The sequence below is a fragment of the Promicromonospora sukumoe 327MFSha3.1 genome, assembly GCF_000385135.1.
Classification (GTDB): Bacteria; Actinomycetota; Actinomycetes; order Actinomycetales; family Cellulomonadaceae; genus Promicromonospora; species Promicromonospora sukumoe_B.
In genome coordinates, this window is the sequence record NZ_ARQM01000014.1 from 173,014 (window position 1) to 230,151 (window position 57,138).

The 57,138-nt window shown below is 73.2% G+C and carries 50 protein-coding genes (2 of these 50 cut by a window edge); 32 read left to right on the forward strand and 18 right to left on the reverse strand.

Annotated elements, in window-relative coordinates:
* A protein-coding gene (locus tag H291_RS0123225; RefSeq protein ID WP_020017424.1) for an immune inhibitor A domain-containing protein crosses the window boundary here: on the forward strand, window positions 1-1,884 show its 3' portion. Its footprint begins 435 nt before the window's first position; the window shows 1,884 of its 2,319 coding nt (coding positions 436-2,319); its start codon lies beyond the left edge, outside the window; the stop codon is at window positions 1,882-1,884.
* Window positions 1,885-1,972: 88 nt separating this feature from the next.
* On the forward strand, window positions 1,973-2,965 hold the full coding sequence (locus H291_RS0123230; protein WP_020017425.1) for a Gfo/Idh/MocA family protein: 993 nt from the start codon (window positions 1,973-1,975) through the stop codon (window positions 2,963-2,965).
* Window positions 2,966-3,057: 92 nt separating this feature from the next.
* On the opposite strand, the gene H291_RS0123235 is transcribed toward H291_RS0123230, so the two are convergent.
* Window positions 3,058-3,363, reverse strand: coding sequence for an ArsR/SmtB family transcription factor (locus H291_RS0123235; protein ID WP_020017426.1), 306 nt, complete (start codon window positions 3,361-3,363; stop codon window positions 3,058-3,060).
* A gap of 71 nt (window positions 3,364-3,434) precedes the next feature.
* On the opposite strand from H291_RS0123235, the gene H291_RS0123240 reads away from it, so the two are divergent.
* Window positions 3,435-4,622, forward strand: a complete 1,188-nt coding sequence (locus H291_RS0123240; protein ID WP_020017427.1) for an MFS transporter — start codon at window positions 3,435-3,437, stop codon at window positions 4,620-4,622.
* 155 nt (window positions 4,623-4,777) lie between these two features.
* On the opposite strand, the gene H291_RS0123245 is transcribed toward H291_RS0123240, so the two are convergent.
* The 5 genes from H291_RS0123245 to H291_RS0123265 form a co-directional block, all read right to left on the reverse strand.
* On the reverse strand, window positions 4,778-5,605 hold the full coding sequence (locus tag H291_RS0123245; RefSeq protein WP_020017428.1) for an amino acid ABC transporter ATP-binding protein: 828 nt from the start codon (window positions 5,603-5,605) through the stop codon (window positions 4,778-4,780).
* A complete protein-coding gene (locus tag H291_RS0123250; RefSeq protein ID WP_020017429.1) occupies window positions 5,592-6,251 on the reverse strand; it encodes an amino acid ABC transporter permease in 660 nt (219 codons plus the stop codon). The genes H291_RS0123245 and H291_RS0123250 overlap by 14 nt, the downstream gene beginning before the upstream one ends.
* Window positions 6,252-6,346: 95 nt before the next feature.
* The gene (locus H291_RS0123255; RefSeq protein ID WP_020017430.1) at window positions 6,347-7,141 is read right to left on the reverse strand and encodes an amino acid ABC transporter substrate-binding protein; all 795 of its coding nucleotides are present in this window, start codon (window positions 7,139-7,141) and stop codon (window positions 6,347-6,349) included.
* A gap of 92 nt (window positions 7,142-7,233) precedes the next feature.
* Complete coding sequence (locus tag H291_RS34315; protein ID WP_020017431.1) at window positions 7,234-8,190, reverse strand: helix-turn-helix transcriptional regulator; 957 nt, start codon at window positions 8,188-8,190, stop codon at window positions 7,234-7,236.
* A 10-nt stretch (window positions 8,191-8,200) separates the two neighbouring features.
* Window positions 8,201-9,124 carry a cation diffusion facilitator family transporter gene (locus H291_RS0123265; protein ID WP_026366048.1) on the reverse strand — a complete coding sequence of 308 codons (924 nt, stop codon included), beginning with the start codon at window positions 9,122-9,124 and terminating at the stop codon, window positions 8,201-8,203.
* A 188-nt stretch (window positions 9,125-9,312) separates the two neighbouring features.
* Between H291_RS0123265 and H291_RS31410 the strand changes: the two genes are divergently transcribed.
* Window positions 9,313-10,146, forward strand: coding sequence for a class I SAM-dependent methyltransferase (locus H291_RS31410; protein WP_051109619.1), 834 nt, complete (start codon window positions 9,313-9,315; stop codon window positions 10,144-10,146).
* 74 nt (window positions 10,147-10,220) lie between these two features.
* Here H291_RS31410 and H291_RS0123275 read toward each other — a convergent pair whose 3' ends face one another.
* Window positions 10,221-13,679, reverse strand: a complete 3,459-nt coding sequence (locus H291_RS0123275) for a S41 family peptidase (protein ID WP_026366049.1) — start codon at window positions 13,677-13,679, stop codon at window positions 10,221-10,223.
* A gap of 379 nt (window positions 13,680-14,058) precedes the next feature.
* Here H291_RS0123275 and H291_RS0123280 point away from each other — a divergent pair, with 379 nt between their 5' ends.
* From H291_RS0123280 to H291_RS0123310, 7 genes are all read left to right on the forward strand, one after another.
* Window positions 14,059-14,985: an ABC transporter ATP-binding protein gene (locus H291_RS0123280; RefSeq protein WP_033327775.1), complete on the forward strand. Its 927-nt coding sequence runs from the start codon at window positions 14,059-14,061 to the stop codon at window positions 14,983-14,985.
* A gap of 114 nt (window positions 14,986-15,099) precedes the next feature.
* Window positions 15,100-16,128, forward strand: coding sequence for an aliphatic sulfonate ABC transporter substrate-binding protein (locus tag H291_RS0123285; protein WP_026366050.1), 1,029 nt, complete (start codon window positions 15,100-15,102; stop codon window positions 16,126-16,128).
* Window positions 16,121-17,026, forward strand: a complete 906-nt coding sequence (locus tag H291_RS0123290) for an ABC transporter permease (RefSeq protein WP_020017437.1) — start codon at window positions 16,121-16,123, stop codon at window positions 17,024-17,026. The genes H291_RS0123285 and H291_RS0123290 overlap by 8 nt, the downstream gene beginning before the upstream one ends.
* Window positions 17,023-19,026, forward strand: a complete 2,004-nt coding sequence (gene acs, locus H291_RS0123295) for an acetate--CoA ligase (RefSeq protein ID WP_051109620.1) — start codon at window positions 17,023-17,025, stop codon at window positions 19,024-19,026. Before H291_RS0123290 ends, acs begins: the two co-directional genes overlap by 4 nt.
* Window positions 19,023-20,345, forward strand: a complete 1,323-nt coding sequence (locus H291_RS0123300; RefSeq protein ID WP_020017439.1) for an O-acetylhomoserine aminocarboxypropyltransferase/cysteine synthase family protein — start codon at window positions 19,023-19,025, stop codon at window positions 20,343-20,345. Before acs ends, H291_RS0123300 begins: the two co-directional genes overlap by 4 nt.
* Window positions 20,342-20,833, forward strand: coding sequence for a CoA-binding protein (locus tag H291_RS0123305; protein ID WP_020017440.1), 492 nt, complete (start codon window positions 20,342-20,344; stop codon window positions 20,831-20,833). Before H291_RS0123300 ends, H291_RS0123305 begins: the two co-directional genes overlap by 4 nt.
* A 67-nt stretch (window positions 20,834-20,900) precedes the next feature.
* Entirely contained in the window at window positions 20,901-21,527 is a 627-nt protein-coding gene (locus H291_RS0123310; protein WP_033327777.1) for a uridine kinase, read from the forward strand.
* A 7-nt stretch (window positions 21,528-21,534) separates the two neighbouring features.
* Here the strand turns inward: H291_RS0123310 and H291_RS0123315 are convergent, their stop codons facing one another.
* Window positions 21,535-22,482: a sulfotransferase family protein gene (locus H291_RS0123315; protein ID WP_020017442.1), complete on the reverse strand. Its 948-nt coding sequence runs from the start codon at window positions 22,480-22,482 to the stop codon at window positions 21,535-21,537.
* A gap of 90 nt (window positions 22,483-22,572) precedes the next feature.
* The gene (locus H291_RS0123320) at window positions 22,573-23,322 is read right to left on the reverse strand and encodes a VOC family protein (protein WP_020017443.1); all 750 of its coding nucleotides are present in this window, start codon (window positions 23,320-23,322) and stop codon (window positions 22,573-22,575) included.
* A gap of 218 nt (window positions 23,323-23,540) precedes the next feature.
* On the opposite strand from H291_RS0123320, the gene H291_RS0123325 reads away from it, so the two are divergent.
* Window positions 23,541-24,695 (forward strand): hypothetical protein, encoded by a 1,155-nt coding sequence (locus H291_RS0123325; RefSeq protein ID WP_020017444.1) that lies wholly within the window; start codon window positions 23,541-23,543, stop codon window positions 24,693-24,695.
* Here H291_RS0123325 and H291_RS32930 read toward each other — a convergent pair.
* Both H291_RS32930 and H291_RS0123335 read right to left on the reverse strand, forming a co-directional pair.
* Entirely contained in the window at window positions 24,677-25,828 is a 1,152-nt protein-coding gene (locus H291_RS32930; RefSeq protein ID WP_157237278.1) for an arsenate-mycothiol transferase ArsC, read from the reverse strand. The two genes, H291_RS0123325 and H291_RS32930, sit on opposite strands and share 19 nt — an antisense overlap.
* Window positions 25,829-25,876: 48 nt before the next feature.
* Window positions 25,877-27,241: an NAD(P)/FAD-dependent oxidoreductase gene (locus H291_RS0123335; RefSeq protein WP_232216149.1), complete on the reverse strand. Its 1,365-nt coding sequence runs from the start codon at window positions 27,239-27,241 to the stop codon at window positions 25,877-25,879.
* A 40-nt stretch (window positions 27,242-27,281) separates the two neighbouring features.
* Here H291_RS0123335 and H291_RS31420 point away from each other — a divergent pair, with 40 nt between their 5' ends.
* The 3 genes from H291_RS31420 to H291_RS31425 all read left to right on the forward strand — a co-directional run bounded on the left by H291_RS31420 (window position 27,282) and on the right by H291_RS31425 (window position 30,766).
* Window positions 27,282-28,703 (forward strand): amino acid permease, encoded by a 1,422-nt coding sequence (locus tag H291_RS31420; protein WP_020017447.1) that lies wholly within the window; start codon window positions 27,282-27,284, stop codon window positions 28,701-28,703.
* A 75-nt stretch (window positions 28,704-28,778) separates the two neighbouring features.
* The gene (locus tag H291_RS0123345) at window positions 28,779-29,963 is read left to right on the forward strand and encodes a metallophosphoesterase family protein (protein ID WP_020017448.1); all 1,185 of its coding nucleotides are present in this window, start codon (window positions 28,779-28,781) and stop codon (window positions 29,961-29,963) included.
* 86 nt (window positions 29,964-30,049) lie between these two features.
* Entirely contained in the window at window positions 30,050-30,766 is a 717-nt protein-coding gene (locus H291_RS31425; RefSeq protein WP_020017449.1) for an MOSC domain-containing protein, read from the forward strand.
* 126 nt (window positions 30,767-30,892) lie between these two features.
* Here H291_RS31425 and H291_RS0123355 read toward each other — a convergent pair whose 3' ends face one another.
* Complete coding sequence (locus H291_RS0123355) at window positions 30,893-31,417, reverse strand: DUF6194 family protein (protein ID WP_020017450.1); 525 nt, start codon at window positions 31,415-31,417, stop codon at window positions 30,893-30,895.
* A 42-nt stretch (window positions 31,418-31,459) separates the two neighbouring features.
* On the opposite strand from H291_RS0123355, the gene H291_RS0123360 reads away from it, so the two are divergent.
* Window positions 31,460-32,290, forward strand: coding sequence for a MerR family transcriptional regulator (locus H291_RS0123360; RefSeq protein ID WP_020017451.1), 831 nt, complete (start codon window positions 31,460-31,462; stop codon window positions 32,288-32,290).
* A 320-nt stretch (window positions 32,291-32,610) separates the two neighbouring features.
* Here the strand turns inward: H291_RS0123360 and H291_RS31430 are convergent, their stop codons facing one another.
* Together H291_RS31430 and H291_RS0123370 are read right to left on the reverse strand one after the other, a co-directional pair.
* The gene (locus H291_RS31430; RefSeq protein WP_033327780.1) at window positions 32,611-33,102 is read right to left on the reverse strand and encodes a PH domain-containing protein; all 492 of its coding nucleotides are present in this window, start codon (window positions 33,100-33,102) and stop codon (window positions 32,611-32,613) included.
* A gap of 33 nt (window positions 33,103-33,135) precedes the next feature.
* A complete protein-coding gene (locus H291_RS0123370) occupies window positions 33,136-33,789 on the reverse strand; it encodes a histidine phosphatase family protein (RefSeq protein WP_020017453.1) in 654 nt (217 codons plus the stop codon).
* Between the two features lie 169 nt (window positions 33,790-33,958).
* On the opposite strand from H291_RS0123370, the gene H291_RS0123375 reads away from it, so the two are divergent.
* The 10 genes from H291_RS0123375 to H291_RS0123420 all read left to right on the forward strand — a co-directional run bounded on the left by H291_RS0123375 (window position 33,959) and on the right by H291_RS0123420 (window position 44,902).
* Window positions 33,959-34,951 (forward strand): AraC family transcriptional regulator, encoded by a 993-nt coding sequence (locus H291_RS0123375; RefSeq protein ID WP_020017454.1) that lies wholly within the window; start codon window positions 33,959-33,961, stop codon window positions 34,949-34,951.
* Window positions 34,952-35,015: 64 nt separating this feature from the next.
* Window positions 35,016-36,857: an FAD-dependent oxidoreductase gene (locus tag H291_RS0123380; protein ID WP_020017455.1), complete on the forward strand. Its 1,842-nt coding sequence runs from the start codon at window positions 35,016-35,018 to the stop codon at window positions 36,855-36,857.
* On the forward strand, window positions 36,850-37,731 hold the full coding sequence (locus tag H291_RS0123385; RefSeq protein ID WP_020017456.1) for an intradiol ring-cleavage dioxygenase: 882 nt from the start codon (window positions 36,850-36,852) through the stop codon (window positions 37,729-37,731). The genes H291_RS0123380 and H291_RS0123385 overlap by 8 nt, the downstream gene beginning before the upstream one ends.
* 137 nt (window positions 37,732-37,868) lie before the next feature.
* Window positions 37,869-39,179, forward strand: coding sequence for an ABC transporter substrate-binding protein (locus tag H291_RS0123390; protein WP_033327854.1), 1,311 nt, complete (start codon window positions 37,869-37,871; stop codon window positions 39,177-39,179).
* Window positions 39,176-39,925, forward strand: coding sequence for an ABC transporter ATP-binding protein (locus H291_RS0123395; protein ID WP_020017458.1), 750 nt, complete (start codon window positions 39,176-39,178; stop codon window positions 39,923-39,925). The genes H291_RS0123390 and H291_RS0123395 overlap by 4 nt, the downstream gene beginning before the upstream one ends.
* Complete coding sequence (locus H291_RS0123400; protein WP_020017459.1) at window positions 39,922-40,647, forward strand: ABC transporter ATP-binding protein; 726 nt, start codon at window positions 39,922-39,924, stop codon at window positions 40,645-40,647. Before H291_RS0123395 ends, H291_RS0123400 begins: the two co-directional genes overlap by 4 nt.
* The gene (locus tag H291_RS0123405; protein ID WP_020017460.1) at window positions 40,647-41,564 is read left to right on the forward strand and encodes a branched-chain amino acid ABC transporter permease; all 918 of its coding nucleotides are present in this window, start codon (window positions 40,647-40,649) and stop codon (window positions 41,562-41,564) included. Before H291_RS0123400 ends, H291_RS0123405 begins: the two co-directional genes overlap by 1 nt.
* Window positions 41,561-42,577 (forward strand): branched-chain amino acid ABC transporter permease, encoded by a 1,017-nt coding sequence (locus H291_RS0123410; RefSeq protein ID WP_020017461.1) that lies wholly within the window; start codon window positions 41,561-41,563, stop codon window positions 42,575-42,577. Before H291_RS0123405 ends, H291_RS0123410 begins: the two co-directional genes overlap by 4 nt.
* A gap of 132 nt (window positions 42,578-42,709) precedes the next feature.
* Window positions 42,710-42,850, forward strand: coding sequence for a hypothetical protein (locus tag H291_RS33920; protein ID WP_020017462.1), 141 nt, complete (start codon window positions 42,710-42,712; stop codon window positions 42,848-42,850).
* A gap of 519 nt (window positions 42,851-43,369) precedes the next feature.
* On the forward strand, window positions 43,370-44,902 hold the full coding sequence (locus H291_RS0123420; protein ID WP_020017463.1) for a class-II fumarase/aspartase family protein: 1,533 nt from the start codon (window positions 43,370-43,372) through the stop codon (window positions 44,900-44,902).
* Between the two features lie 87 nt (window positions 44,903-44,989).
* Here H291_RS0123420 and H291_RS0123425 read toward each other — a convergent pair whose 3' ends face one another.
* Window positions 44,990-45,604 carry a ribonuclease H family protein gene (locus tag H291_RS0123425; protein WP_020017464.1) on the reverse strand — a complete coding sequence of 205 codons (615 nt, stop codon included), beginning with the start codon at window positions 45,602-45,604 and terminating at the stop codon, window positions 44,990-44,992.
* 130 nt (window positions 45,605-45,734) lie between these two features.
* On the opposite strand from H291_RS0123425, the gene H291_RS0123430 reads away from it, so the two are divergent.
* The 4 genes from H291_RS0123430 (at window position 45,735) to H291_RS0123445 (ending at window position 51,657) form a co-directional block, all read left to right on the forward strand.
* Window positions 45,735-46,946 (forward strand): VIT1/CCC1 transporter family protein, encoded by a 1,212-nt coding sequence (locus tag H291_RS0123430; protein WP_020017465.1) that lies wholly within the window; start codon window positions 45,735-45,737, stop codon window positions 46,944-46,946.
* Between the two features lie 225 nt (window positions 46,947-47,171).
* Window positions 47,172-48,683 (forward strand): hypothetical protein, encoded by a 1,512-nt coding sequence (locus H291_RS32935; RefSeq protein WP_051109612.1) that lies wholly within the window; start codon window positions 47,172-47,174, stop codon window positions 48,681-48,683.
* Window positions 48,684-48,764: 81 nt separating this feature from the next.
* Entirely contained in the window at window positions 48,765-50,018 is a 1,254-nt protein-coding gene (locus H291_RS32940) for a hypothetical protein (protein WP_051109613.1), read from the forward strand.
* Between the two features lie 331 nt (window positions 50,019-50,349).
* Entirely contained in the window at window positions 50,350-51,657 is a 1,308-nt protein-coding gene (locus tag H291_RS0123445) for an MFS transporter (protein WP_020017466.1), read from the forward strand.
* Between the two features lie 77 nt (window positions 51,658-51,734).
* Here H291_RS0123445 and H291_RS0123450 read toward each other — a convergent pair whose 3' ends face one another.
* The 3 genes from H291_RS0123450 to H291_RS0123460 form a co-directional block, all read right to left on the reverse strand.
* Window positions 51,735-53,219: a flotillin family protein gene (locus H291_RS0123450; RefSeq protein ID WP_020017467.1), complete on the reverse strand. Its 1,485-nt coding sequence runs from the start codon at window positions 53,217-53,219 to the stop codon at window positions 51,735-51,737.
* 94 nt (window positions 53,220-53,313) lie between these two features.
* Window positions 53,314-53,778, reverse strand: a complete 465-nt coding sequence (locus tag H291_RS0123455; RefSeq protein ID WP_020017468.1) for an NfeD family protein — start codon at window positions 53,776-53,778, stop codon at window positions 53,314-53,316.
* A 116-nt stretch (window positions 53,779-53,894) separates the two neighbouring features.
* Window positions 53,895-55,112, reverse strand: a complete 1,218-nt coding sequence (locus H291_RS0123460; protein WP_020017469.1) for an MFS transporter — start codon at window positions 55,110-55,112, stop codon at window positions 53,895-53,897.
* A 119-nt stretch (window positions 55,113-55,231) separates the two neighbouring features.
* On the opposite strand from H291_RS0123460, the gene H291_RS0123465 reads away from it, so the two are divergent.
* Together H291_RS0123465 and H291_RS0123470 are read left to right on the forward strand one after the other, a co-directional pair.
* Window positions 55,232-55,543, forward strand: a complete 312-nt coding sequence (locus H291_RS0123465; RefSeq protein ID WP_051109614.1) for a GNAT family N-acetyltransferase — start codon at window positions 55,232-55,234, stop codon at window positions 55,541-55,543.
* Between the two features lie 202 nt (window positions 55,544-55,745).
* A protein-coding gene (locus tag H291_RS0123470; RefSeq protein ID WP_232216150.1) for a glycoside hydrolase family 10 protein crosses the window boundary here: on the forward strand, window positions 55,746-57,138 show its 5' portion. 308 nt of this gene lie beyond the right edge of the window; 1,393 of the gene's 1,701 nt are visible here — the first part of the coding sequence; its start codon is at window positions 55,746-55,748; the stop codon falls past the right edge of the window.

Below are 57,138 nucleotides of genomic sequence, written 5' to 3' on the forward strand. Positions count from 1 at the left end.
TTCTCGCGCGAGCACTACCAGGAGATGTTCTTCACCGGCCTGGAGGACCAGGACGGCGAGTCGTTCGCCGGCGTCTACGACGAGATGTCGTCGGGCCGGTTCGACCTCCAGGGCGACGTGTCCGACTGGGTGACCGTGCCGTACAGCACGGCCTCCTACGGCACCACGGAGTCCGGCACGGACATGACGCGGTTCATCCAGGACACCGCGGACGCCTGGTACGACCAGCAGGTCGCCGCGGGCAAGTCCGCCGAGGAGATCGACGCATACCTCCAGTCGTTCGACGTCTGGGACCGCTACGACCTGGACGGCGACGGCATCACCGCCGAGCCCGACGGCTACATCGACCACTTCCAGGCGATCCACGCCGGAGAGGGCGAGGAGGCCGGCGCGCCCGAGGAGGCCATCTGGTCGCACCGCTGGTCGGTCAACCAGGGCGGCCTCGGCACGGACGGCCCGGCCGACTACCCGAAGGTCGGCGGCATCAAGATCGGTGACTCCGACATCTGGATCCGCGACTACACCACGGAGCCGGAGAACGGCGGCCTCGGCGTGTTCGCGCACGAGTTCGGCCACGACCTCGGCCTGCCCGACTACTACGACACCGCGGGCGGCGAGAACGGCACCGGCTACTGGAACCTGATGAGCTCCGGCTCGTGGATGGGCCACGGCGACGGCACCATCGGCACCACGCCCAACCACATGGGCGCCACCGAGAAGCTCTTCCTGGGCTGGCTCGACTACGAGACCGTGGAGCCGGGCGAGACCCAGCGCATCAAGCTCGGCCCGTCGTTCCACGCGACGACCCGCGCGCAGGCCGCGATCGTGAACCTGCCGGACGGCGTCGAGCAGCTCGACCTCGCCGAGGAGTACGGCGTCGAGCCGTTCGACGGCGAGTTCGTCTACTCGGGTACCGGCAACGACCTGAACAACACGATCACGTCGCCGTCGTTCACCGTGCCGGACGGCGCCTCGCTGACCGCCAAGGTGCAGTACGCCATCGAGGCGGACTACGACTACGCGTTCGCCGAGGTCTCGACGGACGGCGGCACCACCTGGACCGCCCTGGCGAACAACCTGTCGACGGACGAGGACCCGAACGGCACCAACCCCGGCGCCGGCATCACCGGTAGCTCGGACGGCGCCTGGGTGGACCTCACCGCCGACCTGGCGGACTACGCCGGCCAGACGGCGTCGGTCCGGTTCCGCTACTCGAGCGACGGCGGCACCAACGAGACCGGCATCGCGATCGACGACGTCGCCGTGGGCGACGCCCTGAGCGCGGACTTCACGGACACGTCCGACTGGACCGTCGACGGCTTCGTGCCGGTCGGCGCCGACGGCACCTACGAGGTCACCTACCAGCACTACTACGTGGCCGAGAACCGCGTGTACGGCGGGTACGACCAGACGCTGAAGACGGGCCCGTACAACTTCGGCTGGAGCTTCACCAACAGCAACAAGGTGGAGCACTACCCGTACCAGGACGGCCTGCTGATCTGGTACGTGAACAGCCTGTACGGCGACAACAACGTCTCCCAGCACCCGGGTGGCGGCCAGGCCCTGCCGATCGACGCCCGGGCCAAGGCGCTGAAGTGGTCGGACGGCACGATCGCCCGCAACCGCATCCAGTCGTTCGACGCCACGTTCGGCCTCCAGAAGACCGACGTGCTGTCGCTGCACCGCGAGGTGTCGGCCACGTCGCTGACCTCGCTCAACCTCTGGAAGCAGAAGCCCGTGTCGAAGTTCGACGACACCAACCCTGAGGCCTACTACGACCAGTCCAACCCGGGCCACTCGGTCAAGGTCGGCGGCACCGGCACCACCATCAAGGTGCTCACGGAGGACGCCAAGAAGGGCCACATGACCATCCAGGTCAACTGACCCCCTCCCGCTCCGCACGTGTCAGACGCTCAGTTCACCCCGGTGAACTGAGCGTCTGACACGTTCTACGGGCACTAGGCTCGAACGCATGACACACCTGCGTTGGGGCATCCTGGCGGCCGGCGGGATCGCCGCGAGCTTCACATCAGACCTGAACGACAACGGCTTCACCGTGCAGGCGGTGGGGTCCCGAAACCTGGAGAAGGCCCGCGAGTTCGCCGACCGGTTCGGCATCCCGACGGCGCACGGCTCCTACGAGAACCTCGCGGCCGACCCCGAGGTCGACATCGTCTACGTGGCGACGCCGCACCCCTTCCACGCCGAGGCCGCGAAGCTCGTGCTGGAGGCCGGCAAGCACGTGCTGGTCGAGAAGCCGTTCACGCTCAACGCCTCCGAGGCGCGCGAGGTCGTGGAGCTCGCCGAGTCGAAGGGGCTCGTGGTCCTGGAGGCCATGTGGACCCGGTTCCTGCCGCACATGGCGCGCGTGCGCGAGATCATCGCGTCGGGCGTGCTCGGCGAGGTGCGCACCCTGATGGTGGACCACACCCAGGACCTGCCGGACGACCCGTCCCACCGCATCAACGACCTGGCCCTCGGCGGCGGCTCCCTGCTCGACCTGGGCATCTACCCGGTCTCGTTCGCCTGGGACCTGTTCGGCGAGCCGCTCACCGTGCAGTCGCACGCGACGTTCAAGGAGACGGGCGCGGACGCCACGGTCGCCACGATCTTCGGGTACGACGGCGCCCGGGTCGCCACGACCGTGTCGGCGTCCGACACCCGGGGGCCCAACCGGGCCTCGATCCTGGGCACCGAGGGCCGCATCGAGATCGACGCGACCTGGTACAACCCGTCGACGGTGCACGTCTACGACGCCTCGGGCACCGAGGTGGAGACGTTCAGCGCCGAGGTGACGGGGCGCGGCATGCACTTCCAGGCCGCCGAGGCCGAGCGCCTGGTCGCGGCCGGCGAGCTCGACAGCCCGCTGCTCCCGCGCGCGGAGACGGTGGCGATCATGGCCACGCTGGACACGATCCGCGAGCAGATCGGCCTGGAGTACCCGGGGGAGCAGCCCTCGGCGTGACCCTGCGGGTCCCCCTCTCCCCTTCGAGGCCTAAGTTTCTTCGCTTTGAGGCGACTCAAAGCGAAGAAACTTAGGCCTCAAAGGAGCGACGCTCACCGCTCGCCCAGGACCGCCTCGACGAGGCCCGGGAACTTCTGGTCGAGCTCGTCGCGGCGGAGCTGGATGGCGTGCGTGCGGCCGTGCACGATCGTGCGCGTGAGCCCGGCCTCCCGCAGGGTGCGGAAGTGGTGCGACATCGTCGACTTCGTGAGGTCGAGGCCCCAGCCGTCGAGGGTCTTGGGCTTGGGCTCGCCGTCGGCCAGCTTGTGCACGATCTGCAGGCGCACCGGGTCGCCGAGGGCCTTGAGCACGTCGACGAGCTCGACGTCGGCCATGTCCGGGCTCGGGTAGTCACCCATGACACACCTCCGGGGCATCGTTGCGGGCAAACAGTTCGACAACCATCGAACTGTCACGTACGCTCGATGGTATGACGTTCATCGAACAATCATACGCGCCGCGCGGCGCCTATCTCCGGATCGGCGTGATCGCGGCTGCGCTGTTCGTGGTCGGCACCAACGCGTTCGTCATCGCGGGCGTGCTGCCGCAGATCGCGACGGGGATCGGCGCGACCGCCGGCGCCGTCAGCTACTCCATCTCCTGGTACGCGATCATCGTTGCGGTGCTCGCGCCCGTGGTGTCCGTGCTGTTCGCCCGCGCGTCCCGCGCCGCCTTGATGGGCGCGGGCATGGGCCTCATCGCCGCGGGCATCGCCCTCTCGGCCATCGCCGGTGACCTCGGGATCTTCACGGCCGGCCGCGTCGTCGCCGCGCTCGGCGGGGCAGCGCTCATGCCCGCCGCGATGGCGGCCGCCCCCACCCTCGTGCCGCCCGAGCAGCGGGGACGCGCGCTCGGCGTCGTCGGCCTCGGGTTCATGCTCGCGACCGCCGTCGGCTCCCCGCTGGGGACGGCGCTCGCGGCCCTCGGGAGCTGGCGCCTCGCGCTCGGCATCCTCGCGGCGCTCGCGGCGGTGCTCGCCGTCGTCGTCGCGCTGCTCATGCGCACCGTGCCGACCGGGTCCGTCCCCGGGCTCGCCGCCCGGTTCGCCGTGCTCCGCGACGTCCGGATCGGCCTGGCCCTGATGACGGCCCTGCTCTTCACCGCCGCGTTCAACATGGTCTACATCTTCAGCTCGGCCGTGACGCGCGGCGTGACCGGCGGCAGCGGGACGGCGCTCGCGACGCTCCTGCTGGTCTTCGGCGTCGCCGGCCTGGTCGGCAACTGGCTGGGCGGCTCCCTCACCGACCGGATCGGGGCGCGGCCCACCGCGACCACCGCCCTCGCCGTGGTCGTCGTCTCCCTCGTCGCGCTGTTCGCCGCCGAGGACTCGTACGTGGGCACCGCCGTGCTGTTCGGCGTCTGGGGCCTGGCCACCGCGGCGGCCCTCGTGCCCATCCAGCACCGCCTGGTCGACGTCGACCCCGCCGTCGCCGGGGTGTCCCTGTCCTGGTACTCGACGGCGATGTACGTCGGGATCGCGATCGCGCCCGTCGTCGGCGCGTCGGTGCTGCCGCTGGGCGCGGCGTGGCTCGACCTGCTGGGCGCCGCGGCGGCCGCGGCGGCGCTCGTCGTCTTCGCCCTGGGCTACGCGATGCCCCGCCGGGCCGCCCTGGCGTAGGCCGCGGGTCGGTCGGCCGTTCTGGCCTAGGGGGCGCCGTCGCATCTCCTTCGAGGCCTAAGTTTCTTCGCTTTGAGTCGCCTCAAAGCGAAGAAACTTAGGCCTCGAAGGGGACGGGGACGGCGGCCACCCGGGGCAGCCGTCCGGCCGCGGTGTCAGTCGAGGGGGTGGAGCACCCGCTGCAGGAACCGGCGGGTGCGCTCCTCGGCCGGGTCGGTGAACATCTGCGCGGGCGCGCCCCGCTCGACCACCACGCCACCGTCGAGGAACAGCACCTCGGACGCGACCTGGCGCGCGAACTGCAGCTCGTGGGTGACCACCACCATGGTCCAGCCCTCCTCGGCGAGCTCCTTCATCACCGTCAGCACCTCGCCCACCAGCTCGGGGTCGAGGGCCGACGTCGGCTCGTCGAACAGCAGCAGGTCGGGCTGCAGAGCGAGCGCGCGCACGATGCCGACGCGCTGCTGCTGGCCGCCGGACAGCTCGTGCGGGTAGGCGTCGCGCTTGTCGGCGAGCCCGACCCGGGCCAGGAGCTCTTCGGCGCGGCCGACCGCCGTGTCCCGCGGGACCCGCTGGACCTGGGTGGGGCCCTCGATCACGTTCTCCAGCACCGTGCGGTGCGGGAACAGGTTGTGGTGCTGGAACACCATCGCCGACCGGTCCCGCAGGGCCGCGCGGTTCGTCTTCGCCGTCCGCGCGGCGGTGCGCCGGCCCGACCGGCCGCCGTCCGGCCCGGCCTGGGCGCCGAAGTCGACCACGGGGCCGCCGTCGAACCGGAGCTCCCCGGCGTCCGGCGTCTCCAGGCCGTTGAGCGAGCGCAGCACCGTCGTCTTGCCGCTGCCGGACGCGCCGATCAGCGCGACGACGTCGCCCCGCGCCACCTCCAGGGCCACCCCGCGCAGCACGTGGTTGGTGCCGAAGGACTTGTGGATGCCGCGGGCGGTCAGGAGGGTGCCCTGCTTGCGGTCCTCAGTGTGCGACATACCGGTCCAGCCTCTTCTCGAGTGCGTTCTGCCCCGCGGCCAGCACCGTGCAGAACATCCAGTAGATGAAGGCCGCCTCTAGGTAGACCGTCATGAACTCGCTCGAGAACGCGGCGATCTCCTGGGCCTTGCGGAACATCTCGGTCACCAGGATGAGCGACGCGAGCGACGTGTCCTTGACCAGCGAGATGAACGTGTTCGACAGCGGCGGTACCGACACCCGGGCAGCCTGGGGCAGGATGATCCGGCTCAGCGAGCGGGCCGGCGACATGCCGATGGTCCACCCGGCCTCCCACTGACCCTTGGGCACCGAGAGGATCGCGGCGCGCACCACCTCGGCCGCGTAGCCGCCCACGTTCAGGGAGAACGCGATGATCGCGCTCGGCCACGGGTCCAGGCGGATGCCGATCTCCGGCATGCCGTAGAAGATCACGAACAGCTGCACCAGGAGCGGCGTGCCGCGGATCACCGAGACGTAGGCCCGCCCGATCCAGGACAGCACCGGGTTGGACGAGAGCCGCAGCAGCGCCACGATCAGTGCCAGCACCAAGCCGATCGCGAACGAGGCCAGCGCGAGCGGGATCGTGCCCGTGAGGCCGCCCAGCAGGAGCGGCCAGAACGAGTCGACGACGAGCTGCCAGTCCATGTTTCTCCCCCCGCTCCGTCAGCGGCGCCCGGCGCGGGACGCCGCGCCGACCGTCGCGCGGGGCAAGCGCCCCGCGCCCTGCCGTACGCCGAGCGTCACTGGGAGACGTCCTCGCCGAAGTACTTGTCGCCCAGGTCGGCGAGGGTGCCGTCGGCCTGCAGCTCGTCGAGGGCGCCGTCGATCGCGGTGGCCAGGGCCTCGCGCTCCGGCGTCACGACGAACGCGGACTGCGACTCCTCGTCGGTCTCGGCCGCGACCTTGATGCCCGAGGCGTCCTCGGTGTTCGCGTAGTCGAGGTAGGTCAGGCTGTCGTTGATCGTGGCGTCCACGCGGCCCTGCTCCAGGAGGGCGACGGCCTGCGCCCAGCCCTCGACGGCCTCGACCTTGGCGCCGCTCTCCTTGGCGAGGTCGTTCCAGTTGCTGGTCAGGGACTGCGCGGTGGTCTTGCCGTCCAGGTCCGCGAAGCTGGTGATGTCGTCGTTGTCCGCGGCGACCACGAGCACACCCGTCGAGACCGTGTACGGCGTGGAGAAGACGTACTTCTCCTCGCGCTCCGGGGTGATGGTCACCTGGTTGGCGATCGTGTCGAAGCGGCCGGCGTCCAGGCCCGTGAAGATCGCGTCCCACTGGGTCTCCTGGAACTCGACCTCCAGGCCCAGGTTCTCGGCCACGGCCTGGGCGACCTCGACGTCGTACCCCACGAGCTCGCCCGTCTCGTCGTGGTAGCTGAACGGGCGGTACGTGCCCTCGGTGGCGACGACCAGCGTGTCCCCGGACAGGCCGAGCTCGTCGCCGGCGCCGCTCGACTCGCCGGAGCTGCCACAGCCGGTCAGGGCCAGCAGGGCGGCCGAGGCCGCGGTAGCCGTGAGGAGGGCGCGGTTGCGAGACATGGTGAGGGCTCCTTCGATGGGATGGCACACATCGGCCCGGCCGATGCGTGCCCCAAAACTAGCCGATAGCAGACCTGAACTCACGCACGAGCCTAGGCCCGCTCGGTCCGCCGCCAGCGGTCGGGTGTGATCCCGTACCGGTCCTTGAACCGGCGCACCAGATAGGTGGCGTCCCGCAGGCCGGTCCGTGCCGCGACGACGGCCAGCGGCAGGTCGCTGTCCCGCAGCATCCGGCGCACCTCCGTCATGCGCCGCTCGGTGATCCACTCCAGCAGCGTGCGGCCCGTGCGCTCGCGGACCGCCGTGGTCAGGTAGCCGGGCGTGTAGCCCAGCGCACCGGCGACGTCGGCCGCGGACACCGGGTCGCGGAACGTCGCCTCGATCTCCTCGAAGACCCGCGTCACCAGCGGATCGGGCGGTGCGGGGGCCGACGGCGCCAGCCGCGCCGCCCCGATCAGGACCCGCGTGAGCAGGGCCGACGCCGCGTCCCGCGCGCCGATCCGGTCGGGCCGCGCCAGCTCCTCGTGCAGCTCCGTGAGCCAGGCCGACCAGCGCGGCCGCTCGTCCGCGGGAACGTTCGCGCCCAGGACCGGCGGGCGGTCGGCGGCGCCCGGCCCGGCGGGCTCCGTCTCGAACAGCGCCAGGAGCGGGTGGTGCGCCCAGGCCAGCGGCGAGACCGAGGCGAGCGAGGGGACGGCGTCCGGCGTGAAGGCCAGCGTCCAGGCCCGCGAGCCCGCGAAGCCCCGGACCGTCCCGGGGTCGATCGCGCGGCCGGGCGGGACGGCGAACAGGTCGCCGTCGTACGCGCCGTCCTCCCCACCGGTGCCGCGCTCGATCAGGACGAGCACGTAGAAGTCGTGGGCGTGCCGGTGCTCGGGCGGCGGGTGCGGGTGCTCGTCCGCGCCGTCGTGCAGGTTGACGTTCACCGGGGGCATCCCGGGCCGCGGCTGGTACCGGTACACCGGGGTGCCGTCCGGCCGCACCGTGCGGACCCTGGACGGGGTGCGCAGCGGGGGCGGGACGCCGTCCCCGGGCCGTGGCGCGGTCACCGGCGGCTCCTCACCGGTCGCCCGGCACCGCGAGCGTGAGCACGGCGTCGACGATCTGTGGCGCGCGCTCCAGCTGCCCCTCCAGCGCCCGCAGCCGGACGGCGACGTGCGACTCCGACTCGTCGCCCGGCAGGTCGATGCTCGCGACCAGCAGGATCTGCCGCGGGCCCACGAACTCGAGCCGCAGGTGACCCACGTGCTCCACGCCCGGCAGCGCCTCGATCCGCTCCCGCACCGCATGGTGGATGCGCTCGTCCGCGACCTCGCCCGTGAGGAACCGCCGGTTGCGGTCGAACAGCACCCACGCCACGACGCACAGCAGCACCCCCACCAGCACCGAGCCGATCGCGTCGTACCGCGCGTCACCCGTGACCTGGTGCAACGCCATGCCGGCGCCCGCGATCACCAGGCCGACCAGCGCCGCCGAGTCCTCCGCCAGCACCGCCCGCAGCGTCGGGTCGGACGTCGCCAGCGCGTGGTCCAGCAGGTCCCGCCCGAGCTTGCGCGCCTCCGCGCGCGTGCGCCGGTAGGCCTGCACGAACGAGAAGCCCTCCAGGCAGAAGGCGACCGCCAGGACCAGGTAGCCGATGCCGTAGTCCGTGGCCTCCTCGGTCTCACCGAAGGCGTGGATGCCGTGGTAGACCGACACCACGCCGCCGGCCAGGAACAGGCCCAGCGCCGCCAGCATCGACCACACGTACGCCTCCCGGCCGTAGCCGAGCGGGCGCTCGCGGTCCGGCGCCCGCGCCGCCTTGCGCTCCGCGACCAGCAGGAACACCTCGTTGCCCGTGTCGGCCCAGGAGTGGGCGGCCTCGGCCACCATCGACGCCGAACCCGTCAGCACCGCCGCCACCGACTTGGCCGCCGCCACCGCGAAGTTGGCCCCGAACGCGATCACCACCGTCAGTGCCGACCCGCTCCGTTCCCCTGCCATGCGTCCCCCTCCGTCGCGACGCCCCCGACGCTACCGACCTTCCGCCGCACCCGCCCGACCGAAGATCGTCCGATCGGCACCGACTTCCGTGCTGCCACCGCGCCGCAGGATGTCCAATGCTGGAGGTGGCGGCCGGCACGGCCGGCCCGCGCCGTCCGGCACGGGTACCCGGACGGAAGGCACTCGGGATGAACGACAGCACGGTACGGATCATCGACCCCCGCACCCCGGAGGAACGCGGGCGCGAGTTCCTGCCCGGCATGGGCCGGCCCTGGCTGCTCCCGCTCTACGACGCGTTCACGCGCCTGTCCCGCGTACGGCCCCTGCACGACCGGGCGGCGGCGCTCGCGGACGTCGCCCCGGGCGAGTCCGTGCTCGACCTCGGCTGCGGCACCGGGAACCTCTCGCTCGCCGTGCTCCGCGCGCAGCCGGCCGCGCGGGTCACGGGCCTGGACCCGGACGCCGCGGCCCTGCGCATCGCGGCCCGCAAGGCGGCCCGACGACGCGTGCCGCTCACGCTCGTGCAGGGCTTCGCCGACCGGCTCCCCGTCGAGGACGGCTCGCTCGACCACGTGGTCTCCGCCCTCGCCCTGCACCACGTGCCCGACGACGCACGGGTGCGGTTCGGCCAGGAGGCATTCCGGGCGCTGCGGCCGGGCGGGCGGGTGACGATCGTCGACTTCGGCAGCGCGGACGGCGGCGGGCACGGGGGCGCGGGCGACGGCGGGCAGGATGGCGGGCACGCGCACGGGGCCGGGGGCGAGCACGAGCACGGCCACGAGCACGGGCACCGGCACGGCCGGGGCCGCCGGCGAGGTCCCGGCAGCACGGGTGCGTACGGCCGGGTGCGGGGGCACGACCGGGGCAGCTCCGGCGTCGCGGCCAACCCGCACACCGCCCGGAACCTGGAGGGCGGCCTGCTGCGCCTCCTCACGGACGCCGGGTTCACCGACGTCCGCGAGGTGGACCGCGTGCAGCACCGCTACGGCCCGCTCACGTTCGTGCAGGCGACGCGCGGCTGAGCGACGCGCCGCCGTGGTACCCGGCGGCGCGTCGCCGTCGTACCCGGCGGCGCGTCGCGCGCGGCGGCGCGCGCCTACGGGCGGCGGCGCACCCGCGGCTCCGGCAGCGCCGGGGGAGCCGCCGCCGGGGTCTCCTCCAGCAGCCGGAACGCCTCGGCCATACCCGCCTCGAGCTGCGGGTCGACGTCGGAGAAGTAGTCCGCCGGGGTGTGCCGTACCTCGATGTCGGGGTCCACGCCGTAGTTCTCGACGTCGAAGCCCTTGCCGTCGAGCCAGAGGCCGTACCGGGGCTGGGTGATCCCCGTGCCGTCCACGAGGTCGAAGCGGCCGTCGATCCCGATCACGCCGCCCCAGGTCCGCACACCGACCACCGGACCGACGCCGAGCGCCTGCGCGGCCGCGTTCACGATGTCGCCGTCGGACCCCGCGTACTCGTTGGTGACGAGCACGACCGGGCCGCGCGGTGCGCGGTCCGGGTAGGAGTTCGGGCGGTCGTAGTGCCGGTTCAGTCCCCAGCCCGCGACGCGCGCGGCGAGACGGGCGATCACGAGCTGTGAGGTGTGTCCGCCGCCGTTGAAGCGCACGTCCACGACGATGCCCTCGCGGTCCGCGGCGAGCCGCAGGTCGCGGTGCAGCTGTGCCCAGCCGGTGCTGACCATGTCCGGGACGTGCACGTAGCCGAGCCGGCCGCCCGACTTCTCGGCGACGTACTCGCGGCGCGACCGCACCCAGGCCTGGTACCGCAGGTCGGACTCGTCGGCGAGCGGCACGACGACGACGCGCCGGTCCCTGCTCGCGGCCGGGCCGGCCGGGCCGTCCGCGCCGTCCGCCGTACCGTCTCCGGCGACGGCGGGCCGCCGCAGGGTCAGCTCGACCGGGATCTCCGCCGCGCCGACCAGGTTCGCCGCCGGGCCGGCCACCGGGTCCACCGGTCGGCCGTCCACCGCGACGACCAGGTCGCCCGGCCGCGCGTCGACGCCCGCGGCGCGCAGGGGGGACCGTGCCCCCGGGTCGGACGACTCGCTCGGCAGCACGCGGTCGATCCGCCAGCCCTCGGCGGTCCGCGTGAGGTCCGCGCCGAGCAGCCCGAGCTTGCGGGACGAGTCGCCCCGCTCGTGGGGCGACCGCACGTAGGCGTGCGACGTGTTGAGCTCGCCGACGGTCTCCCAGAGCACGTCCTCCAGGTCGTCGTGCGTCGCGACCCGGTCGATCAGCGGGCGCCAGCGCGCCACCGCCCCGGCCCAGTCGACGCCGTTCATGTCCGCGCGCCAGTAGTGGTCGCGCATGATCCTGGCGTTCTCGTCGAACATCTGGTGCCACTGGGCGCGCGGGTCCACCTCGTGGCGCACGCGGGACAGGTCGATGTCGAACGCGCTCGGGTCGTCGTCGCCGGGCTTGCTGGTGGCCGGCTGCGTGCTGAGCCCCGAACCGGACCGGATCACCACCCGCTCGCCGTCGCCCGACACCGCGTACCCGGTCACCTTCTCCGCGACGTCCGTGGCCTTGCGCGCCTCGAACGACCAGAACTGGAGCACGTTCGGCACCGGGTCGCCGTCCGTGCCGGCGTGCCGCGTGCCGAGCACGCCGGCGTCGTCGGTCTCGTGCACCCAGAGCACACCACCCTTGGCCGCCAGCAGGTCGCGGTAGCGGCCCGACGTCACCGGGAACGGCACCACGCGCTCCTCGGCGCCGTCGAAGTCGATGTCGGGCGAGGCCGTGGCCCGCGCGTCCTCGTCGGGCTTCTCGTCGCTCGCCGCGTCGTCGTCCGTGCCGGCCTTCTTGTCGTCCGGCGTGCTCAGGCGCCAGCCGTCGGCGCTCGGACCGAACGGTGCCGGCTCGGTCGCGGCCAGGGGGATGAGCCACGGCCGGGTCGCCGCGCTGAACGACAGGGCGAACTCGTGGGAGTCGTAGGACGGGTCGAACGTTCGGTTCGACAGGAACACGACGTACCTGCCGTCGTCGCTGAAGGTCGGCGAGAAGTCGTGGAAACGCCCCGACGTCAGCGGTGCCACCGTCGGCGTCGTGGCGTGCAGGTCGGCGACGAGCACCTGGTGGTGGTCGCCCTCGGTGCCGGTCGGGCTGGACCAGGCGAGGTACCGCCCGTCCGGCGAGAACGTCGGGGACTCCGCCTCGCCGTTCGTCGACCGCCCGATCGGGATGACGGTGCCCGCGGGCACGGCGCCCTCGTCCGGACCGCTGCCGTCCGCCGCACCGTCGCCGTCGTCCGTCGAGTCGACGGGCAGGACGACGACGCTGACCCGGCCGTCGTGCGAGACGGCCGCCACCTTGTCGCCGGCCGGGCTCGCGGCCAGGTGCAGCACCCGGCCGAGCTCGCCGGCCGCGAAGCGCTGCGGCGCGGCGTCCGGGTCCACCCCGTCGGTGCCGGGCAGCGTGTGCACCTCCAGCGCATCCTCCCGGCTCTCGCCGTCCGCGGTGGCGTGCGGCGCGTCCGTGACGACGACGGCGCGGCCGGTGTCGCCGAGCAGCACGGGCTCCCGCACGCGGACGGACGGGTCGGCGACGAGCGCCCGGGCGGGCCCCGCTCGGTGGGTCACCCAGAACGCCGTGCCGAGCCAGCCCACGACGCTCGTGTCACCGCTCTTGTCGACGGCGAGCCCGTCGACACCCCTCGGTGCCGAGTCCGGGTCGGTCGAGTACGGCTCCGGGAGTGCGCCGGTGAGGGTGATGTCGAGCCGGCGCGGGGTGCCGTCCAGCGCGTCGAGCAGCCAGAGGTCGCCGCGGCTGTGCCACACGATGCGCGCGCCGTCGGACGTCGCGTCGCGGACGTAGCCCTCGGCCTCGGTCTGGGTCGTGAGCAGCCGGGGCCCGGCCGTCTGTGTGCCCGTCGCCAGGCCGTCCCAGACCCAGAGGTTCGCCTGCTCGTCGGCGTGGTCGGGGAACGTCGCCGCGCGGTCGGAGGTGAACACCAGCGCGTCCCCGACCCAGATCGGGTCGTAGGTTCCGGCCTCGTCGTCGGGCAGGGGACGCTCCCACTCGCCGGTGCCCCGGTCGAGCCACAGCACGGACGCCGTGCCGCCGCGGTACCTCTTCCAGTAGGCGGGTGTGCGGTAGCCGGCCGAGACGAGGGCGGTCGTCCGCCCGCCGTCCGGGCCCTGGTGCTCGGCGACACCCCACGCGGCCCCGTAGCGCGGGGTCTCGACGGTGCCGTCGAGGCCGACCGCGCGCACCACGGTCAGGGAGCGCTCGTGCGCGCCCGCGTTGGACGAGACGAGCACCCGGCCGGCGTCGTCCCAGCCGAGCACCGTCGTGGTCGTGCCACCGAACCAGGTGAGCCGTCGCGTGGCGCCGTCGGCCAGCTCGACCACGTAGGCCTCGGGGTGGCCGTCCTTGTGGGACACGTAGGCGAGACGCGTGCCGTCGGGGGAGAAGCGGGGGGACGTCGCGGGTACGTGGTCACTGGTCAGCCGCCAGGCACGGCCGCCGGCGACGGGGGCGAGCCAGACGTCGTCGTCGGCCACGAACGCGACCTGGTCACCGTGGATGTGTGGGTACCTGAGATAGGGCTGGGTCACCGCCTCAACGTACTCGCGGCACCCCGGCGCGGTCACCGGAAATCGCTGAGGGCGAGGACCATGCGGACGCATCCAGTCCGGTCCCGTCCACATCTTGGTCTCATATCATGGAACGCTGTGGTGCCCGAGTTGCATCATCCGGTTCTATGGGGTTCATCGGCATTGCCTGACAAAAGATGACGGAACGCCCCATGGGAGAGGAAAGCCGGATGACGTCACGACGCGCCACGACGACTCCCTCCGTCCCCTGGTCCTGCCGAATGCGGCAGTGCACCGGCATGTGACGCTCCCTTCGAGCCTGCCGCCCGGACCGGTCCGGGCCTTGTCGGTGCACAGCGACAGCCCTTCCGCACGGACCGATCGCAACGGATGGAAACCCATGGTTCCCACAGCCCCGTCCACAGCTTTGTCCACAGCTACGCCGACAGACCGGGCGGGTGAGCAGGACGCCGCCGCGTCCCCGGCGCTCCCCGTCCGGCTCGATGCCGTCGCGCGGACCTTCGCGGTGCCCGGCCGGCCCCGCGGCCGAGCGCAGGGGCCTGCGCCCCACGCGGGCACCACCGTGCTCCGGGACGTCGACCTCGAGGTCGCGCCGGGCGAGATCGTGGCCGTGCTCGGCCCGTCCGGCTGCGGTAAGTCGACCCTGCTGCGCCAGGTCAGCGGCCTGGACGCGCCCACGTCGGGCAGCGTCACGATCGGCGGCGCACCCGTGGTCGGGGCCGACCCGCGCACCGCCGTCGCCTTCCAGGAGCCGCGCCTGCTGCCCTGGCGCACGCTCACGCAGAACGTGGTGCTCGGCCTCCCGCCGGGCACCGCGAAGGACGCCGGCCGGGAGCGAGTGGCCCGGCTGCTCGACCTGGTCGGGCTGGCGGCGTCGGCCGGGCTGCGGCCCCGCCAGGTGTCGGGCGGCATGGCGCAGCGCGCCTCGCTCGCCCGGGCGCTGGCCCGCAACCCCGGGGTGCTGCTGCTCGACGAGCCGTTCGGTGCGCTCGACGCGCTGACCCGGCTGCGCATGCAGGACCTCCTGCTCGACGTCCACGCGGCCCAGCCCGCGACGATCCTGCTGGTCACGCACGACGTCGAGGAGGCGCTCTACCTCGCCGACCGCGTGGTGCTGCTGCGCACGGTCGCGGACGGCGCCGCCGCGTCCGACGGCGGGCCGCTCGCCGACGCCGGCCCGGCGAGCATCGCGCGGATCGTGGACGTGCCGGGCGACCGGCCCCGCGACCGCGCCTCGCGCGACCTGGCCGAGCTCCGCGCGGAGCTGCTCGACGGCCTCGGCGTGCCGACGCACCACGACCGCTGAACCCAGGCCCCGGCCCTGAGCTCGGCCCTGAACCCCGAGTCCCGGAACCGGGCTCACCGAACCGACAGACCCCCAGCCCGCCGGCCGCCGTCGGGCAGCGAGAGGAAAGAACCCATGCGTAACCGTAGGCACACCGTTCTGGCGTCCGGCCTGGCCCTCGTCTCGGCGATGGCGATGAGCGGCTGCGTGGCCGGCGAGGGCTCGGCCGCCGCCGGCGGGAGCGAGGGCGCGGGGGAGTGGAGCACCGACACCCTGAACATCGACTTCGCCACGTACAACCCGCTCAGCCTCGTGGTCCGCGAGCAGGGCTGGCTGGAGGAGGAGCTCGACGGCGTCGAGGTCACCTGGGTGCAGTCGGACGGCTCGAACACCGCGAACGAGAACCTGCGGGCGGAGGCGATCGACTTCGGCTCCACGGCGGGCTCGGCGGCGCTCCTGGCGCGGGCGAACGGCTCGCCCATCCGCACGGTCGACATCTACAGCCAGCCGGAGTGGTCGGCGATCGTGGTCGCGGGCGACTCGAAGATCGAGGACGTCGCCGACCTGGAGGGCGCGTCGATCGCGGCCACCAAGGGCACCGACCCGTACTTCTTCCTGCTGCAGACCCTCGACGAGGCGGGCATCCCGCTCAGCGAGGTCGAGGTGCAGAACCTGCAGCACGCCGACGGCCGCGCCGCGCTCGACAACGGGTCCGTCGACGCGTGGTCGGGCCTCGACCCGATCATGGCGGCCGCCGAGGCGGAGGCGGGCGACAAGCTGATCTACCGCAACATCGACTTCAACACCTACGGGTTCCTCAACGCGCGCGAGGAGTTCGTGGACGAGCACCCGGACGTCACGCAGGCCGTCGTGGACGCCTACGAGCAGGCCCGCGCCTGGGCCCTGGAGAACCCCGAGGAGCTGTCCGCGCTGCTCGCGGAGGTCGCCTCGATCGACCCCGAGGTCGCGTCCACGGTGATCGAGGAGCGCACCGTGCTCGACCTCGACCCGGTGCCCGGCGACAAGCAGCGCGACGTGCTGGAGGTCGTGGGCCCGATCTTCGTCGAGTCGGGCGACGTGGCCGCGCAGGAGAACGTCGACAGCGCGCTCGACCAGCTCTTCGCGCCCGAGTTCGCGCAGGAGGCGGTGGCCTCGGATGGCTGACCAGCAGGGCGAGGCAGGTCCCGTTCCCACGGTGGTGGTGCCGAACACCGAGCCGGGGCGTGCCCTGCCCGCCCGGGGTGCGTTCGGCGGCAGCACGCGCGGCTCCGCCGCCGCCGGGGACCTGACCCGTCGCGGTGGGGCCACGACCGGTCGTGCGGGCCGGGTGCTCCTCGGCCTGCTCGTGCCGCTGGTCCTCCTCGGGTTGTGGTGGGGCACGACGGCGGCCGGCCTGGTCCCGCCGTACCAGCTCCCCGGCCCGGTGGCCGTGTGGGACGCCGCCGTCGACCTGGTCGAGCGCGGGCAGCTCTGGCACCACGTGGCGATCTCGACGCAGCGCGTGCTGATCGGGTTCGCGCTGGGCGCCGCCGCGGGTCTCGCCGTCGGCTCCCTGGTGGGGCTGTCCAAGCTCGGTGACCTGCTGCTCGCGCCCACGCTCGGCGCGATCCGCGCCGTGCCCTCGCTCGCCTGGGTGCCGCTGCTGATCCTGTGGCTCAAGATCGGCGAGGAGTCCAAGATCATGCTCATCGCGATCGGCGCGTTCTTCCCCGTCTACACGACGATCGCGGCGGCCCTGCGGCACGTCGACCCCCACCTGGTCGAGGCGGGGCGGGCCTTCGGGCTGCGCGGGCTGCGGCTCCTGACGACGGTGCAGCTCCCCGCGGTGCTGCCCTCGCTGGTGGCCGGGCTCCGGCTGGCGCTCGCGCAGTCGTGGCTGTTCCTCGTGGCCGCCGAGCTCATCGCGTCGTCGATGGGCCTCGGGTTCCTGCTCAACGACTCCCAGCAGAACGGGCGCGTGGACCGCATCCTGCTGGCGATCGTGCTGCTCGCCGTGCTGGGCAAGCTCACGGACGCGTTGATCGGGCTGGCCGAGCGCCGCCTGCTGCGGCGGTGGGCATGACGGCGGGTGGGACGACGGCGCCGCGCGTCACCGCCCCGAACGTCACCGCGGAGGCGTACGACCGTGCCGCGGCCGACCCGGTCGCGTTCTGGGAGGAGGCGGCCCGCCGCCTCGACTGGGCGACGCCGTGGCACACCGCGCACACCTGGTCCCCGCCGGTGCCGCAGGACGGCGACCCCGAAGGCCTGACCGTTCCCGAGGCCGCCTGGTTCGTGGGCGGCCGGCTGAACGTCGCCGCGAACTGCGTGGACCGGCACGTCACCGCGGGCCTCGGCGCCAAGCCCGCCCTGCACTGGGAGGGCGAGAACGGCGACCGCACCTCGGTCACGTACGCCGACCTGCAGCGCCGCGTCGCGCAGGCCGCCCACGCGCTGACCGCCCTCGGCGTCGGGCCGGGCGACCGCGTGGTGATCTACCTGCCGGTGCTCGTGGAGACCGTGGTGATCGCCCTGGCCTGCGCGCGCATCGGCGCCGTGCACAGCCTGGTGTTCGGCGGGTTCAGCGCCGAGGCGCTGCGGTTCCGCCTCGCGGACACCGGGGCCAAGCTGCTGGTCACCACCGACGGGCAGTACCGCCGCGGCGTCGCGACGTCGGTCAAGGCGACCGCCGACGAGGCCGTGGCCGGGCTGGACCACGTGGAGCACGTGCTGGTGATCCGCCGCACCGGCTCCGACGTGACCTGGACGGACCGGGACGTCTGGTGGCACGACGCCGTCGACACGGCGCCCGAGGTGCACGACGCGCAGGCGTTCGACACCGAGCACCCGCTCTTCATCATCTACACCAGCGGCACCACGGGTAAGCCCAAGGGGCTTGTCCACACCTCCGGTGGATATCTCACGCACGCGAGCTGGGCCCACTGGGCGCACTTCGACGCGCGGCCAGACGACGTGCACTGGTGCACCGCCGACCTGGCCTGGGTCACGGCGCACACCTACGAGATCTACGGCCCGCTCTCCAACGGCCTCACGCAGGTGATCTACGAGGGCACGCCGGACACGCCCTCGCGCGAGCGGCACCTGGAGATCATCGAGCGGTACGGCGTCACCGTGTACTACACGGCGCCCACGCTGATCCGGACCTTCATGACCTGGTTCGGCGACACGCTGCCGGCGGGGCACGACCTGTCCTCCTTGCGCCTGCTCGGCACGGTCGGCGAGGCGATCAACCCCGCCGCCTGGGAGTGGTTCCGCGCGACGTTCGGGCGCGGCGAGCTGCCCGTGATCGACACCTGGTGGCAGTCCGAGACGGGTGCCGCCATGGTGGCCCCGCTCCCGTACGTGACGCCGCTGGTCCCCGGCTCCGCGACCCGGGCCCTGCCCGGCATCGAGGTGGCCGTGGTGGACGACGACGGTCGGCGCCTCGGCCCCGGCGAGCCCGGCATCCTCGTGGTGACGAGGCCGTGGCCGGGCATGGCGCGCACCGTCTGGCGCGACCCGGCGCGCTACCGCGACGCGTACTGGCGCAGGTTCGCGGGCCAGGGTCCCGCGGGCGCGTACTACGTGGCCGGCGACGGCGCGCTGCTGGACGAGCAGGGCAACGTGCACCTGCTGGGCCGGCTCGACGACGTCGTGAACGTCTCCGGGCACCGGCTGTCCACCATCGAGATCGAGTCCGCGCTGGTGGCGCACCCCACGGTCGGCGAGGCCGGCGTCGCGGGCGTGCCGGACGCCGTCACCGGGCAGGCCGTGGCGGCGTTCGTGGTGCTGTCGGGCGTAGGTTGGGCGGGCACGGCGTCGCCGCAGGAGGCGGACGCCGGGGCTGCCGCGCTCCGGTCGCAGGTGGCACGCGAGATCGGGCCGGTGGCCAAGCCGCGGCACGTGATCGTGGTGCCCGAGCTGCCGAAGACGCGGTCGGGCAAGATCATGCGGCGCCTCCTGGCGCAGCTGTGGCAGGGCGAGGAACTGGGCGACGTCACGTCGCTGCAGAACCCGTGGGCCGTCGACGACATCCGCGAGGTCCTGGCAGCAGGAGTCGCGGAGAGGAAGGCAGGACGATGACCGAGCACACCTTCGGGTTCCGCACGCGGGCCCTCCACGCGGGGGGCATCCCCGACGCGGCGACCGGGGCACGGGCGGTGCCGATCTACCAGACCACGTCGTTCGTGTTCCAGGACACCGACGACGCCGCGAACCTGTTCGCGCTGCAGAAGTACGGCAACATCTACTCGCGCATCGGCAACCCCACGGTCGCGGCGCTCGAGGAGCGCATCGCGTCGCTGGAGGGCGGCATCGGCGCGGTCGCGACGGCGTCCGGCATGTCGGCGGAGTTCATCACGTTCGCCGCGCTCGTCGGGGCGGGCGACCACGTGGTCGCGTCCGCGCAGCTCTACGGCGGCACGGTGACGCAGCTCGACGTGACGCTGCGCCGGTTCGGCGTCGAGACCACGTTCGTGCCCGGCACCGACCCCGCCGACTACGCCGCGGCGATCACGCCCGAGACCAAGGTGCTGTACACCGAGGTCGTCGCCAACCCGTCGGGCGAGGTCGCCGACCTGGAGGGGCTCGCCGAGGTGGCCCACGCCGCCGGCATCCCCCTGGTGGTGGACGCGACGCTCGCGACGCCGTATCTGGTGCGGCCCATCGAGCACGGCGCCGACATCGTGATCCACTCCGTGACCAAGTTCCTCGGCGGGCACGGCACCACGCTCGGCGGTGTCGTCGTCGAGTCCGGGCGGTTCGACTGGGGCAACGGCAAGTTCCCGCAGATGACCGAGCCCGTGCCGTCCTACGGCGACGTGCGCTGGTGGGGCAACTTCGGCGAGTACGGCTTCCTCACCAAGCTCCGCTCCGAGCAGCTCCGCGACATCGGCCCCGCGCTCTCGGCGCAGTCGGCCTTCCAGCTCCTGCAGGGCATCGAGACCCTGCCGCACCGCCTGGACGCGCACCTCGCGAACGCCCGCGCCGTGGCCGAGTGGCTCGACTCCGACCCGCGCGTCTCCTACGTGCTCTGGGCCGGCCTGCCGTCGCACCCGCACCACGAGCGGGCGCAGAAGTACCTGCCGCTGGGGCCGGGCTCGGTCTTCGCGTTCGGCCTCCAGGTCCCCGAGAACAGCGGCGTGCTGCTCGACGGGCGCGAGGCCGGCCGCCTGTTCATCGAGTCGCTCCAGCTCGCCTCCCACCTCGCGAACGTCGGCGACGCGCGCACCCTGGTGATCCACCCGGCGTCGACCACGCACCAGCAGCTCTCCGCCGACCAGCTCGAGGCGGCGGGCGTGCCCGAGGACCTCATCCGCATCTCGGTCGGCCTGGAGGACGTCGAGGACATCCTCTGGGACCTCGACCAGGCACTGACCAAGGCGACGGGAGCGACCCGATGAGCGAGACCACCCGGACCTGGCAGGGCCCGAGCGCCCCCGAGCGCCTGCGGATCCTGCGCTCCACGAAGTCGATCGCGATCGTCGGGGCGTCGGCGAACCAGGCACGCGCCAGCTACTTCGTGGCGACCTACCTGCTGTCCTCGTCCCCGTACGACGTGTACTTCGTGAACCCGCGGGCCACCGAGATCCTGGGGCACCCGGTGTACCCGAGCCTCGCGGACCTGCCCGTGGTGCCCGACCTCGTCGACGTCTTCCGGCGGCACGAGGACCTGCCGACCGTGCTGGACGAGACCATCGCCGTGGGCGCGAAGACCCTCTGGCTGCAGCTCGGCTCGTGGCACGAGGACGTCGCCCGCAAGGCGGAGGCCGCGGGGCTGAACGTCGTGATGGACCGCTGCGTCAAGATCGAGCACGCGCGGTTCCACGGCGGGCTGCACCTGGCCGGGTTCGACACGGGCGTGATCAGCTCCCGCCGGGCGGACCGGTAGGCCCGGCGCCGGTGCCGGGCCCGGGCCTTCGGGCCCGGGTCCCGGCCCGGGCTAGAGTCGGTCCACGATGAGCACACGAGTGGAGCCGGTCAGCGCGGAGCTCCTCGTCGAACGGGTGGCCGACGCCGTGCTCGCCTGCCCGGGCGGTGCCGACACCCCGGTCCGCCTGCTCGTCGACGGGCACCCGTCCACCCACCCCGACCGGCTCGCCGACGCGCTCGTCGCGCCCCTGGAGACGGCCGGCCGGCGCGTCGCCCGGGTCCGGGTCGCGGACTTCCTGCGCTCGCGGTCCCTGCGGCTCGAACGCGGTCGCGACGACCCCGACAGCCTGCTGTACGGCTGGATCGACGTCGAGGCGCTGAACCGCGAGGTGCTGCGGCGGGTCGTGGACCGCGGCGAGTACCTGCCCAGCCTGCGCGACCCCGACACCGACCGGGCCACGCGCGCCGCCTACGTCCCCGCCGACCCGGGCACCGTGGTCGTGCTGGACGGCGCGCTCGCGATCGCCCGCGGGCTCGACGTCGACGTCGCCGTGCACCTCGCGCTCAAGCCGGGCACGCTCCGCCGTCGGACACCCGACGAGGAGGCATGGGCCCTGCCCGCCTACGAGCGGTACGCGGCGCAGGCGGAGCGGGCAGCGGACCTGCTGGTCCGGGTCGACCACCCGGACCACCCGGCCCTGGTGCACCGCTGACCGGGCGTCAGTCGCTCGCGGCCGACGCCGGGGCGTAGCCCCAGCACTCGCTCATCGCCCGCAGCTCGCGCGGGATCTCGTCCAGGTCCGGGAGCGTGCGCCCGGCCTGGATGCTCCCGGTGCGGATCTTGTCCCGCCAGTCGCCCAGGCCCTTGCGGACCTCGCCGTGCTCGTGGTCGCCGTACGAGACCATGCCCGGCTCCCACGGCAGGCCGAGGAAGTCGCAGATCCGGTGGAACTCGGTCGCCGGGTCCGCGGTGACGTCCTCGTAGCGCACCGTGAGCCCCGGGAGCCGGTGCCGCACGTCCTCCAGCGCCGTCATGTACTTCAGCGTGTGCAGGATGGCGCGGTTCATGGGCCGCCGGGCCGGGTCGGCGTCGTGCCAGGACCGGGCGATCGACGCCGGGTGGCGCAGCAGGAAGATGAACCGGGCGTCGGGCCAGCACACCGCGAACCGGTCGGCGACGAAGACGTTGCTGGGGGTCTTCTCCACGACGACCTGCTTGCCGCTGCGCAGCAGCTCGCGGTGCAGCATCCGGTCCCACAGGATGTGCTCGACGTCGGCCACGTTGTGCCCCAGGGCGTCCATCGCCTCCTGGGTGAGCCGTGTCGTGAAGTCGACGGACAGCCGCCGCACGTGCGTCTCGATGGGCGCGTGCACCTGGGAGTGGCTGTCCAGCACGACGCGCAGCAGGGTCGACCCGGCGCGGGGCGACGAGAGCACGAAGACCGGGGCGACCAGCAGGCGGTCGGCCGCGGGGTCGGCCGGCGGGCGGACGCGGCCCCTGCCCGTCCGGCTCGTGCCGCCGCTGGACGTGCCGCCCTGGCGGGTGCCGCCCCGCCGGGCGGTGCCGTGGTTGCGGGGCACGCGCGTGACCCGCAGGCCCGCGTGCTTCTCGAGTGCCGTGCCGAACCGGCGGGCCAGCTGTGTGCCGGTCCCTCGAACCGTGAGCATGTCGAAAGGACTCCGTCCGGAAGTCCCCCTGCCGTCCAACACGGTGGCACGCCCTTCCCGGGCGCGCCACCGTAGCGGCACCGGCCCGGGCTACAGCACCAGGCAGAACGGGTGGCCCGCCGGGTCCGCGAAGACGCGGAACCCGCTGCCCTCGCCGGGCAGCCGGGCCGCGCCCAGCGCCAGCACCGCCGTCTCCCCGGCGTCCAGGTCGGGCACCCCGATGTCGAGGTGCAGCTGCTGCGGGTGGGCGGGGTCCGGCCACCGCGGCGGGTTGTAGTCCGCCACGGACTGGAAGAGCACGGGCCGGTCGCCGCCGAGCATGGCGACCCCGTCGGCGTCGTAGGTCACGGGAGCGCCCAGCACCCCGGACCAGAACGCGGCGAGCTCGGACGCGTCGGGGCAGTCGAAGGTGGGACCCATGACGGTCACGCCGTCCGACTCCTCCTTGAGGCACAGGTCGAAGGGGTGCCCCGCCAGGTCGGACAGCGTGATCCACCGCTCGTTCTCCCGCAGCACGGTGGCCCCGAGCTCCACCGCCCGGGCGCTCGCGGCGGCGAGGTCCGGCACGTACAGGTCGATGTGCGCCTGCTGCGGGTGCTCCTGCCCCGGCCACTGCGGCGGGACGTGGTCGGGCGCGAGCTGGAACGCGACGTCCCACCGGTCCGGGGTCGTGACGGTGATCCAGTCGTGGTCGGTGAACTTCACGGCGCCGCCGGTCAGGGCCGTCCAGAACCCGGCCTCGGTGGCGAGGTCGGGCACGTCCAGGACCACGGACTTGAGCACACCCACCCCGGGTGCGGGAGCCTCTGCGGCCGGTCCGGTGGAGGTCGATTCGGTCATGGCCCAACCTTTCGGGAGGTGGTGGGAAGAACCTTCGGCTACCACCTTGCACCCCGCCACCGACATTCCCCACCGGAAAAGTTGCGGAGGGCTGTCCACCGGGTTATCCACAGCATGCTCGCCCGTGACCCGCACCACTCCGGAGTTATCCACAGATACTGTCCACAGGCTTGTGAATGCGGTGGTCAGCCCTGGGGACGGCCGGACACACTGTCCCGGTGGAGAACACCGTCGCCCTCGCCCAGAGCGCCCTCGCCCCGACGTTCGGCGCCGTCCGGCTCACCGACCCGGTCGACCTGGGCGGCTCCGCCCGCTCCCAGGTGCTCCGCTGCCGGGTCGAGCGCGCCGGCAGCTCCGCGCCCCTCGGGGCTGGCCCGGACCTCCCGCCCACGGTGATCGTCAAGCGCTTCCTGTCCGACGCCGGCGCGTTCGTCCGCGAGACCGTCGGCCTGGACGTGTGCCCGGGCACGCCGACCCTCCTCGCCCAGGACCAGGAGCACGGCCTGATCGTCATGTCCGACCTCGGCGTGCTGCCCACGCTGGCCGACCTGCTCCTGGGGGACGACCGCGACGCGGCCTGGGACGGGGCGCGGTCCTGGGCCCGCGCGCTCGGCCGCACGACCGGCGGCTCCCGCGCCCGGGTGGCCGAGGCGCGCAGCCGGCTGGCGGCCGCCGAGCCGTGGGACGCCGACGCCGACCTCCGCGCGGGCGTGGACCGGCTGCTCGAGGCCGTGGCCGGGGGCGACATGGGGCCGGACGCCGACGCCGGGCCCGAGGGCCACGCGGCCGCGGCCCGCAGGACCGCCGTCGAGGCCGAGCTCGCCGCGGCCCTGCACCTGCGCGCCCCCGGTGCCGCCGCCGTCGTCTCGCCCACGGACACCTGCCCCGACAACGCCGTGCTGGGCCCGGACGGCTGGCACTTCCTCGACCTGGAGGGCACCGACGTCCAGCACGCCGCGTTCGTCGCCGCCTACGGGCTGCTGCCGTTCGCGACCTGCTGGTGCGTGTTCGACCCGCCGGCCGGCCTCACGGACATGCTGCTCGCCGAGCTCACCGCCGGCCTGGCGGAGCACGCGCCGGACGTCGTCGCCGACCCCGCCTGGGACACGTCGGTACGGCAGGCGTGCGCGCTCTACCTGGTCCTCGTCACCGGCTGGCTGTGGAAGAGCACGGTCGCGGGCCGGGAGCTGGTCGGCCCGGCGGGCCGGTCGCCGTCGTACCGGCAGCTCATGGTGTCGCGCTGGCGCTGGGGCGCGCTCAACCTCCGCGCGGACCTCCCGGCGCTGGCTGCCGTGTTCGGCGACGCCGCGGCCTGGGCGCTCGACCAGTGGGGCGCCGACGTCGAGCCGACGGGCTACCGCGCCTTCCGCTGACCCCGGCCGCCGAGGGCGGTCGTGACCGCGGTCCACGGCCGGGTCAGGCGCGGCAGCCAGCCCCGCTGGTGTCCGGCGGCCGCCACGGTCCCGACGGCGGCCACCGGGCCGCCCGCCCCGGCCGGCAGGCTGGGCACGGCGGACCCCGCGGGCAGCTCCGGCAGCGCCGTGCGCGCCGGGTCGTCCGCGGCGTCGATCTCGGCGATGAGAGCCTGCACGCGCGCCGTGACGTCGTCGACGATCCGCTCGACCTCCTCGATCGGCCGGCCAGCGGGGTCGTCCAGGGGCCAGTCGAGGTAGCGGCGTCCCGGGAACACGGGACACGTGTCGCCGCAGCCCATGGTCACGATCACGCCGGAGCTCCGCACGATGTCGTCCGTGAGCTCGCGCGGGAACTCGATGAGCCCGTCGAGCCCGCGCCGGGCCAGGACGGTCTCCGTCATCTGGTCGGGCTCCGAGACCGGCCGGGTGCCCGCGGTGCGCACCCGGATGCGGTCGCCCGCGAGGCGGCGGGTCACGGCGGCGGCGATCTGGGACCGGCCGGTGTTGTGGACGCAGACGAACAGCACGTCGCGCGGCGAGCCGTGCGTCACCTCGGTCATGGCGGCCAGCCGGTCCGTCGCGAGCCAGGCGGTCAGGGCGGGCAGCTGCGCGGAGGTCCGCACCTGCTTGACCAGCGCGGCGTAGCACTCGCGGACCAGGCGGTCCACGGTCCCGGCGCCCGCGTTGGCGGCGAACGTCGCGGCGAGGGTGTCGACCAGCCGGTCGAGCAGCGCCTCGTGGTCGTGCACGTCGAGCGCCGGCTCGCCGAGGAACCGCGGGGCGGCGAGCGCGGCCGTGCCGTAGCGCGCGATCCCGCGCGAGGAGACGCGGTACAGCGCCGCGTCCGACGCCTCCGGCCCGACGACGGCGACCAGCCCCACCGAGACCAGAGCCTCGAGGTCCTGCTCCACGTCCGCGACGGCGAGGGCCTGGGCCACGAGGTCGGCCGGCTCGCCGGCCGCGCCGTCCGGCACCAGCCCGGCGGCGGTGGAGCGGCCCGCCGGGTGCGTGAGCAGGCGCGCCAGCAGGCGCAACCGCTCGGGGTTCGCCATCGTGAGTCGTTGTGCTGAGCGCAGCTCGTCCGGGGTCATCGGTCTCTCCCTGGCCTACGGCGGTGTGGCCGAGTGCCAGGAGCGAGGCTACCCCGCTGCCCTGGACCTCGGCGGCCGCACGGTGGGAACGTCACCCACGATCGGCACCGGCCGCCGGTGGAACGGGAACCCGTACCGCGTGACGAGGCCGGCGAGCGTCGTGACCCGGTTGCGCGGTCCGATCAGCGACATGATGTGCACGAACAGCCACACGATCCACGCCAGGCCCTTGGTGATCCGCAGCGGGCGGCCCCCGGGCAGGTTGATCTCGGCGATCGCGGCGCGACGGCCGATGACCGCCATCGTGCCCTTGTCGACGTAGTGCAGGTCCTGCAGGGGCTCGCCGTCGATCAGGGCGCGGATGTTGCGGCCCGCGACGAGGCCGCCCTGGATCGCGGGCTGCGCGAGCTGGGGCAGGTCGGCGGGCGAGATCGCGATGTCGCCCGCGGCGAAGACACCCGGCAGGCCCTCGACCTGCATGTCGTCACCGATCCGGATGCGGCCGCTCTCGTTCTGCGGGAGGCCCCACTTCGCCACTTCGTCGTGCACGCTCACCCCGGCGGACCAGACGGTGAGGTCGGCGTGGATGCGCGTCCCGTCGGTGAGCACCACGGCCTCGCGCTCGACGGACGCGACCCCGGCGCCCAGGTGCAGCGAGACGCCGCGGTGCCGCAGCTCCTGGGTCGCGTAGGCGCGCAGCTTGGGCGCGAACGACTTGAGGATCTCGCCGCCGCGCTGCACCACCTTGACCTCGAACGCGTCGCCGTGGATCTCCGGGTAGGCGGGCGCGAGGCCGGCCGTGCGCAGCTCGGCGAGCGCGCCCGCGACCTCCACCCCGGTGGCGCCGCCGCCCACGACGACGACGCGCAGCCCGTCGTCGGCCCGCTTCGACTTCGCGGCCTTCTCCAGGCGGATGAAGAGGTTGTCGCGGATCCGCATGGCCTGCGAGCGCGTGTACATCGGGAACGAGTGCTCCTTGGCGCCCGGCGTCCCGAAGAAGTTCGCCGTGACGCCCGCCGTGACGACCAGGTAGTCGTAGCTGATCCAGTGGTCGTTGAGCAGGCGGATCTTCTTCGCGGCGTGGTCGGCCTCCACCAGGTGCTCGTGCACCACGTGCACGTTCTTCTGCTTGAGCCGCAGGCCGCGCAGGAAGTAGGTGACGTCGCCCGGGTTCAGGCCGCCGGTCGCCACCTGGTACAGCAGCGGCTGGAACGTGTTGTAGACGCGGCGGTCGATCAGCGTGATGCGCACGGGCGCGTCCTTGAGCGCCCGGACCGTGGCCATCCCGGCGAACCCGCCGCCCACCACCACCACGTGCGGCAGCGGCTCGGGGTGCTCGCTCATGGTCTTCTCGAGGCCGTAGTCCTCGTCGTCCTCGGGTGCTTGCACGGGGGTGTGTGCAGATTCGGTCACGAGCACGAGTCTCTCACCGCCCGGGTTACCGTGGTCGGTCGTGAGCACCACCGAACACCAGACCGACCCCGCCGGCCGCCCCGAGCGGCTGGCCCACGGCCTGCGCACCCGCCACCTGACCATGATGGGCCTGGGGTCCGCGATCGGCGCCGGACTGTTCCTCGGCTCGGGCCTCGGCATCGCCGCCGCGGGTCCCGCCGTCCTGGTCAGCTACGCCATCGCGGGCGCGATCGTCGTGCTGGTCATGCGGATGCTCGCCGAGATGGCCTCCGCGCTCCCGTCGAGCGGCTCGTTCTCCGTCTACGCGGAGGCCGCGCTCGGCCGCTGGGCCGGGTTCCTGCTGGGCTGGCTGTACTGGTTCACCATCGTCATGGTGCTCGGCGTCGAGGTGACGGGTGTGGCCGGGATCGTGCACGGCTGGTGGCCCGCGGTGCCGCAGTGGGCGGTCGCAGCCGCCGTCGTCGCCGTGTTCGGCGCGATCAACCTCGTGGGCGTGCGCCAGTTCGGCGAGGCCGAGTTCTGGTTCGCCACCGTGAAGGTGCTCGCGATCGTCGGCTTCCTGGTGCTCGGCGTGCTGATCGTCGTCGGCGTGGTGCCCGTGAGCGGCAGCGTCCTGGGGGAGTGGGCGCAGTACGGCGGGTTCGCCCCGGCGGGCCTGCCCGGCATCGCCGCAGGCCTGCTCACCGTCGTCTTCGCGTTCGGCGGCATCGAGATCGTCACCATCGCGGCCGCCGAGGCGCGCGACCCGCAGTCGGCCGTCGCGAGCGCGACCCGGACCATCCTGTGGCGCATCCTGTTCTTCTACGTGGGTTCGGTCGCGATCATGGTCGCCCTCATCCCGTGGACCGACGCCGCCCGGCTGGAGTCGCCGTTCGTCTCCGTGCTCCAGATGGCCGGGTTCGACGGCGCCGCGAGGCTCATGGAGGTCGTCGTGGTGCTCGCGCTGCTGAGCGCGTTCAACGCCAACGTCTACGCGACCTCCCGCATGCTGTTCTCGCTCGGCGGCCGCGGTGACGCCCCCGCGCTCGCGACCCGGGTCTCCCGCCGCGACGTCCCGTGGGTCGCGGTGCTGGTGTCGGTGTTCTTCGGCGTCGTCGCCGTGCTGCTCAACTACCTGCTGCCCGAGTCGCTGCTCGGGGTGCTGCTCAACGCCGTCGGCTCGGCGCTGCTGGTGGTCTGGATCCTCGTGGTGGTCTCGCAGCTCCGGCTGCGCCCGCGCCTGGAGGCCGCCGCGGCCGAGCGCGGCGAGACCCTGCGGCTGCGCGCCTGGGGCTACCCGTGGCTCTCGTGGGTCACGCTCGTGGCGCTCGTCGTGGTGGTGGGCCTCATGCTGTCCGACGCCGCCGCCCGCCCGCAGATCGCCGCGACCGCCGGCCTGGTCGTGGTGATCCTGGTGGTCTACGTGATCGCGCGGGCGCTGCGCCGCGTCCCGGCCGAGCCGGCGGCGTCCGGCCGGCGGTAGCCGTTCAGCAGACCGTCATCGGGGGTCCACCCGCTGGTCGGGCGGTCGCCAGCGGGCCCCCCGATCGTCGTCGACATGACCGAGCAGACCACCGGCGGCGTCGACCGCCGGACGTTCCTGTCCCTCAGCAGCCTCGGCGCGGCCGGCGTCGCGACCACGGCGGCCGTCGCCGGCGCGGCCCCGGCCGACGCCGTGGAGCTGGCCCGGCACCCACAGCGGGGCCTGCGGTTCGGGCGCGACGGCAAGTTCAAGATCGTCCAGTTCAACGACACCCAGGACGACGAGAAGATCGACCGCCGCACCCTCGAGCTGATGCGCGCGGTGCTCGACGACGAGCGCCCCGACGTCGTGATCCTCAACGGCGACAACATCACCGGCGGCTGCGACACCCCGCTGGAGATGCGTCAGGCCATGAACAACGTGGTGCAGCCGATGGAGGAGCGGGCCGTCCCGTGGGCGATCACGTTCGGCAACCACGACGAGGACTCGACGCCGAACAGCGGCCTCGACGAGGCCGACATGCTGGCCTTCTACCGCTCCTACCGCTACAACGTGAACGGCCCGACGGCGCGCGGCGTCACCGGGCAGGGCAACTCGAACCTGCTGATCGAGGGCACGAACGGCCGCCCGGCGTTCAACCTGTGGCTGCTCGACTCGGGCCGGTACGCGCCCGAGACCCTGTCCGGCCAGGACTTCGACGGCTACCCCCACTGGGACTGGCTGCGCATGGACCAGGTCAAGTGGTACTACGACACGTCGGTGCAGATCGAGCGCAAGGCCGGGTACGTGGTGCCGGCCCTCATGTTCATCCACATCCCGCTGTGGGAGTACCGGTTCATGTGGTTCGGCTCGGTCGACGGGCGCACCGACGCCGACCACGAGCGCGGCAGGGCGCGGCACCGCATCGACGGCGAGCGCAACGAGGACGAGTGCCCGGGGCCGTTCAACTCCGGCATGTTCTCGGCGATCCAGCACCGGGGCGACGTCCGCGGCGTGTTCTGCGGCCACGACCACGTGAACACCTACTCGGGTGACTACTACGGCGTGCTGCTCGGGTACGCGGGCAACACCGGGTTCGGCACGTACGGCCTGGGCGGCGCCGAGCGCAACCGGCTGCGCGGCGCGCGCGTCTACGACCTCGACGAGTCGGTCGACGGCGTGCTGGCCGGCACCCGGATGCGGTTCGCCGGCGAGTTCGGCATCGACCTGACCGCCGACGACCAGTGGATCGAGCCGCTCCCGCTGCCCCGGGGCAAGTAGCCGCACGTGTCAGACGTACAGGTCACCCGGGTGACCTGTACGTCTGACACGTCGGAGGGGTGTTTCCCGGATGAGAAAATGACCATATGGCTGAGCTCCTCGCGGTCTGTCGCGTGTACGTCCTGCATCCCGATCCCGGCACCGTGGGCGTCACGGCCATCGACAAGCGTCCGGTGGAGGGGCGGGTCAAGGTGCGGCCGTACGGCCTGTACGCGGACGTGCAGGCCGACCGGGCCAACCACGGCGGCCTCGACCAGGCGGTCTACGCCTATGCGCAGGAGGACGCCGACTACTGGGGCGCCGAGCTGGACCGCGAGATCACGCCCGGGCTCTTCGGCGAGAACCTGCGGGTCAGCGGCCTGGACGTGAACGGCGCGGTGATCGGCGAGCACTGGCGGATCGGCTCGGCCCTGCTGGAGGTCACGCAGCCCCGCACCCCCTGCCAGACCTTCGGCCGCCGACTCGGCGAGCAGCGCTGGGTGCGCCGGTTCACGCAGGCCAACCGCACGGGCGCGTACCTGCGTGTGGTCGAGAACGGCGACCTCGGCGCGGGCGACACCGTCGAGGTGGTGCACCACCCCCTGCACGGCGTGACCGTCGCGGACTGGTTCGGCGCGCAGTACGGCCTGGCGCGCGCGGCGCGGGACGCCGCCGGCTCCGACGGCGCGGACACCCCGGCCGCCGAGAGCCTGGAGGAGCTCGCGCAGCGCCTGCTGAACGCGCACGCCGCGGGCGAGCTCCGGCTCAGCGTCGACATGCACCGCCGCAGCGAGCAGGCCGCGGCGCGCGCCGTCGTCGACTGACGGGTACCGCCCCGGCTCGCCTGCTTCTTCCTCCGGGGTAAGCCATGCGCAGCCGGGTGGGTAACGCTGGCGTAGCACTGCTACCTCTCCGTTACCCACCCAGCCGCGCAAGCGTTCCCCCGGACCTCACGCGCGACGCTCGAAGCGGGCCCGTGCGGCGTCGTGCGCGTCCCGCAGGAGAGCGAGCACGGTCTCGCCGGTCGCGGGCCCGGGATTGACGACGGCGATCCAGCCGGCCGCCCCGTACACCGGGTGCGGCAGGACGACGTCGGCGGCGTCGGGCGGCGTGGCCGGCCCGACCTCCGCGGCCTGCCGCTCGACGGCGCCGGGTCCGACGGCGCTGGGCTCGACGGCGCCGGTGAGCTCCGCCGCCCGCGCCCGGCCGACGTGGACGTTGACCCGCCAGCGCCCCGCGGGATCCAGGTTCGAGGTGGCGTCGTCCGGGTAGTTCTTGGTGACGATGGTCCCGTACGGCTGCACGTTCCGCGGCATCTCACCGTCCGGGGCGTAGTAGAAGAATGCGTCGCCCCAGGCCAGCTCGGGAACCGTGGGGTCGCCGGCGTCCGGGGCTACGACGAGCGCGCCGTCGAGGTCACGCACCGCCGCGATGATCTGGTCGATGGTCGGGCCGGTACTCTGCGAGAGGTCCATGGTTCAAGCATCACCTTCAAGTGCTTGTGTGGGGTTGAGCGAATGACACCCGAGGTCTCCCGGCCGCTGCGCACGGCCGACGTCGCGCGGGAGTCCGGCTGGTCCGTGCAGCAGGTCCGGGACCTGGAGCGGCTGGGCGTCATCCCGCCCGCCACCCGGGCCGCGAACGGCTACCGGTCGTACGCCCCGGTGCACGTCCAGGCACTGCGGGCGTACCGCGGGCTGGCGAGCGCGGCGGGTCCGGTCGACGCGCGCCGCCTGCTCGCCGAGGCGCTCACCGGGAGCGTGGCCGACGCCGCCGCCGCGGTCGGTGCTGTGCACGTCCGGCTGGCCCGGGACCGCGACGAGGCCCTCCGGGCGCGGGAGGCGCTCGGCGCCATCCAGCGCGAGGCGACCGAGCGCGAGGCGACCGAGGACGGGGTGACCAAGGGTGAGGCGATCGAGGTCGAGCGGACCGGGGCGGCCCGGGCGGGCCGCCCCGCGCCGGCCGACCCGGCATCGGCCGATCCCGCCGACGTCCTCACGATCACGCAGCTCGCCGCCGCCCTCGGGGTGCGCACGTCCACGCTCCGGTTCTGGGAGCAGGAGGGACTCGTGGCGCCGGAGCGCGTGACGTCGCTGCGTGCCCGGCAGTACGGGCCGGCCGCCGTCAACGAGGCGCGCATCGTGGCGGCGCTGCGCGCCAGCGGTTACGGCGTCCCTGCCGTCCGCGACGTCGTCGCGATGCTGCGCCGCCTCCCGGGCGTGGACGAGGGGATCGCCCGGGCCGGGCAGATCCTGGACCGCCGGCTCGACCAGATCGCGGCCCGCACGGTCGCCCTGCTGCGCGCGGGCACGGACCTGGCCGACCTCGTCACCTCGCGGGGTGCATGAGCGAGGCCCTCGGGCCGCCCGGGCGGCGTCTCCTTCGAAGCCTAAGTTTCTCCGCTCTGAGCCGCGTCAAAGCGAAGAAACTTAGGCCTCGTGGGGAAGTGTCCGCGGGCAGATCGGGCAGATCGGACGCCACGCAGCGATCAGCAACCCGCCGCCCGCGCTCCGCGCTCCACGCTCCGCGCTCCGCGGTGAACGTAGGGTTCGTCGCCCCGAGAGCCGCTTTGGAGCGACGAACCCTACGTTCGCCGCAGGCCGCACTCGCGGCGGGTGCACCGAGCGTAGGGTCGGTCGCTCCACACGGGGCCGTGCGCGCAGCGGGGTCAGTCGTCGCTGAGCTGCTGGCCCTGGCGCACCAGGTCCTGCAGGGTGCGCTGCACCTGCTCGACGTCGGGCACGTCGTCGAGCACCATGCCCGGCTGGTCGGTGCCGTCGGAGATCACGAGGGTGCCGCAGCCGAAGATCCGGTCGCTGAGCTGCTTCTCGAACGTGACGTTGTTGATCCGGTACAGCGGGATGTCGCGGCCGGTCTGCGTCAGGATGCCGGTGCGCAGCGCGACCCGCTGGTTGGTGATGATGTAGCGGGTGGTGCGCCAGCGCAGGAACGGACCCGCGGACGCGACCAGGCCGAGCACCACGAGGAGCGCCGTCGCGACCCACAGCACGATCGGGTCGATCGGCAGCGGCAGCACCCACATCGCGATCAGCACGGCGATCAGCAGCAGGAGCAGCAGGATCGGCTTGACGACCTTCTTCGGGTGAGTGCGGAGCTGCATCACGATGGTCTCGCCTTCGGCGAGGTGCTCTTCCCTCATGCCGCGAATACTGCCTTACTGGGCCAATTGGATCTACTGTGCGGCAAGGTTCCATCCCTCGATGGTGCGCAGGCCGTGCCCGTACCCCAGCAGGCAGACGGCGGCGGTGCCCAGCTCGAACCGGGCGCCGAGCCGCGGGTCGACGCCGAGCCACACCGTGGCGAGCACCCGCAGCAGGTGCCCGTGCGCGACCAGCAGCACGTGGCCGCCGGTCAGCGACTGCTCCGCCCGCGCGATCACCCGCGCGGCGCGCACGGCGACCTGGTCCAGCGTCTCGCCGGGACGCCCGTCGCCGTGGTCGGCCGACGGCGGCAGCACCCGCACGCCGTCCTCGAAGATCTGGAAGTCGCGGCCCAGCAGCTCGGACACGTCGCGCGAGGTACGGCCGTCGACGGGCCCGTAGTCCCACTCGGCCAGGTCCTCGTCGACGACGGCGCCGGGGTGGCCCACGATCTCCGCCGTCCGCCGCGCGCGCTCGCGCGGGGACGTGAGGACGGCCGCGAACTCGTAGTCGGCGAGCGTCGCGCCGGCGGACCGGGCCTGGCGTTCGCCGTCCTCCGTGAGCGGCAGGTCGGTGCGTCCGGTGTGCTGGCCGCTCGCGCTCCACTCGGTCTGCCCGTGCCGGAGCAGCACGAGCTGCGGTTCGCTCGGGGGCCGCAGGGCCGGCGGCATCGTCTCGTCGGGCATGGGACGAGCATCCTGCGTCCGGGGGCCCTGCGCACCCCTGGCGACCGGCGTGGCGGCATGATCGGTAAAGGAACACCCCCTGACCTGCTCAAACACGCCACGGACAACACGCCGGGCCGACACCCCCGATCCTGGTGCGTGCCGGGTGCCGCGCCCTACTGTGGGGCCCGTGAGCCGTGCCACCCCGGCGTCGCGCGGCGCCGTCGACCGCTTCTCCACGCGAGGCGTGCCCGCGGCCCGGCGGATCGAGCTGTGGGAGGAGCACAACGCCGACGCCCTGGTGGCGCTCCGGTGCCGCATGCTCGAGGAGGAGGCGCTGGAGGCGTCCGAGGCGAACCTGCAGCTCGACCGGCTGCACCTGGCGCACGTCGAGGCCAGCCCGCACGCCGTCGAGCGCACGGCCCGCACGGTCCGCACCCGGCCCACGGAGTCCGTGGCCCTGTACTTCACGCTCCGGGGCGAGGCGTACTTCCACCACGACGACGGCGTCCGCCGGCTGCGCCCGGGCCAGCTCCTGGTGTGCGACGCCGACCGGCCGTTCCTGCGCGGGTTCTCCCAGGGGCTGGAGGAGCTCGCGATGAAGGTCCCGTACGACGTGTTCCGGTCCGCGGGCGGCACCATGCCGCGCCCCGCCCGGGTGATCGACTTCGGCACCCCCGGCGCGGACCCGAACCCGGACCCGAACGCCAACCCCTACGCCGCGGCCCTCGCCGAGCTCGTCGCGCGCGCCGTCGGGCCCGACGGCGACGGTGTGGCCGACGAGGACGCCGCGCTCGACCTGGTGACGGCGGCGCTGGCCGAGCCCGAGGCGTCACAGGCCGCGGGCGCGCACTTCGCCGCGGCCGAGCGGTACGTGCGGCAGTGGCTGCGCGACCCGACGATGTCGGCGCGCCGGATCGCCGACGCGATCGGCCTCAGCGAGCGGCAGCTCTCCCGCGTGCTCGCGGAGCACGGCACGAGCGTGCCGCGGCTGATCGCCCGGCGGCGCGTGGAGATGGCGAGCCGCATGCTGCGCATGCCGTCGTACGCGGAGCAGACCGTCGAGGCGATCGGCCTGCGCTGCGGGTTCTCGTCGGCCGCGCAGTTCTCCCGCGTGTTCCGGGAGCAGTCGGGCATGTCGCCGTCGGAGGCCCGGCGGTACGCCCTCGCAGCCAGGGCTTGATACTTTCCGCCGACATTCATGGTCAGCCCTTTTCCCAGGTCGGGGCGCACGGCACCCTGTGCGCATGCCTGAGTTCGACGACGGTCAGACCGAGACCGCACTGCCCAGCCACGCCGCGACCGGCCCGACCCCGGAGGCCGCCGACGTCGTCGTCGAGACCGACGTGCTGGTCGTGGGTTCCGGCCCGGCGGGCGCGTCGGCGGCCCTGTTCCTGTCCAGCCTCGGTGTCAGCACGATCATGATCACCAAGTACCGCTGGACGGCGAACACGCCCCGCGCGCACATCACCAACCAGCGCACCATGGAGATCTTCCGCGACCTGGGCATCGAGGACCAGGTGCTCGCGGACGCGACGCCGCACGAGCTGGTCGGCGACACGGTGTTCTGCACGACGATCGCGGGCGAGGAGATCGGCCGCATCCTCACCTGGGAGACGCACCCCGCCCGCGAGGCGGACGCGCGGCTCGCCTCGCCGTCGCTCACGGTGGACATCCCGCAGACCTACCTCGAGCCGATCCTGGTGAAGAACGCCTCCCAGCGGGGCGCCCAGTCACGGTTCTCCACGGAGTACCTGGGCCACACGCAGGACGCCGACGGCGTCAGCACGCGCGTGCTCGACCGTGTCACCGGCACCGAGTACACGATCCGCTCGAAGTACCTGATCGGCGGCGACGGCGCCCGCTCCCAGGTGGCGGCCGACATCGGCCTGCCCATGGAGGGCGCGATGGACATCGCCGGCTCCATGAACATCACGTTCAAGGCCGACCTCACGCATCTCGTGGGGCACCGCCCGTCCGTCCTGTACTGGGTGCTGCAGCCCGGGTCCGACGTCGGCGGCATCGGCGCGGGCCTGGTGCGCATGGTGCGGCCGTGGAACGAGTGGCTCATCGTCTGGGGTTACGACATCGCGGGCGAGCCGCCGCAGCTCGACGACGCCGCGGCCGCGGAGATCGTGCGCCAGCTCGTGGGCGTCGACGACCTGGACGTCGAGATCACGGGCTACTCGCTGTGGGGCAACAACCAGATGTACGCCACGCACCTCCAGCAGGGCCGCGTCTTCTGTGCGGGCGACGCCGTGCACCGGCACCCGCCGAGCAACGGCCTCGGGTCCAACACGTCGGTCCAGGACTCCTACAACCTGGCCTGGAAGATCGCCGCCGTGCTGAACGGCCAGGCGGCGCCGTCGCTGCTGGACACGTACTCGGCCGAGCGCGCCCCCGTCGCCGAGCAGATCGTGCTGCGCGCCAACAAGTCGGGCGGCGAGTTCCGGTTCATGGAGGTGCTCGGAGTCCTCGACGCCGAGACGCCGGAGGCGATGCAGGCCGCGATCGACGAGCGCAAGGCGAACACCCCCGCGGGTGCCGCCAAGCGCGCCGCGCTCGTGGAGGCCATGGACCTCAAGCACTACGAGTTCAACGCGCACGGCGTGGACATGGGCCAGTTCTACGAGTCGGCCGCGATCGTGCCCGACGGGTCGCCGAGGCCCGTGGACGAGCGCGACGACCCCGAGCTCTACTACAAGCAGTCCACGGTGCCAGGCGCGCGGTTCCCGCACGTCTGGGTCGCCGACGTGCACGGCCACAAGCGCTCGACGCACGACCTGGTCCCGTACGGCCAGTTCACGCTGGTCACGGGCATCGCGGGCGAGGCGTGGGCCGACGCCGCGGCGAAGGTCGCGGACGAGCTGGGCGTGCCGCTGGAGGCCGTCGTCATCGGGCCGGGCCGCGACGTCATCGACACCTACTACGACTGGGCCCGGATGCGGGGCGTCGAGGAGTCGGGTGCGATCCTCGTGCGTCCTGACTCCCACGTCGCGTGGCGCGCGCAGACCCTGGCCGACGACCCGGCCGGGGCACTGGGCGACGCGCTGCGGTCGGTCCTCGGCCGGGGCGGGCAGCATGGCTGAGCCCGACGCCGAGCAGTCCGCCCGCGAGCAGGAGCTGGTCGAGCGGGTCGCGGCGTCGTTCGCGGGTGCGGACGACGAGCGCCTGGCGACGGTCATGCAGTCGCTGACCCGGCACCTGCACGCGTTCCTGCGCGAGGTGCGGCTCACCGAGGACGAGTGGAACCAGGGCATCGCGTTCCTCACCGCCGCCGGGCACATCACCGACGACAAGCGGCAGGAGTTCATCCTGCTGTCCGACGTGCTGGGCGCCTCCATGCAGACCATCGCGATCAACAACGTGGCCCACGCGGACGCGACGGAGGCCACGGTGTTCGGCCCGTTCTTCGTGGACGACGCACCGCGGATCGAGAACGGCGGCGACATCGCGGGCGGCGCGACCGGCCAGCCCTGCTGGGTGGAGGGTACGGTCACCGACACCGCGGGCAACCGCGTGCCGGGCGCGCGCATCGAGGTGTGGGAGGCGGACGAGGACGGCTTCTACGACGTCCAGTACGGCGACGACCGCACCTCCGGCCGCGCGCACCTCTTCACCGACGACGACGGCGGCTACCGCTTCTGGGGCGTCACGCCCACGCCGTACCCGATCCCGCACGACGGACCGGTCGGCGCCCTGCTCGCGGCGTCCGGCCGCTCGCCCATGCGGGCCGCGCACCTGCACTTCATGGTGACGGCGCCCGGGCTGCGCACGCTGGTGACCCACATCTTCGTGCGCGGTGACGAGCTGCTGGCGTCGGACTCCGTGTTCGGCGTCAAGGACTCGCTCGTCATGGACTTCGAGGAGCTGCCGGCGGGCACCCCGGCACCCGGCGACCGCGCGGTCGAGGGCCCATGGTCCCGCACCCGCTTCGACGTAGTCCTGGCCCCGGCCGACTGACAGCACGACCGCACCACCGGAACCACCAGCACCAAGCACCACCGGCAAGCCGCAATCCCGTGTCAGACCCACAGTTCCCTCCAGGGACCTGTGGGTCTGACAACCAGAGGCTCGACGACAGACTTGGAGTGACGACGATGGTTCGCAACGGACGGTCCCTGAACGTGCGCGCGGCGGTGGCCTGGGCCTCGACGGCCGCGCTGGCCGGCGCCCTGACGGGCTGCGGCGACGTCGGGGGCGGCTCGGTCGGCGGTGGCGGTGGGGACGACGACGTCCTGAAGATCGGGTTCGTCTCCACCGAGACGGGCTCGTCGGCGCCGTTCGGCGAGGCCAACACCTACGTGATCGAGTCCATGGAGCAGTGGTTCGCCGAGCACCCGGTGACCGTCGACGGCGCCGAGCTGTCGGTCGAGATCGTCGTGAAGGACTCGCAGTCCGACTCCGCCCGCGCCGGCGAGGTGGCGGCCGAGCTGATCAACAGCGACGGCGTCGACCTGGTGCTCACGTCGTCCACGCCGGACATCACCAACCCCGTCTCGGAGCAGTGCGAGGCCAACTCGGTCCCCTGCATCTCGACGGTCGCGCCGTGGCAGCCCTTCGCGATCCGCGACGGCGACCAGCCCGCCGACCTCAAGTACAGCTACCACGCGTTCTGGGGCCTGGAGGACGTGTCCGCGGTCTACGCGGACATGTGGGGCCAGGTCGAGAACAACGGCAAGGCCGCCGGCCTGTTCCCGAACGACCCGGACGGGCAGGCGTGGAGCGCGAACTTCCCCGCGCTCACCGAGGACACCGGCGTCACGATCGACGACCCCGGCCTGTACCCGAACGGCACGCAGGACTTCTCGGCGCAGCTCTCCGCGTTCGAGGGCCACGACATCCTGGTCGGTGTGCCGATCCCGCCGGACTTCACCACGTTCTGGCAGCAGGCCGGCCAGCAGGGCTACCAGCCCAAGGTCGCCACGATCGGCAAGGCGCTGCTGTTCCCGTCGTCGGTCGAGGCGCTGGGCAACGCGGGCGACGGCCTCACCTCCGAGGTCTGGTGGCACCCGACCGCGCCGTTCACCTCGTCGCTGACCGGGCAGACCGCCCAGGAGCTGGCCGACCAGTACGAGACCGACACGGGCAAGCAGTGGACGCAGCCGCTCGGCTTCGCCGAGGCCCTGTTCGAGATCACCGTCGCGGCCGTCCAGGAGGCCGGCTCCACCGATCCGGACGCGATCACCGGGGCCCTGTCCACGCTGGAGGTCTCGACCGTGGTGGGCGACATCGCCTGGGGCGCCGACGACAGCGTGCCGCCCTACGTGGCCAAGACCCCGCTCGTGGGCGGTCAGTGGCGCCTGGACGAGGGCGCGGACGAGGGCACCCACCCCTACGAGCTCGTCGTGGTCTCCAACACGCTTGCCCCGGAGATCCCGACGGGCGGCGAGGTCGAGCCGCTCCGGTGACCGTGCCCCTGCTCCAGGTGGCCGGCGTCGCCAAGCGCTTCGGCCGGGTGGTCACCGCCCGCGACGTGTCGTTCGAGGTGTCGGCCGGCGAGGCCCTGGGCCTCGTCGGGCCGAACGGCGCCGGCAAGACCACCCTGCTCGACATCGTGGCGGGCACCCGGCGGGCCGACGCCGGGTCGGTGGTGCTGGACGGCCAGGACCTGACGAGGCTCGGCGCCGCCGCGCGCGCCGACCTGGGCGTCGCCCGCTCGTACCAGGTGCCACGCCCCTTCGCCGGGCTGACCGTGTACGAGAACGTGCTGGTCGGGGCCTCCTTCGCCGGACGACGGCACGGCGGCGACACCCGCGACCGGGCCTGGCACGCGCTCGAGGTGACCGGCCTCGCCGGGGCGGCCGACACGCCGTCGGGCAGCCTGCGCCTGCTGGACCGCAAACGGCTGGAGGTGGCGCGGGCGCTCGCGACCGGACCACGCCTGCTCCTGCTGGACGAGATCGCGGGCGGCCTCACCGAGCGCGAGCTGCCGCAGGTCGTCGGCCTGGTACGCCGGCTGCGGGACGACGGCGTCGCCGTGGTCTGGATCGAGCACGTGCTGCACGCGCTGCTCGACGTCGTCGACCGGCTGCTGTGCCTCGCCGCCGGCGAGGTGATCGCCCAGGGCGACCCGCACGAGGTGATCCGCAGCCCCGAGGTGGTCGAGGTGTACCTGGGCTCCACCGTCGACTCCGTCCCCGGGGAGTCGGCATGAGCGTCCTGGAGGTCACGGGCCTGGAGGTCCGCTACGGCGACCTGCTCGCGGTCGACGGCGTCGGGCTCACCCTGGCCGAGGGGGAGACCCTCGCCGTGCTCGGCGCCAACGGCGCCGGCAAGTCGACGCTGCTGGCGGCCCTCGCCGGCACGCACCTGCCCGCGGCGGGCACCGTGCTGCTCGACGGCGCCGCGGTCACCGGGATGCCCGCGCACCGGCGGGTGCGGCGCGGTGTCGCGCTCGTGCCCGAGGGGCGGCGCCTCTTCGGCTCGCTCACCGTCGAGGAGAACCTGCTCATGGGCCGGTACCCGAGGCGACCCGGGCCGTGGGACCTGCGCGCCGTGTACGACGTGTTCCCGCACGTCGCCGAGATGCGGGACCGGCGCGCCGCCGTGCTCTCGGGCGGCCAGCAGCAGGCCGTGGCGATCGGCCGGGCGCTCCTGGCCAACCCGCGCGTGCTGCTGCTCGACGAGGTCTCGCTCGGTCTCGCGCCCGCCGTCGTCACCCGGATCTACGACGCCGTGCGGCGCATCACCGCGGAGGGCACCACGGCGCTCGTCGTCGAGCAGGACCTGGACCAGGCGCTGCGCGTGGCCGACCGCGTCCAGTGCCTGCTGCGCGGCCGCACCGTGCTGGAGGCCCCGGCCGCCGGCCTGGACCGCGAGGCCGTGGCGGACGCGTACTTCGGCATCACCCCGGACCTGAGAACGCAGGAGAACTGATGGACTGGCTCAACGCCGGCGTGCAGGGCGTGCTGCTCGGCGGGCAGTACGCCCTGCTGGCGTGCGGCCTGTCGCTGATCTTCGGCGTCATGCGCATCGTCAACCTGGCGCACGGCGTGCTCGCGGTGCTCGCCGCGTACCTGTCGCTGTTCCTGGTGCAGCAGGGCCTGCCGCTCTGGCTCGCGGTCGTCGTGGTGGTGCCGGTGTTCGCCGCGCTCGGGTACGCCGTGCAGCGCGGCCTGTTCAACCCGGCGCTCGCGCAGGTGCGCGCACGCGGGGCGGGCGGGGACTCCCGGGGCGGCGGATCGCGCGGAGCGGGCGAGCTCGCACCCCTGCTGGTCTCGTTCGGCGTCGCCGTGGCGCTGACCAGCCTGCTCCAGGAGGTGTTCAGCGCGGACACCCGCAGGATCCCCACGGGCGACCTCGCCTCGGCGGGCGTACCGCTCGGCCCGCTCTCGGTGGGCCTGCTGCCGCTGATCACCCTGGTCGTGGCCGTGGCGGTCATCGCGGGCGTCCAGCTCTTCCTGGCCCGCACCCCCACCGGCCGCGCCATGCGCGCCGTCGCCGACGACCCCGGGGCCGCCGCGCTGACCGGCGTCGACCCGAGGCACATGTACGCCGTGGCCACCGCCGTCGCGTTCGCCACGCTGGCGCTCGCGGGCGTGTTCGTCGGCATGAGCACGCAGTTCTCGCCCGGCTACGGGGACCTCGTGCTGCTGTTCGCGTTCGAGGCCGTGATCATCGGCGGGCTCGGCTCCCTGTGGGGCACGCTCGCGGGCGGCGTCGTGCTGGGCGTGGCGCAGACGATCGGTGCCCAGATCGACCCGCAGTCCGGGGTGCTCGCCGGGCACCTCGTCTTCCTCGCCGTGCTGGTGGTCCGGCCGGGCGGCCTGCTGCCCCGGAGCGTGCCGGCATGAGCGTCCCGACCGTGCCCCCGACCGGCGCCCCGACGATCACCCGCGGCGGCCGCGGCTCCCTGATCGGCGCCGGCGGCCTGGCCCTCGTCGTCGTGCTGCTCGCAGCCGTCGTGCCCTACGTCGTGACCCTGGGCGCGCTGTCCAGCCTGGTCATGCTCTTCGCGCTCGTGATACTCGGTACCACCTGGAACCTGCTCGCCGGGTACGGCGGCATCGTGAGCGTCGGTCAGCAGGCCTACGTGGGTGTGGGTGGGTACGCGCTGATCCAGCTCGCCGACGCCGTCGGCGCCCCGCCGTGGGCCGCCGTCCTGGCGGCCGGCGTGATCGGCGCCGCGGTCGCCCTGCCCACCAGCTACCTGGTGTTCCGCCTGGCGGGCGGCTACCTCGCCATCGGCACCTGGGTCGTGGCCGAGGTGTTTCGCCTGGTCACCATGCAGATCGACGGCCTCGGCGGCGGTAGCGGACTGTCGCTCACGGCCTTCCGCGGCACCGACCGGGTCGACCGCGTGGCCTTCGTCTACTGGTTCGCGCTGGCGCTGATGGTCGCCGTCGTGCTCGGGACCTACCTGCTGATGCGCTCCCGCGTGGGACTGGGGCTCACCGCGATCCGCGACGACCGGGTCGCGGCGGGCAGCCTCGGCGTCGCCGTCGACCGGGGCCGGCGCCTCGTCTACGTCGCGGGCTCGGCCGGCGCCGCGCTCGCGGGCGCGCTGATCGCGCTGAGCACGCTGGGCGTCACCCCGGGGTCGATCTACTCCGTGAGCTGGACGGCGGCGATGATCTTCATCGTGGTGGTCGGCGGCATCGGCACCATCGAGGGGCCGCTGGTCGGGGCCGTCGTCTACTGGGCGCTGCAGCAGGCCCTCGCGCCGCTGGGCACCTGGTACCTCGTGGTGCTCGGCGTCGTGGCCGTCGCCGTCGTGCTGCTGGCCCCGCGCGGGCTGTGGGGCCTGGTGGCGGGGCGGTTCCAGCTCTTCCCCACGACCTACCGGGTGCGGTCCGGGCGGATCTGACGGCGCGGTGAGTCCGACGTCACAGCGACTTGGGTCGACGACGCGACTCGGTATCAACGAAAATAGTTGATCCGCAGATCAGCGGGTGAGCCACGTGCAGCGTAGCCGTAAGTCTGCACCGGAGGAGGACCCATGACGGACGCCGACGACGCCCAGTACCACTCCATCGCCAACCCTCGCCGGACCACGCTCGTGCATCGGAGCGTCACCGACACCTATGGGTCCCTGCACGAGGAACGCGAGACTCCGGCCGACGACGCCAGCGCAGGCTGAGTCGAGCGGGGGCCCGCACCGAGTCCTGGTGCCCACGACGGAGGGCCCGGTCGCACCGCCATGTCAGGCGGGCGCGGCCGGGCCTTTCGCGTTCCCGGACGTCTACGTGCCCGGGCCGGCCGCGCGCCCCGGCCGGGCCGTCCGCCATGCGAGACGAATGCCGGGTCCGCAAAGTTCACCCCCTGCCCCGAAAGGCCCTGCCGAAAGCCTGGTGAGGGGCCGCAGTTCACTTCCGATTCATGTGATCGACCTCACTCCCGTTACATTCCGGAAACAAGTCCGCTAGCCTGGAGCGCGCATCCTCTCCCACAATTCGGTGAGCGGAAGCGGTACGGCAGGTTGATGCAGGCGCATGAAACACGGCGAGTTCGGCACGGTGCGCAGGCGGGCAAGGACCCGCGGCGACCGGTACGACGTGGAACAGGGAACTCGCAAGGAACCCGGCCCCGAGACGGGGTGCGGACCCAGCAGAGCACGTCCGATCACGTACGACACAAGAACTGAGTGGGGTTACCAGGGATGAATGGCGAATCGATTCGACACTTCACGGACGGTCGCGTTCCCGACGCCGGGATCGCGCACCTCTTCAGCGTCGAGAACCGATTCCAGGCGCGCCTCGACGTCGAGGCCGCACTAGCGCTCGCGGAGGCCGAGGTCGGTCTGATCCCGGAGCCGGCCGGTGAGACGATCGCCCGGGCCGCACAGATCGAGAAGCTGGACCTCGACCGCGTGGCGGCCGAGACGGCGTCGGCCAGCCACCCGCTGATGCCGCTCATCGAGGAGTTCGCGCGCGTGGTCGGCCGCGAGCACGGCGGCTGGGTGCACTGGGGCGCCACCACGCAGAACATCACCCAGACGGCGGACGTGCTCGTGCTGCGCGACGCGCACCGCGCGGTCAAGGACCTGCTCGCCAAGGTGCTGCGCGGCATGTCCAAGCAGGCGGAGGCGTCGGCCGCGGTGCCGATGGCGGGCCGCACGCACAGCCAGCACGCGGTGCCGGTCACGTTCGGCTTCAAGGTCGCGGTCTGGATCGACGAGCTCGCGGCGCACACCGACCGGCTCGAGCGCCTCGAGGACCGGCTCTTCCGAGTGCTGATGGGCGGCGCCGTCGGCACGTTCGCCTCGTTCGGCCCCGCCGGGCGCGAGGTCGAGCGCCGGGTCGCCAACCACCTGGGGCTCGGCACCATGCCGGTCCCGTCGCGCGCCATCAACGACGGCATCGTCGAGCTGGTGCTCGTCCTGGGCCAGGTCGCCGGCACCGCTGGCAAGATCGGCAAGGACATCTACTCGATGATGCAGCCGGAGTTCGGCGAGGCGTTCGAGCCCATCCCCGAGGGCACGGTCGGCAGCTCGACCATGCCGCACAAGCGCAACCCGCAGCTCGCCCTCGACCTGCTGTCGATGAGCGCCCAGCTCCGCGCGCTGGCGGCGCCCGCGCTCGAGTCGATGCAGCACGACCACGAGGCCAACGGCGGCATGACCGACCTCCTGGAGTCGACGGTCTCCCGCGCCACCGTCCTGGCCGGCGACATCCTGACCCGCCTGGACGTCATCCTCGACGGGCTGGAGCTCGACGAGCAGCGCATGCGCGCCAACCTGGCGCTGAGCGAGGGGCTCATCGGCTCGGAGTCGCTGATGATGGAGCTGGGCGAGCGCATCGGCCGCCAGAAGGCGCACGAGGTCGTGTACGAGGTGGCGCAGGAGTCGGCCGTCGGCGACGAGCAGTTCCTCGACCTGCTGGTGCGCAACACGACGGTGAGCGCCTACTTCGACCGGGCCGAGATCTGCCGCCTGATCGACCCGCGCGCCTACCTCGGCGAGAGCATCACGATCGCGCACGACATGGCGCAGCACGCCCGCGCCGTCGCCGACCGGCTGGAGTTCAGCGCGCGCACGGCCAAGCCGGTGCCGCTCTTCGTCCGCGACACGGCGGACGAGCCGGCCGCCGAGCCGAGCGCCGGGGACGACGTCGACGTCGTCCGCCCGGTCGACGGCACCCGGGTCGCCGCGGCCGCGCGGACCCCGGAGGAGCTCCTGCTCGTCGGCCTGTAGTCCTCGCTCCTCGCGGCTGTCCGGCCGTCGCTCCCGGGATCCGGCAGGTCCCCGGGAGCGACGGGCGGGCAGCCGTTCGCGTTCCCGCTAGAAGAGGGTGTCCGACTCCCACGTGCGCCCGGCGCCGGCCCCGGTCACGACCGGCGTCGGCCGGGTCGCTGGTGCCACGCTCTCCCGGGGCTCCCCGGTCAGGCCCGCGCCCTGCAGCTCCGCGTCGGGGATCATCCCGCCGTCGGGCACCAGCATCTCGCCGACGCCGCCGCGTCCCGCGGCCCACTCCTCGGCGGCGAACCCGGCGAGCTGGTCGACCCGCTCGTTGTAGGGGTTGCCCACGTGACCGCGCACCCAGTGGAACCGGACGGGCCCGGTGCGCTCCGTGACGGCGCGGTCGATGTCCTGCACCAGGTCGAGGTTCGGCACGGGCTCGCCGGCGGGGGAGCGCCAGCCGTTGCGCTTCCACCCCTCCGACCACTCGGACACCGACCGGACGGCGTACTGCGAGCCGGACTCCACGAGCAGCGGCTCGCTGCCGGGATGCGCGTCGATGGCGCGGAGCAGAGCTGAGAGAGCCGCGACCTGATCGTTTCCCTGGGCCGCGCCGCCCGAGTCGAACTGCCCGCCCGCGTGGTTGATCCACGCCCATCCGATCGCGCCGCCCGGCGCGGCCGACCCGTGCGTGCTGACGATGATCACGGCGTCCATTGTGCATCCTTCTGCCCGAGAATCCGGACGCCGGGCCGGGACTGGACGGCGTTCGAGAGTTCGGCGCGGCGAAACCGTGGCCAAGGGCCAACGAAACCCATGACCGGCGATCCACAGGCATGATGGCTGTGTGCCACACGTACCGTCCGACCCCGACCGTCGCTCGTCCGGCAGCACACCCACGCCCGCGCAGCGCGCGCAGGGGCTGCACCCGTCCCGCCCGCGGACCCGCGCCGACATCCGGCGCTGGCGCCGCCTGCTGGCCGACGAGCGGGCCGAGGCGGCCGTCTACCGGGACCTCGCGGGCCGGCGCACGGGCGAGGAGCGCGAGATCCTGCTCGCCCTGGCGCGCGCGGAGAAGCGGCACGAGTCGCACTGGCTGGAGCTCCTGGGGCCCGACGTCGGCGCGCCCGTGCGCGGCGACCTGCGCACCCGCGCCCTCGGGTTCCTCGCCCGCCGGTTCGGCGGCGTGTTCGTGCTGGCGCTCGCCCAGCGGGCCGAGGCGCGCTCCTCCTACGCGCACGACGCCGACGCCACCGTGACCATGGCGGCCGACGAGCAGATCCACGAGGAGGTGGTGCGCGCGCTGGCCACCCGCGGGCGCAACCGGCTGTCGGGCACGTTCCGCGCCGCGGTCTTCGGCGCCAACGACGGGCTGGTGTCCAACCTCGCGCTCGTGCTCGGCATCGGCGCCTCCGGCGTCGCGACGAGCACCGTGCTGCTCACCGGGCTCGCGGGCCTCCTGGCCGGCGCGCTCTCGATGGGCGCCGGGGAGTTCGTGTCCGTCCGCTCGCAGCGTGAGCTGCTCGAGGCGTCGTCGCCGTCCCCCTCGGCCGACGACGCCCTGCCGCACCTCGACGTCGACGCGAACGAGCTGGCGCTGGTGTACCGGGCGCGCGGCATGGGCGCCGAGGAGGCGACGGCCCGCGCCGACGCCGTGCTCGCCCGGCTCGCGGTCGCGCCGGCGGGACGCGGCCTGCTCCTGGCCGACCCGGGTCCGGCGGCCGGGGCCGATCAGGAGGCCGGGACCGCGCCCGCCGCCGAGGTGGACGACCTGGAGACGCACGGCACCGCCTGGGGCGCCGCGGTGTCGTCGTTCCTCTTCTTCGCGTCGGGCGCGGTCGTCCCGGTGCTGCCCTACCTGTTCGGGCTGGACGGGCTCGCGGCTGTGGTCGTCGCGACGACGCTGGTCGGGATCGCGCTGCTGGTGACGGGCGCCGTCGTCGGGCTGCTGTCCGGGACCTCGCCGCTCACCCGGGCGCTGCGGCAGATCGCGATCGGCCTCGGCGCGGCGGCCGCGACGTACGTGCTCGGCCTCGTGTTCGGAGCCACCGTCGGGTGAACCCGGAGAGTTCACCCGGTCGGTTTCGACGGCTCGCCGATAGTGCCGGATGCCCTGAAATGACTGAGATATAGCGCCTCTTCCGACATACTCGTGTTCCCAAGCACAATATTCTCGATCCGCAAACCGCAGCCATGTTGTTGCCGAACCGCGGAACGCCCCGCAGATTAAATGTGTATGCATGTCTGCTGAGCGGCCCGTCGCGGGCCGGAGAGCTGGAGACCGATGTCGAAGTACGCGCTGACGAGCTCGGGGGACCACCTCCGCCGCTTCGTCGTGCGTGCCGTCGGGACCCTCACGCTCGGCGCCGCGAGCCTCGCGCTCGGCGTCTGCCTCGCAGCGCCCTCGAACGCCGCTGACCGGCCCACTCTCGGCTCGGTGCTCGGCGACACGGTGGAGGCGACGGTCCAGACCGTCGCGCGGACCACCGGCGCGCTCGGCTCGGTCACGAGGACCGACCAGACGACCACGGACAGCAACGGGTCGGCGACGAAGCCGACCGCGCCGGGGTCCGTGACCCCCGCGCCGGAGCCGTCGGCTCCCGCGCCCGCCCCGGCGGCCCAGGCCGCCGCGGAGCAGCCCGAGCCGGCCTCTGGTGCCGCCACCGGGAAGACGGCGGACGCCGCGGCTGCGAAGCCCGCCCCCGCCCGCCCCGCGCCGTCGTCGGCCGGGAAGGTGACGGAGCCCGTCACGAAGGTCGTCGACGAGGTCGCGGCAGCGACCGGCGGCCTGCTCGACCCGGTGACCGAGCCGGTCCGGACGGCGGTGACCGAGCCCGTGGGCGCGGCCGTCACGGAGATCACGAAGAAGCCGGTGGCGCAGGTCGCCGAGGTCGTCGAGCAGGTCGCGGACCCGGTCCTGAAGCCCGTCACGGAGCAGGTCGGCGCGGCCGTCAAGCCGGTCACCGAGCCGCTCGGCGACGTGCTCGCCCCGGTGACCGGCGTGGTCGGCCAGGTCGTCACGCCGCTGGCGCCCGTGCTCGGCGCGGTCACGGAGCCGCTGGCCCCGGTGACCGGCGGCCTGCTGGCCCCCGTGGTCGGCATCGTCTCGCCGGTGACCGACGTCGTCGGCGGCGTGACCGCCCCGGTCCTGGGCGCGCTGAAGCCGGTGACCGCTCCGGTGACGGACGCGCTGTCGCCCGTGCTGACGCCGGTCGGCGAGGCCGTCGCCCCCGTGGGCGAGGTGCTCGCCCCGGTGGTCGAGCCGCTGAGCCCCGTCGTGGAGCCGCTCGCCCCGGTCACGGGTGTGGTGCCCGCCGGGCCGTCCACGCCGGGCGAGCCGGCGACCGTGGTCCCGACCCAGCGGGTCGAGGACCTCTCAGAGCCGACGTACCCGGGGGAGCTGCAGGCCTCCGGTGACGCCGCGGGTGTCGTGGTCTGGACCTCGGCAGGGGTCCGGCACGCGATGCTCGACCTGGTGCAGGCCCCCGCCGTCGAGGCGGCCGTCGACACCGCGCAGACGCCGGGCGCCGTGGGCGTCGTCGAGGCCGGCGCGCCCGGCCTGCTCGGTGGCGGCCTCCCGCTCGCCGCGGGCGGCTTCGTCCCCGCGGTGGCCGCGTCGGGCGCCGGCGGCGTCCTGGGCGGTGGCGCACCGCAGCTCAAGGTGCCCGGCGGCGAGCTCCTCGCGATGCTCTCCGCCCTGCTGATCTTCCGGGCGCGCACCTGGCGCGTGTCGGCCGACGAGTCGCGGGCGAAGCTCGCGAGCAGCTACACCGACATCCCCGTCTCTCCTGCCTGACCTGGGTGGTCCGCGCACTCGTGTGCGGTACCGCCCGACGGCGCACGTGCCGTCGGCTCCACGCCAGGCAAGGAGAGATCCATGGACAAGAACTTCCGACGTGCGCTGTACACGGCACTCGTGGCGGGCGGCCTCGTCGTCGTCGGCGCCACGGCGGCCCACGCCGCCGCCGGCGCCCCGCGCGACGCGGTCGCCCAGGAGGCCCCTGAGGCCACCGAAGGTGCCGCCTCGACCGGTGGTGCGTCCGTCGCGGCCGGCGTCGCGGTGGTCGACGGCGCCGTCGTCGATGGTGCCGCGGCGGTCGACGGTGTAGCGGCCGACGGTGCTGCTGCCGACGGGGCCGCCGAGGCCGGTGTCGACGACGAGGACCTCGCCGGTGCGCTCGTGCGCGGCGACGTCGCCGGCGTCGTCGACGGGACGCTGGGTGCGGACGGTCTGGTCCACGGGATCCTCGACGGTCTCCTGCCCTCCGGTGCGGAGGAGCCGGGCAGCGAGCCCGGGACGGACGAGCCGGGCACTGACGAGCCGGGCACCGACGAGCCGGGAGCCGAGCAGCCTGGCACCGATGAGCCGGGCACCGAACCCGGCAACGACGGGCCTGACGCCGGTGAGCCGGGTCAGCCTGGTACCGATGAGCCGGGCACCGAACCCGGCACCGATGGTCCGGGCATCCTCGACCCGATCCTCGACCCCGACGACGGCGAGCCCGGCGTCGACCCCGGAACCGGCGAGTCCGGAACCGGCGAGCCCGGCTCCGAGAACCCCGGGCACCACACCCCCGGGTCCCACGGACCCGCGACCGGCGCCCCGGGCGCCGAAGGCCGCCCCGGACGGGGCGGGCTCGCGACGGGTCCGCGACCCGAGCGCGGAACAGATCTTCCCGAGGGCCTCGCCCCCGGGAGCACGTACCCCGGCGAGCGGCCTGGCGCCGCGGCCGGTGTGCTCGGCGCGGTCGGCGTTGTCGCCGGCTCCGCGGCCGAGGCCGTCACCCCCGGCGCGGACGATGCGCCGGAGGCCGGTTTGGACGCCGGACCGGCGTCCGAACCGGTGGCCGACGACGGCGCCCCGGACGGCGGCGTCGACATCAGCTGGGGTGACAAGGCGGTCGTCGTGCCGACGACCAACGACGGGGCGATCCTGTCGGGCGGCCTGAGCGAAGGCCTCCTCAACGGCACACCCAACGGGCTCGACGGGCAGGTGACGCCGGTGCCCGCACCGGGCGCGACCCTCGCCCAGACGGGCCCCATGATCACGGGGCAGCTCGCGCTGGTCTCGCTCCTTCTGGGGCTGGGACTCCTGGCGCTCCGTAGCCGTCGCCGTCGGATCGTGGTCTGACCACGGATCGACGGGCGACAACGGCCCGGGCGTGGTTCTGGTGACGAGCTTGTCAAGGGGCTCGTGACGAGGACCGACCAGTCCGGGTCGGAAGGTTCGTAGGGTCGGGACGCCGCTGGGGGGCGTCCCGGCCCGCGGACCGCGAGTCTGGGGTCGGGGCGCCGCTGGGGGGCGCCCCGGCTCACGGACCGGACGGAACAGGGCGGGAGCTCAGGGCATCGGGGGGTGACCTGGGCGCCCGCTCTGTCATGTCCGGGCACGACCGGTGCGGCGAACGTCATATGGGACGGCACTGCCCGGCCGCGTTGCCCGGGCATACGATCGGACCACCATGCGCAACCTGCTCGCCGACACCACCCCGCTGAAGGTGTCGGCGGACTACCGGCGCCTCTGGTTCGGGCTGTCCATCTCGAACATCGGCACGCAGGTGACCATCGTCGCGGTGGGCCTGCAGGTCTACGCCCTGACCGGGTCCACGCTCGCCGTCGGCGTCCTGGGCCTGTTCTCGCTGGTCCCGCTGGTCGCGCTCGGCCTGTACGGCGGCGCGCTCGTGGACCACTACGACCGGCGCAAGGTGTCGCTCGTGTCCTCGGCGGTGCTGTGGCTGGTCGTGGCCGCGATCGCCGCGCAGGCCTGGCTCGACGTCGAGTCGGTGGAGCTGCTGTACGGCCTGGTCGCGGTGCAGAGCGCGGCGTTCGCGATCAACAACCCCGCCCGTTCGGCGATCATCCCGCGGCTGCTGCCCAAGGAGCTCATGCCCGCGGCGAACGCGCTGGCGTCGCTCTCGATGAACGTCGCGCTGACCGGCGGCCCGCTGGTCGGGGCGCTGCTCGTGGCCCAGCTCGGCTACGCCTGGGCGTACACGCTGGACATGGTGCTGTTCCTGGCCGCCCTGTGGGCCGTGTTCCGGCTGCCGCCGGTGCTGCCGGAGGGGGTCGACGGCGGAGCCGGGAACGGCCGCAGCCGCGTGGGCGGCGCCGTCGGGCTGCGGTCCGTGCTGGACGGCCTGCGCTACCTCGCCACCCAGCCCAACGTGCGCACCACGTTCCTCGTCGACATCTGCGCCATGGTCCTGTCGTTCCCCCGGGTGCTGTGGCCGGCCGCCGGCGTCATCTACCTGGGCGGCGGCGAGACGACGACGGGTGTGCTCGCGGCGGCCTTCGCCGTCGGCGGCATCGTGGCGAGCGTGTTCTCCGGCGGGCTCACGCGCATGCGCAAGCAGGGGCAGATCATCGTCTGGGCGATCACGGCGTGGGGCCTCTCGATCGCCGCGTTCGGGCTGGTGCTGGTGCTGGTGGGCCGCGGCTCGCCGGACGGCGCGATCATGTGGGCCGTGGTCGCGGCCGGCATCGCGCTGGCCTTCGCGGGCGGCTCGGACAGCATCTCGTCGGTGTTCCGGCAGTCCATCCTGCAGACCGCGACCCCGGACCATATGCGCGGGCGGCTGCAGGGCGTGTTCATCGTGGTGGTGGCCGGCGGCCCGCGCCTCGGCGAGATGGTGCTCGGCGCCGAGGCGACCTGGTTCGGCGAGGGCTGGGCGGCCGTGGCCGGCGGGCTCACCTGCGTGGTGCTGCTCTGGGTGATCGTCCGGCTGACGCCGCGGTTCTGGCGCTACGACGCGCGGCACCCGGAGCCCTGACCCGCCCGCCCCCCTGATGTGTCAGACCCACAGGTCACCCGGGTGACCTGTGGGTCTGACACGTCGTGCGGGGTGGGTCAGTTCTTGCCGGCCGCGTCCCCGGAGCCCGCGGTGCCCGCGCCGTTCCCGTTGCCGGTGGCCGGCCCGGCCAGGCCCGAGATGAGCTGGTTGATGTCCACGCCCGTGAGCTGCTTGATGACACCCTGGCCCTCGCCGAGCACCGAGGCCACGTTCTTGGTGATCGCGGAGGCCCCGTCGGTGGAGACCACCGTCATGCCCTGGATCGACGAGATCGGCTCGGCCGCGGCGCGCACGATGTCGGGCAGGCGCTCGATGAGCTCCTGCACCAGCGCGGCCTCGCCGTACTTGCGCAGCGCCTCGGCCTTGGCGTCGGTGGCCTTGGCCTCCGCGAGGCCCTCGGCCTCGACGGCGGCGGCCCGCGCCCGACCCTCGGCCTCGATACCGGCGGCGAGGGCCACCTGCTTGTCGCGCTCGGCCTCACCGGCGCGGCGGACCGACTCGGCCAGCGCCTCGGCGTCCTGCAGCGCGGCCGTCTTGTTCGCCTGGGCGATCGTGGTGCGCTTGAACGCCTCGGCCTCGGTGGCCGCGTTGTTGGCGTCACGACGCGCGTTTGCGCTCTGGACCTCGGCGTACGCCGTGGCCTCGGCGGGCTTGCGGACCTCGATGTCGAGGCGCTCCTGCTCCACGCGCGCCTTCTCGGCCATGGCCTCGCGCTCCTGCTGCGCCACGAGCCGGTCCTGCTCGGCCCGGGCGAGCTGGCCGGCGGCCTCTGCCTCGGCGTTCGCCTTGTCGGTCTCGGCCTTGATGGCGGCCTTCTTGAGGTCGAGCGCCTTCTGCCGCTCGGCGATCTGCTCGGCGGCCTCGATCACGGCGAACTCGGAGGCGCGGTTGGCCTCCGCCTCGGACACCTCGGCGAGCTGGCGGGCGTTGGCGGCCTCGGCGCGGCCGAGGTTCGCGAGGTAGTCCGACCCCGGCGTCGAGATGTCGGAGATGTTCAGCAGGTCGACCTGGAGGCCCTGCTCCGAGAGGTCCGTCTTGGTCGACTGCACCACGCGGTCGGACAGGCCCTTGCGGTCCGAGATGATCTGCTCGATCGTCATGTCGCCGACGATCGACCGCAGCGAGCCCTCCAGGGACTCCTTGATGATCTCCGTGAGCAGGTGCTGCTGGGACAGGAAGCGCTGCGCGGCACGCCGCACGCCCTCCTCGTCACCGCGCACCTTGAAGTTGATCGAGGCCTTGATCGCGATCTTGATGCGGTTCTTGTCGACGCCCTCGACGGTGATGCCGATCTGCCGCTGCTCCAGGGAGATCGAGAAGCCCTGCTGCAGCACCGGCCAGACGAACGCCCGCCCGCCGACGACGACGCGCTGGCTCGCGGTCTGGGCCTCCGACTTGCCCGCGCCACGGCCCACGACGATCAGCGCCTCGTTCGGCGGTACGCGCCGGATCCGGCTCGCGACGAACGCGAGGACGAGGAAGATCGCTAGGGCGCCCGCCACGACGGCGATGACGCCGACCAGCTGACCGTTCAGTTCCATGTCGGCTCCTGGGGTGTGTTGGAGCAGACCGGGCCGGCGAGCGGTCCCGGCCTGAGGTGGTCTCGGGGGAGTGGGTGCCGGCGGCGCGGGCGCCTCAGTGCAGTACCGGCTCGACCTTCACGCGCGCCCCGTGCTGCTCCACGACGACGATCCGCGTGCCCTGGCCGATCGGCTCGTCGGCGAACGCGAGCCGGGTCTCCAGCTCGCTGGCGGCGTCGAGCGAGACCTCGCCGTGCCCGCGGTCGACGTCGGACGTCACGGAGCCCTGCGTGCCCACCAGCGAGGCGGGGGCGCCGTCCTCGCCGGCCTTGAGGCGCTTGATCAGCACGTTCACGAGCACGACGACCAGGACGGCGACGACGATCCCCGCCGGGTACGCGACCCACGGCTCGAGCCCCGAGGACAGCACGAGCATCCCGGTCGCACCGAACAGGAGCCCGCCGGCACCGAGCGAGGTGCCCGAGATGGCGCCGTCCAGCAGGTCGAGGAAGTCGCCGAGCAGGAGAGACGCGACGGCGAGCCCGAGCCCGAGGAGTCCGATGACGATGAAGACAAGCATCCCGGGTCCGTTCGTGAAGATGTGAGAAGTCAGAAGTAACGTATCAGGAAGCCCATTTGTCATTTCTGGATTAAACGGGTGAAATTCCACCAGGCAGGGCTATTCGCGGGCGGTTGCTACGCCGCGGACTGCCGGCGCAGCGTGCGGCTGGCGGCCAGCGTCAGCAGAGCGGCGAACCAGGCCGCGGCGACGGGCACCAGGAACCCGGCGTCCGCCCCGGCGGCGTCCACGCGCAGCCCGGCCACGGACGCGCCCAGCGAGGCGCCGATGCCGATCGACGTGCCGACCCAGGTCAGGGCCTCGGTGAGCTGGTGCCGGCCCACCATGTCCTGCACCAGGCCGTTGCCCGTGATGACGGTGGGCGCGATGGCCAGCCCCGCCACGAACATCGCCGCCGCCAGCGCCCACAGCGAGTGCGCCAGGAGGAACAGGGACACGCCCGGGCCGAGGGCCGCCATGCCGATCACGAACCGCCGGACCGCGGGGCTGGTGAAGTTCCGGGCGCCGTAGACCAGCCCGGCGACCATCGAGCCCAGCGCGAACACCGCGAGCACGAGGCCGGCGGCGCCCTTGCTGCCGAGCTCCTCGGCGAACGCGACCGTGACGACCTCCATGGAGCCGAAGATCACGCCCATGGCCACGAAGACGAGCACCAGCACCGGCATGCCCGGGGTCAGGATCACGGGGCGGTGGCGCACCTCGGTGTCCGGCGCGACGACCGGCGGTTCGGTGGCGCGCTGCACCACGAACAGCAGCCCGCCCACCAGCGCGGCGATCCCGGCGACGACCAGGGCGGACGGCGCCGCCACCGCCGTCGCGAGCGTCGTGGCCAGCACGGGCCCCACGATGAAGACCAGCTCGTCGATCGACGACTCCAGCGAGTACGCGGTGTGCAGGCGGCGCGGGTCGTCCAGTGCGTGGTTCCAGCGCGCGCGGACCATCGAGCCGTACGAGCCCTGGCTCGCGCCTGCGACCGCGGCCAGCGGCCACAGCACCCACTCGGGCGCGCCGAGCACCGCGGCGGTGATCAGGCCGCCCAGGCCGAGGACCGACACGACCAGCGCCGGGAGCAGCACGGTCCGCTGACCGCGCCGGTCCACCCAGCGCGCGATCTGCGGCGCGACGAACGCCTGCGCCAGGCCCAGCACGGCCGCTACCCGGCCCGCCATGGCGTAGCTGTCGTACAGGCCCTGCACCATGAGCACGGCGCCGATCCCGACCATGGACATCGGGAGGCGGGCCAGCGCGCCCGCCGCCGAGAACCTGAGCGCGCCCGGGGTGCGGAGCACTGCCGCGTAGGGGTTGGAGCGGGGTGAAGCGGCGGTCTCGGGCACGGGTCGAGTCTCGCACCCGCCACTGACACGAGCCTCGCTGACTGCCGGTGACCCGGCTCACGCGCGAGCGGGCCGGACGGGGCTGGCAAGCGGCGGGCGGGTGCCGCACGATGGGCCCCATGACTGACGAATCCCAGGTGACAGTGGTCGACAATCCCGACGAGTCCCGGTTCGAGGTGCGCGTCGACGGCACCCTGGCCGGCTTCGCGGTCTACGACACGGATCCGGGCACCGTGTACTTCGTACACACCGAAGTGTTCGACGAGTACGCGGGCCAGGGGCTGGCGGGTCAGCTCGCCAAGGCAGCCCTCGGCATGGTGCGGGAGGCCGGCGACAAGATCGTGCCGCTGTGCCCGTACATCCGCGCCTACGTGCGCAAACACTCGCCGGAGTACGACGACCTGCTGCTGCAGCCGGTCTCGGAGGCGTGAAAGTAAGTTTCACAATCTGGTTCACACTGCAAACTTCACATCCGGCGCGACATGTGCGAGAGTTTCTCCACGGCGTCGCCCGGTGGCATTGTTTGTCACCTCAATGTGGCCGATCGGCGCCGGCCAACTTCGCACCTAGTACAACCACATCACTGAGCACCACGGCACCAACCCCCAGCAGCCAGCACCGGAGGTCAAGCACGTGAGGCACCCCGCCCACCGTGAGGCGACAGAACTGCCCGCCTATGCGCGCACCACGTCGCTCAGGACGGCAGACCGGGCGGGGGTGATGTCGGGGATCGGCCGCCGTGAGTTCCTCACGATGGCGACGGCCGGCACCGCGGCCGCGGCGATCAGCGTGACCATCGCGGCCCTCGACCCGGCAACGGCGCTGGGCGCGACGGCCATGACCGGCAACGCGACGGCGGAGCCGTCGTCGGCCACGAGGCTCAAGCGCGAGCTGCGCGCCATGTGGATCGCGAGCGTGGCGAACATCGACTGGCCCTCCACCAGCGGCCTCGACGCCGAGACGCAGAAGGCGGAGTTCCTGCACTGGCTCGACGTGGCCGCGGAGAACCGCCTGAACGCCGTGTTCGTTCAGGTCCGGCCCACGGCCGACGCGTTCTACGACAGCCCGTACGAGCCGTGGTCCAAGTACCTGACGGGCACGCAGGGCCAGGACCCGGGCTACGACCCCCTCGCGTTCATGGTCGAGGAGGCGCACAAGCGCAACATCGAGCTGCACGCCTGGTTCAACCCATACCGCGTGTCGATCGACACCGACCTGTCGCAGCTCGTCCCCGAGCACCCCGCCCGGCAGCACGCCGACTGGGTCTGGGAGTACCACGGCCGGCTCTACTTCGACCCGGGCGTCCCCGCGGCGCAGGAGCACATCAAGCAGTCGATCCTGCACGCGGTGGAGAACTACGACGTCGACGGCGTGCACTTCGACGACTACTTCTACCCGTACCCGGTGGACGGCCACGTGCTGCCCGACATCGGCACGTACGAGCTGTACGGCGCGGGCTTCGACACGATCGAGGACTGGCGGCGGCACAACGTCGACAGCTTCGTCGAGTCGATGAGCGTGCGGATCAAGGAGACCAAGCCCTGGGTGAAGTTCGGGATCAGCCCGTTCGGCATCTGGCGCAACGCCGACAACGACCCGCTGGGGTCCGAGACCGGCGGGCAGCAGTCGTACGACGACCTGTACGCCGACACCCGCAAGTGGGTGCTCGAGGGCTGGCTCGACTACGTCAACCCGCAGGTCTACTGGCAGATCGGGCTCGCGATCGCCGACTACGCGGCGCTCGTGCCGTGGTGGGCCGAGGTCGCCGCGCAGTCCGGCACCCAGCTCTACATCGGCGAGGCCCTGTACAAGGTGACCAGCGGGGTCTTCACGGACCCGGACGAGCTCACCAACCACCTCGACCTCTGCCGGGAGGTCAGCCGCGACGTCGGGCCGATCCACGGCAACGCCTACTACTCGGCGGTGCACGTGCCCGCCGACCCGCAGGGCGCGATGAGCAAGGTGGTCGCCGACCACTACCAGCACCCGGCCCTCGTGCCGCCGATGCCGCACCTGCCGGCCGACC

Coding starts and splice junctions, on each gene's coding strand:
- H291_RS0123230 (WP_020017425.1), top strand. CDS start 1,973: ATGACACACCTGCGTTGGGGCATCCTGGCGGCCGGCGGGATCGCCGCG.
- H291_RS0123235 (WP_020017426.1), bottom strand. CDS start 3,363: ATGGGTGACTACCCGAGCCCGGACATGGCCGACGTCGAGCTCGTCGAC.
- H291_RS0123240 (WP_020017427.1), top strand. CDS start 3,435: ATGACGTTCATCGAACAATCATACGCGCCGCGCGGCGCCTATCTCCGG.
- H291_RS0123245 (WP_020017428.1), bottom strand. CDS start 5,605: ATGTCGCACACTGAGGACCGCAAGCAGGGCACCCTCCTGACCGCCCGC.
- H291_RS0123250 (WP_020017429.1), bottom strand. CDS start 6,251: ATGGACTGGCAGCTCGTCGTCGACTCGTTCTGGCCGCTCCTGCTGGGC.
- H291_RS0123255 (WP_020017430.1), bottom strand. CDS start 7,141: ATGTCTCGCAACCGCGCCCTCCTCACGGCTACCGCGGCCTCGGCCGCC.
- H291_RS0123265 (WP_026366048.1), bottom strand. CDS start 9,124: ATGGCAGGGGAACGGAGCGGGTCGGCACTGACGGTGGTGATCGCGTTC.
- H291_RS31410 (WP_051109619.1), top strand. CDS start 9,313: ATGAACGACAGCACGGTACGGATCATCGACCCCCGCACCCCGGAGGAA.
- H291_RS0123280 (WP_033327775.1), top strand. CDS start 14,059: ATGGTTCCCACAGCCCCGTCCACAGCTTTGTCCACAGCTACGCCGACA.
- H291_RS0123285 (WP_026366050.1), top strand. CDS start 15,100: ATGCGTAACCGTAGGCACACCGTTCTGGCGTCCGGCCTGGCCCTCGTC.
- H291_RS0123290 (WP_020017437.1), top strand. CDS start 16,121: ATGGCTGACCAGCAGGGCGAGGCAGGTCCCGTTCCCACGGTGGTGGTG.
- acs (WP_051109620.1), top strand. CDS start 17,023: ATGACGGCGGGTGGGACGACGGCGCCGCGCGTCACCGCCCCGAACGTC.
- H291_RS0123300 (WP_020017439.1), top strand. CDS start 19,023: ATGACCGAGCACACCTTCGGGTTCCGCACGCGGGCCCTCCACGCGGGG.
- H291_RS0123305 (WP_020017440.1), top strand. CDS start 20,342: ATGAGCGAGACCACCCGGACCTGGCAGGGCCCGAGCGCCCCCGAGCGC.
- H291_RS0123310 (WP_033327777.1), top strand. CDS start 20,901: ATGAGCACACGAGTGGAGCCGGTCAGCGCGGAGCTCCTCGTCGAACGG.
- H291_RS0123315 (WP_020017442.1), bottom strand. CDS start 22,482: ATGCTCACGGTTCGAGGGACCGGCACACAGCTGGCCCGCCGGTTCGGC.
- H291_RS0123320 (WP_020017443.1), bottom strand. CDS start 23,322: ATGACCGAATCGACCTCCACCGGACCGGCCGCAGAGGCTCCCGCACCC.
- H291_RS32930 (WP_157237278.1), bottom strand. CDS start 25,828: ATGACCCCGGACGAGCTGCGCTCAGCACAACGACTCACGATGGCGAAC.
- H291_RS0123345 (WP_020017448.1), top strand. CDS start 28,779: ATGACCGAGCAGACCACCGGCGGCGTCGACCGCCGGACGTTCCTGTCC.
- H291_RS31425 (WP_020017449.1), top strand. CDS start 30,050: ATGGCTGAGCTCCTCGCGGTCTGTCGCGTGTACGTCCTGCATCCCGAT.
- H291_RS0123355 (WP_020017450.1), bottom strand. CDS start 31,417: ATGGACCTCTCGCAGAGTACCGGCCCGACCATCGACCAGATCATCGCG.
- H291_RS0123360 (WP_020017451.1), top strand. CDS start 31,460: ATGACACCCGAGGTCTCCCGGCCGCTGCGCACGGCCGACGTCGCGCGG.
- H291_RS31430 (WP_033327780.1), bottom strand. CDS start 33,102: ATGAGGGAAGAGCACCTCGCCGAAGGCGAGACCATCGTGATGCAGCTC.
- H291_RS0123370 (WP_020017453.1), bottom strand. CDS start 33,789: ATGCCCGACGAGACGATGCCGCCGGCCCTGCGGCCCCCGAGCGAACCG.
- H291_RS0123380 (WP_020017455.1), top strand. CDS start 35,016: ATGCCTGAGTTCGACGACGGTCAGACCGAGACCGCACTGCCCAGCCAC.
- H291_RS0123385 (WP_020017456.1), top strand. CDS start 36,850: ATGGCTGAGCCCGACGCCGAGCAGTCCGCCCGCGAGCAGGAGCTGGTC.
- H291_RS0123390 (WP_033327854.1), top strand. CDS start 37,869: ATGGTTCGCAACGGACGGTCCCTGAACGTGCGCGCGGCGGTGGCCTGG.
- H291_RS0123400 (WP_020017459.1), top strand. CDS start 39,922: ATGAGCGTCCTGGAGGTCACGGGCCTGGAGGTCCGCTACGGCGACCTG.
- H291_RS0123405 (WP_020017460.1), top strand. CDS start 40,647: ATGGACTGGCTCAACGCCGGCGTGCAGGGCGTGCTGCTCGGCGGGCAG.
- H291_RS0123410 (WP_020017461.1), top strand. CDS start 41,561: ATGAGCGTCCCGACCGTGCCCCCGACCGGCGCCCCGACGATCACCCGC.
- H291_RS33920 (WP_020017462.1), top strand. CDS start 42,710: ATGACGGACGCCGACGACGCCCAGTACCACTCCATCGCCAACCCTCGC.
- H291_RS0123420 (WP_020017463.1), top strand. CDS start 43,370: ATGAATGGCGAATCGATTCGACACTTCACGGACGGTCGCGTTCCCGAC.
- H291_RS0123425 (WP_020017464.1), bottom strand. CDS start 45,604: ATGGACGCCGTGATCATCGTCAGCACGCACGGGTCGGCCGCGCCGGGC.
- H291_RS32935 (WP_051109612.1), top strand. CDS start 47,172: ATGTCGAAGTACGCGCTGACGAGCTCGGGGGACCACCTCCGCCGCTTC.
- H291_RS32940 (WP_051109613.1), top strand. CDS start 48,765: ATGGACAAGAACTTCCGACGTGCGCTGTACACGGCACTCGTGGCGGGC.
- H291_RS0123445 (WP_020017466.1), top strand. CDS start 50,350: ATGCGCAACCTGCTCGCCGACACCACCCCGCTGAAGGTGTCGGCGGAC.
- H291_RS0123450 (WP_020017467.1), bottom strand. CDS start 53,219: ATGGAACTGAACGGTCAGCTGGTCGGCGTCATCGCCGTCGTGGCGGGC.
- H291_RS0123455 (WP_020017468.1), bottom strand. CDS start 53,778: ATGCTTGTCTTCATCGTCATCGGACTCCTCGGGCTCGGGCTCGCCGTC.
- H291_RS0123465 (WP_051109614.1), top strand. CDS start 55,232: ATGACTGACGAATCCCAGGTGACAGTGGTCGACAATCCCGACGAGTCC.